This window comes from Streptomyces sp. NPDC107550 (assembly GCF_055639095.1).
The window spans coordinates 162,927-220,597 of record NZ_JBVKBC010000008.1; the positions used below are offsets into that span (position 1 = coordinate 162,927).

Genomic DNA, 57,671 nt, shown 5'->3' on the forward strand with positions numbered 1-57,671 from the left:
CCAGGTTCTCGAAGGTCCAGCCGCGTACGGAGGGCCAGTCGGCGGCGTAGCCCTCCAGCACGACCGGGCGCCCCTGCGAGCGGTACTCCCGGTCGAACTCCTCGCGGGTCAGGCCGCGGCGGCGCTCCAGCTCGGGGGCCGATCCCAGCGCCTCAGCGAGCGGGCCGGAGTGGAAGGCCGCCTCGACCGTGCGGAGGGCGTCGATGTCCTGCCGTTTCAGCAAGTTCGGCTCGTTCTGCTGCATGGCGATGCCTCTCTCGGTGCGCGGGTGCGGGGGTGGGCGGGGCGGCGCTGATGCGTGGGCGGGCGGGCGCGCTGGTTCCCGTGTGGGCGTCAGGCGGCGAGCAGACGCAGCAGCCTCGCCACCGCGTCCTTGCGCAAGGACTCCTGGTGGGGCAGCCAGTCGTGGACGAAGTGGCCGCAGTCCTCCAGGCGGACGACGTCGACGGACCGGGCGCGGGTGGCGTGGGCGAGGTAGCCGTCGACGACCTCGGGCGGACACACCTCGTCCCGGCCCGCGCCGAAGATCAGCAGGTCGCCCTCGAAGTCGCGCAGCGCGGCGTACGCGGGCGAGTCGGGATGCCGCGCCGGGCGCACCAGGCTGCCGTCGAAGGGCAGGTCGATCGCGTGCGCGGGGTAGGTGGCCGGGCAGAACAGGACCAGGCCGCGCGGGCGCAGCTCCGGGACGGTCCAGGCGGCCAGGTGGGCGCCCATGCTCGTGCCGATGACCACGGGCGGCCGGGTCTTGTCGAGCAGGCCGGCCGCCGCGAGGGTCTCGGCGCGGCGCCGGCGCAGGGTGGACCGGCTGAGTTCGCCGGTGCTGTCGCCGTTGCCGGAGAACTCGAAGGTGAGTGAGGAGTGCCCGTGCGCCGCCAGCGCGTCGAGCAGATAGCGCGTCCGGTGCCGGGTCGTGGTGGGCCCGAGGCCGTGCAGGACGAGGACTCCCGGGTCGGTGCCCTCGTCGCCGCCGACCGTGGTCGCCGCCAGCCGTTCGGCGTCGGCCTCGAAGACGAAGTCGCGGTGCACGGGACCTCCTTGCGGGCGGGATGACGCGGGTACGGGGCTCACCTTGCGGCGCCTGCCTCCTGGAAGCGGTCCTTGCGTACGGAGGGCCACTCGTCGCGCAGGATGCTGTAGTAGACGACGTCGCGGCGGCGGCCCCCCGGCATGAAGTTGAAGCTGCGCAGGACCCCCTCCTCGACGGCGCCGATGCCCGCGAGTCCGGCGCGCGCCCGCTCGTTGAGCACGTCCGTCTTGAACTCGACCCGCTCACAGCCGAGTACGTCGAAGGCGTGATCGAGGAGGGCCAGCTTGGTCGCCCGGTTGACGCCCGTCCCGCGGGCGCCCGCGGACAGCCAGGACCAGCCGATCTCCAGACGCCGGTCGGCCGGGGCCAGATTGCCGTAGGCCGTGCTGCCCACGATGCGGCCGGTGGCGTTGTCGACGACGGCGAACACGATGCGCGTGCCCGTCAGCGTGTCCCGGATGGCGCTCTCCATGAAGGCGTGCAGGTCGGCGGGGGTCTCGATGCGCTGTACGAAGTAGCGCCAGATCTCGGGCTCGTACACGATCCGTGCGAACGCCTCGGTGTCGGTGACGCGGACGCGCCGCAAGGTCACCCGGTCGTTGGCCGGCTCGATGCCGGCCAGTTCCTCCCAGCTCACTTCTTAGGTCCCTCCGTCTGCTCTCGGGGCGGCTCGCCGGCCGCGGGGGTCACCAGTACGGGTGCTTCGCCCAGGGTGCCGTCGTTGCACAGGGGATGCTTGTCGTAGGCGCGGTCCAGATCGTCCGCGTAGCGCGCGCCGATCCGGGAGCGCACCAGCTTGTACTGGGCGTTGAGCAGGCCGTTCCCTACGGAGAATGGTTCGCTCGCGACGACGGCCGCGTAGACGCGCTGATCGAAGCGGAGTTCACGGTTCAGCGCGGTCAGGTCGCGGGCGAGGCCGTCCTCGTCGAGGTCCGGGACGGCGGGGGAGACGACTACCGCGAGGTAGGGGCGGCCGTCGCCGAAGACGGCGCAGTCGTGCACCTGGGGCAGGTCGCGGACGCGTTCCTCGACGGCGGGCACCAGGATGTTGAGCGCGGTGCTCAGCGAGACGATGTCGTCCACCCGGCCGTCGATGTACAGATAGCCGTCCTCGTCGACATGGCCGAGGTCGTAGGTCTTCACCTCGCCCGTGGGCAGGAACGTCTTCTCGCTCGCGCCGGGCGGGCAGGCGGCGTAGCGCGTGTTGAGCGGGGCGTCGCCGCCGACGATGAGGATGCCGTCCTTGTCGAAACGGACCCGCTTGTGCGGCAGGACCTTGCCGACGCTGCCGATCCGGAAGGCGCCGGCATGGTTCTTGGAGACGATGCAGGTCTCGGTGAGGCCGTAGCCCTCGTAGAGAGGGACACCGGCGTCGTTGAAGAAGTGCAGCATCTTGCGTCCCGCCGGCGCGGAGCCGGTCCACAGATAGCGGACGCGCCCGCCGAGCGCCCGCTGGATCGCCGCGCCCCTGCTCGTCAGGTCGGAGCAGTCGCCTTCGGCCTCCAGGCGCGTCATGAGCTGTTCGTAGAAGCCCGGCACGCCCATGATCACGGTCGGCGGGACCGCGCGGGCGGTCTGCGCGGCGCTGCCCCGGTCGGCGAGGGTGACGTCATGGCCGTAGGTGAGGGCGGAGTAGATCCAGAAGCGCTGTTGCAGGAAGTAGAGCGGGAGGAAGACCAGGAGGTTGTCGCCGTCGCGGTGTTCGAAGATCTCCTGGACGGCGAGCATCGACCGGTTGGTGCTGGCCACCGTGGCCTCGATGCTCTTGGGCGGCCCTGTGCTCCCGGAGGTCTGCTTGATCGCGCAGATGTCGGCCGGGTCGTAGCCGGGGTGGGGCGGCAGCTCGCCCGGGCCTTCGGGGTCGAGGGCCCAGGCGAGGACCTGCGTGACGCCCTGCACCACCGAACCGGCGACCGCCTCTTCGGCGTGGCGCGGGTCGTCGGTGAACAGCAGGCGCAGCCCGAGGTCGCGGGCCATGGCCGCCGGTTCGTGCCGGCCCGGCTCGATGGCGGCGGTCACGGCGCCGAGCTTGAGCGCGGCGAGGTCGAGCAGGACCCACTCGACGCGGTTGTGCGCCATGACGCCGAGCCGGTCACGCGGGCGGACGCCGAGCGCGCTGAGCCGGGCGGCCACGCGTCGGGCCCCCGCGTCGAGTTCGGCCAGGCTCAGGGAGCGCAGGGTCTGGGCGTCCCGGTAATGGAAGCGGTGCCGGGTGTCCTGGCACACGGTCCGGGCGACGAGGTCGATGACATCGGCGACCGGGGCGGGCGGGCTCGACGCGGGCCCGGCGGTCTGTTCGCGCATGTGGGTTGTTTCCCCCTGGTCAGAGGCTTCCTGGGCAACGGGCGGTGGGCACGGGCGGCGTGGGCGCGGGTGGTGTCGGCGCGGGTGGCGGCGGCATCGGGGTCCGGATTCCTGGCCGCTACGGGAGGGCGGTCACCCGGCGACGGGCAGCGCACCGGCGGCCGGGGCGCGGGCCGCCGGGGCGCCGGCGGCGAGGGTGTGGGCGTGCAGCCGCTCCCAGCCCTTGGACGCGTACCAGTCCCGGTCGAAGCCGGCCATCGCCCGCACCGGCAGGGTGCCGTGCTGCACGCCGTCGGCGAGCGTCCGCCAGAGCTCGTCCACGAGGGAGCAGTGGCGTACGGCCTCGCGCAGGTCCCGCAGGGTGTAGGCGGGGCCCTCCATGCGTACCAGCCGGATGTCGTAGCAGCCGCGGAAGCCGTGCCCGAAGACCGTGAACGGCGGATGCCACACCTGGGCGCCCGGCGCGCGGATGGAGTAGCGCACCCGTGAGGCGACGTGACCGCCGTGGTGGTGTTCGGCGTGCGCGGCGATGTCGGGGACCTGCGGCGGAAAGAAGTAGTGCCGCTTCCCGGGGATGTCCTCGCGGTCGAACTCGCCGGGGGCGAAGTGCCAGCGGTTGTACATCATGCGCTGCGCGGCCCGCCACAGGATGGGCCCGGTCTCCTCGCCGGCGGCGGCCATGCGGGTGGTGTGGGGGAGGCAGCAGCAGAAGAAGTCGCCCTTCTTGAGCGTCAGAACGCCCTCGGGGCCGCCTGGGCGGGCGCCTCGTAATCGGGTGAGGTCGCGGACCGAGCTGGACATGCCGTAGTCCGACTCGGTGGCGTGGACGGCGGAGAGCACGATCGCCGCGAGAAGTTCACCGACGGCGCCATGCCCGCTGCCCGCGCCCTCGGCGTCGCGGCGGGCGGCCGCGGTGACCAGGGAGCGCAGGTCCGTCCGGGCGTGCCCGGACGGCTCGACGCCCAGGTGCGCGCGGCCGTGGCGGGCGACCAGCTCCGGCAGGACGCGGGGGTCGCGGGGGAGCGGGAAGTCGGCCAGGTACTCCTTCTTCACGAAGGTCAGGCCGTTGATCCGGCGGTAGCGCATCAGCGGCGCGCGCCGGTCGACCTCGTACTGCAGGACACGTACCTCCTCGGCCAGCCGGGGCAGCGGCAGTCCGCCCGGGACGGCGGCGGCGCGGCCGAGCGCGGCGCAGTAGGCGGCGTGCCGCTCCAGAAGGAACTGGCGCAGGCCGGTGACCGACAACTGCGTCCCGTTGAACTCCTCGAAGCGGACCGATCGGCCGCTGCTGAACAGGCAGTGCGCGAGGACCACGAACAAGCGGTCGGCCGCCGTCCAGTCGTCGAGCGGCCGTTCGCGCAGGGCCACGAGGCGGCCCTCGCGGGTCAGCGTGTTGCTGCCGGCGTCGGACTTCGAGAAGACCTCGCGTCCCACGAACACGTAGACGGTCTCCACGCGTTCCACCCAGTCGGCGAGCTGGGCCAGCCTGCGGTCGAGTTCGCCCGTGCGCCGCCATCCGTCGAGAATGGCGTCGACCTCCTGGAATTCGGCGGCCTCTCGCGCCCGCGCGGCTTTTTCCTCCTCGTCGACCATGTCGAGGATCTCGGGCGGAACCCGCATCCAGGCGAGCGGATCAGCACCGGATTCCGGCGGCTCGCCGGGTTCCCAGAAGGAGACTCCGCAGAGCGCGGAGCGGGTTATCGCAATACGCCCGGCGGCGAGGTCCGGGGCCTCGGTGATGTCGATGTCGGTCCGTCCAAGGACGTGCTGGACCAGCAGGGACTCCCAGGAAGTCAACCTCCGACACGCGAGACCGAAAGGAATACGACCATGGTTCGTGAGTTCTCCGAGAAGCCAGCTCGACGCTTCCTGCACACGCACGACGGCGCCCTCCTGTCCTGGCCACAGGCGCGCAGACCATCGCCTGTTCCGGGTGAGCCGTTTATTGGTGCCACAGAACTTGCTGCGCTGTGCGACGGGGGGTAACTCATTCATCGTGACGACGGCACGCGGCGGCGTATACGCATTTTTCGGCCGTAGCCGCCGACGGTGTGTTTTCGGCCCGAGCCGGAGACACCATCGGCGGGGTGCGGGACAGCGGGAGAACCGCCACTGCGGCTCGAACTCGCGTACGTCCGCCGCGGGTCACGGACGCCTTCACGGACGCCTGTGGACGACGCCTTCCTTCATCACGAAGTCGACCCTGCCGGTGACCTCGATGTCGGAGAACGGGTCCCCTGGCATGGCGATGACGTCGGCGGACCTGCCCGGCGCGATCACGCCCACGTCGTCCAGGCCCAGCAGTTCCGCCGCCACACTGGTCGCCGCCCGCAGCGCCCGCGCCGGGGTGATGCCGGTGGAGACGAGCATCGGGAACTCGCGCCAGTTCTCCTCGTGGGGGAACATGCCGGCGTCGGTCCCGAAGGCGAGTTTCACGTCACTGCCGGCGACCGCCTCCGCGCTGTCGAGCAGCGCCTTGCGGTACTTCTGGAACTTGCGGCGCTTGTAGAGCGGCTTGTCAGCCCAGTAGGCGTCGTCGTCGGCCCGGCGCGCGTCGTCCAGGATCGTGTACTGCGTCGGCACCAGGAACACCCCTTCGCCGGCCATCATCCGCAGGGTGTCCTTGGAGGCCAGGTTGCCGTGGTCGACGCTGCGCACCCCGGCCCGTACCGCGCGGCGCACGCACTCGTCCCCGTAGCCGTGCGGGGTGGCGGGCACGCCCAGGTCGCGCGCGGTCGCCACCAGGGTGTCCATCTCCTCCTGGCTGTACGTGGTCTGCGCCGGGTCGTCGGAGGGGCTGGAGAACCCGCCGGAGGCCCCGAACTTGATCCAGTCCGCGCCACCGCGGATCTCGGTGCGCACCCGAGTGCGGATCTCGTCGCAGCCGTCGGCGGCGGACAGCTCCAGCAGCCGCCGGTGCCCCTGGAACTGCCCGTCGACGACCGCGCTGAAGTCGCCGTGCCCGCCGCGCGCCGAGATCATGTGGGGTGCCACGAGCATGCGCGGCCCCTCGATCAGGCCCGAGGCGATCGCGTCGCGCAGGGCGACCGTGGTGAACCCCAGGTCGGGGCACATGAGATCGCGGATCGTCGTGAACCCGTTCCTGAGCATCGTCCGCAGCACCGGCAGGGCGTGCAGCGCGTGGGCGGCCTCCGACTGGGTGAGCGCCGGGGCGAGCAGCGGCTGGATCGTGACGTGCGTGTGGCAGTCGATGAAGCCCGGCGTCACCGTGTGCCCGGACAGGTCGATGGCCTCGGCCCCGTCCGGCGCCGGAATCTCCTCGCCGACCTCGGCGATACGCCCGTCACGTACCAGGACGTCCCGGGGGCGCCCCGGCCCGTCGGCCAGGCCGTCCCACACCGCGGCACCCGTCAAGAGCGTGGCCACACCGTCCTCCTCAGCGCTTGATCACCTCCAGCGACGCTACGCACCCCCGCGCCGCCCCGCCATCGCAGACATCCGATCGGACACCCGACCGGGACGGGCCGCGCACCGGGCCGCGCCCTCGCCCGGCACACCCGCCGCCGGCGACCGCACGCCTCAGGGCCCTGCTGGAAACCGGAAACCGGAAACCGGCTTGAGTCTCCAGTGGGTGGAGGCGGCAGAGTGTGCCGCGTGGACACCATGACCCTCTACTCGATCGGGGAGCTGTCCCGCCGGACCGGCCTGTCCGTGCGGACCATCCGCTTCTACTCGGACACGGGGGTCCTGACCCCGACGACCCGAAGCCCCGCCGGATACCGGCTCTACGACCTCGACGCACTGCTCCGTCTGGAACTTCTGTGCACACTGCGCGACCTGGGCATGGACCTGGCCACGATCCGGCCGGTCCTGGACCGCCAGGTCTCCGTGCCGGAAGTCGCCGCCGCGCACGCGGACGCCCTGGACGCCCAGATCCGCGTACTTCGACTGCGCCGGAGCGTGCTGCGCGTCGCGGCGGGACGCGCCACCGACCCCGAGGAGATCACACTCATGCACAGGCTCACCCGGCTGACCGGCGAGGAACGCCGCCGTCTGATGGACGACTTCGTCCACGGCACGTTCGGCACCGACAAGGCCGCCACCGCCGAAGCGGCCCTGGTGCGCGCCGCCGTCCCCGACCTCCCCGACGACCCGTCAAGCGAGCAGGTCGCCGCATGGGTGGAACTGCTGGAACTGGTCGGTGACGAGGGCTTCCGGGAGCGCATGCGCCGGACGGCCGCCTGGCAGGTCACCGGACGGCCGCTCCCCGTCGAGAGCGAGGCGGGCGAGGACGTGACCCGGTTCGCCCGGGAGACGGTGACCGCGGCGCGGCGGGCGGGTATCGCCCCGCTCAGCGAGGAGGCCGCACCCGTCGTCGACGGCATCGTGCGCCGCTACGCCGAAGCGCTCGCGCGGACCCCCGACGCGGAGTTCCGGAGCTGGTTGGCCGAGCGGTTCGAAGCGGGACACGATCCGCAGGTGGACCGGTACTGGCGGCTGGTGTGGACCGTCAACGGCTGGCAGGTCGTACCGGACCTCGTCCCCGTGCACCCCTGGCTCATCGAGGCCCTGCGCAAGCACCGCGACGTGTCACCCGTGTAGCGCGGGCGGCCGTCACGCCGGAGGCACGGACCGGCAGAGGCGCGGAGGCGCGGAGGCGCGGAGAGGCGGCGTCGCGGGATACGGGGCCGCCGCCGACGGGAGGATCGTCGGCGGCGGCCCCTGATACTGCGGTACGGCATCAGCCCCTACGGAACCGCAGCGTCCGCAGCTCGAACGGGCGCAGCCCCACCGGCACCCCGCCCTCGGTCACCGGCTCGGGCTCCGCCCCCTGGAGCGGGCGTTCCAGCAGGTCAGTGGCGACCACGTCCGCCGCGGGGAAGCCCGGGGTCAGGACTGCCCGGGCCCGCCCGCCGTGAGCCTCGTGGAAGCGGACCACCACGTCACCGCTGCCGTCGTCGGCGAGTTTCACCGCCGTCACCACGACCGCGTCGTCGTCCACCGCGACCAGCGGCGCGACCTCGCCCGCGCCGGTCACCACACGCTCGGGCAGGTTCACCCGCCAGCCCTCGCGGACCGCGTCGCCGATCGTCGCGCCCGGCACCAGCGCGTGCCGGAAGCGGTGTGTGCCCTGGTCGGTCTCCGGGTCGGGGAAGCGCGGGGCGCGCAACAGCGAGGCCCGCAGCGTCGTCGTCGTACCGCCGTCCGCGTACCCGCCGTCACTGTCCCCGGCGCCGGCACCGGCGTCGTCGCCGTCCCGCACCGCCCGGGTCACGTCGTGTCCGTACGTCGAGTCCGTGACGAGGGCGACGCCCCAGCCCGGTTCCTCCAGGTGCACGAAGCGGTGGTTGCACGCCTCGAACTTGGCGGCCTCCCATGAGGTGTTGGTGTGCGTGGCGCGGTAGAAGTGCCCGAACTGCGTTTCCGACGCGTACCGTTCGGCGTGCACGTCCAGCGGGAACGCCAGCTTCAGGAACTTCTCCGTCTCGTGCCAGTCGACCTCCGTGTCGATGTCGAGCCGGGCCGAACCCGGGCGCAGGCTCAGCACCTGCGTCGCCTTCGACGAGCCGAAGGAGCGCACGACCCGCACCGCCGCGACCCCGTCCCCGGCGTCCTCGACGGCCGTCACCTCGTCGGCGTCCGTCAGATCGACGACGGTGTTGCGGTAGAACGCGTCGACGTCCCATGCGTCCCACATGTTCGGGAAGTCGGGGTGCATCTGGAGCAGGTTCGCCGCCGTGCCCGGCGCGATGGCCTCCCGGCGCGCGGCGATGTCGTACGCGGAGACGACGAGGCCGTCGCCGTCCACGACCACCCGCAGCAGCCCGTTGTCCAGGACGAGCGTGCCGTCCTCGCCCTCGGTGACCCGCGCCGCGTCCGCCCGTACGGCAGGCGACGCGCCGCCCGCGGGCACGCCGTCCCGGGCGTGCGGGGCCGCGTTGAAGACCAGCGGCACCCCGCCCTCGCCCGCCAGCGCACGCTGCGCGTCCTCGATGATCGCGGTCAGCTCCCCGGCGATCCGCCGGTACGTCGCCTCGGCCTCGCGGTGCACCCAGGCGATGGACGAACCCGGCAGGATGTCGTGGAACTGGTGCAGCAGCACCGTCTTCCAGATCCGGTCCAACTCCTCGTACGGGTAAGGGACTCCGGCCCGCACGGCCGCCGTCGCCGCCCACAGTTCGGCCTCGCGCAGCAGATGTTCGCTGCGCCGGTTGCCCTGCTTGGTGCCGGCCTGGCTGGTCAGCGTCGCCCGGTGCAGCTCCAGATACAGCTCGCCCACCCACACCGGCGGCTTCGGGTACTCGGACTGCGCCTTCTCGAAGAACGCGGCGGGCGTGCCCCACTCGACGCGTGCGGAACCCTCCAGGTCCCTGAGCCGTGCGGCCTTGGCGACCATCTCGCGGGTGGTGCCGCCGCCGCCGTCGCCCCAGCCGGTCGGCGCGAGCGACACCGAGGCGACGCCCTTGTCCTTGAAGTTCCGTGCCGCGTGGGCGATTTCGCTGCCCTTCATCGAGCAGTTGTAGGTGTCGACCGGCGGGAAGTGTGTGAAGACGCGCGTGCCGTCGATGCCCTCCCACAGGAAGGTGTGGTGCGGGAACTTGTTCACCTGCGACCACGAGATCTTCTGCGTCAGCAGCCACTTGGAGCCCGCCGCCTTGATGATCTGCGGCAGACCGGCCGCGAAGCCGAAGGTGTCCGGCAGCCACGCCTCGTCGTTCTCCACCCCGAACTCGTCGAGGAAGAACCGCTTGCCGTGCACGAACTGACGGGCCATCGCCTCCGACCCCGGCATGTTCGTGTCGGCCTCCACCCACATCCCGCCGGTCGGCACGAACCGGCCCTCCTGGACGGCGGCCACCACCCGCTCCCACACCTCGGGCCGGTGCTCCTTGATCCACGCCCACTGCTGCGCCTGCGACATGGCGAACACGAAGTCCGGCTCGTCCTCGAGCAGCGCCGTCATGTTCGACGTCGTACGCGCCACCTTGCGGACCGTCTCGCGCAGCGGCCACAGCCAGGCCGAGTCGATGTGCGCGTGCCCCACCGCCGTGATCGTGTGCGCGGACGGCTCGGCAGGCGTCGCCAGCACGTTCGCCAGGCACGAACGCGCCTGCTGCGCGGTGCCGTTGACGTCCTGGAGGTCGATCGCGTCCAGCGCCCGGTCCGCGGCGCGTACGAGGTCGTAGCGCCGGGCGGAGTCGGCCGGCAGCTCCGCCACCAGCTCGCCCAGCACCTCCAGGTCCATCACCAGGTGCCACACCGTCTCGTCGAAGACCGCGAGGTCCATGCGCGCCAGCTTGTACAGCGGGTCGCGGTGCGCGGTCTCGATGTCGCCGAGCTGGGTGGGCTGGAAGGGGTGGTAGTCCAGGAGTACGGGGTTGGAGGCGGCCTCGATACGGAACTCGATCTCCTCGCCGCCCTCGACCGGCGCGCCGACGCTCACCCACTGGTTGTTCGGGTTCAGGCCCTTCACCGGGGTGCCGTCGGGCCGGTAGACGAGGCCCTCGCACTGGAAGCCGGTCATGTTCGTGTCGAAGCCGAGGTCGAGGATCGCCTCGACGTGCCGCCCCGCCCACGCGGCGGGCACGGTCCCGGTCACCGTGAACCAGCTCGTGCCCCACGGCCGGCCCCACGGATCGCCCACCGCCGCGGGCGTCGTCGGCGCCGCGAGGCCCTCAGCGACGGGCACCGGCTCGCCCGGCGCCTCCCAGACGGCGATGTCCAGGGGCACGGACGCGGGATACACGGCGGGCCGGATGCGCTCGTCGAGCACCCGCTTGAGGCGGGCCTCGACGAGTCCGCGGTCGTCATGCATGGGGAGGTCTCCTTCGATGGGGTGGTGCGGTGATGCTGTGGTGCGGGTGGTGCTCGTGTTGTTCGTCGTACGGAAGTGAGGGGCGGGGCGTCAGCACGGTGCCCGGGGCGCGGGGCACCCCGCGACGGAGGGTCCGGGGTGCCCCGCTATGAACGCCGGCGGCTTCAGTGGACCTGCTCGACCGTGACCACCTCCGTGATCCCGCGCGCCGCCAGATGTCCGGTGTCCTGCGCCCGCGAGGCCAGCACCGCCGTGGGCCGGACGCCGTCGGCGACGAGCCGGAAGAACGCCTCGTAGAACGCCCCGCCCGGCGCGCACACCGACCGGGCCGTACTGGTCAGGCGGTCCCCGGCGTCCACGACCAGCGCGGTCGTGCGCGGCGCGGGCGCGAACGTCCGCGCGCCGTCCGCGTACTCCCGGGCGACCCGCTCAAGGACGCGCGCGGTGTCCTTCGGCGTACGGTCGTTGGTGAGGAGCCCGAGCCCGTACTCCAGCTCGGGGAAGTCCGCGAGCGAGCGCGACACGTCGTGCGAGCACCACCAGGTGACGCCCCACAGGTTCGGGCAGTCGAGGGCCGCGTCGAGGGTGGCCTCGGTGAAGGCGGCCGCGTGCTCGGGCGGCACCAGCGGGGCCGGCGCCCCCACTTCCTGGAGCCACACCGGCCGCGCCGGGTCGGCGGACCACGCCTGCGACAGCTCGACGAGGTACGCGGCATGGTGCTCGCTGGGCACCGAGGCCCGGCCGTGGAGCTGGGCCGTGCCGTTGAAGACCCAGGAGTGCACCGCCGTCAACGCCCCGTGCCGGGCGGCGTGATCGGGAGTGAACGGCATGTCGTCCTGGTACCAGGCGGCGTCGTACTCGGCGTGCAGATGCATCCGGCCAGGGGCGCCCTCCTCGCAGGCGGCGAGCATCCGGGTCAGCCAGGCGTCGATCTGCTCAGGGGTGGCCCTGTCGGGGTCGGGGTGCGGATCGGCGGAGAACTGGTTGACCTCGTTGCCGACGGTCATGCCGAGGAAGTTCGGCCGGTCCGCGAGGGCCTCGGCGAGCGTTTTCAGGTACGCGGCCTGACCGGAGACGACGTCCGGGTCGGTGAAGAGGTTGCGGCGGTGCCAGGTGCGCGTCCAGGCGGGGAGGAAGTCGAAGCTGGAAAGGTGCCCTTGGAGGCCGTCGACGTTGACGTCGAGGCCGCACTCGGCCGCCGCGTCCGCGAGGTCGAGCAGATGCTCCATGGCGCGGGGCCGGATGAGGGTGCGGTTCGGCTGGAAGTACGGCCAGAGCGGGAAGACGCGTACGTGGTCCAGGCCGAGCGCGGCGATCGACTCCAGGTCGGCGCGGACCGCCGAGGGATCGTAGTCGAGCCAGTGGTGGAACCAGCCCTGGCTGGGGGTGTAGTTGACGCCGAAGCGGGGGGTGGTGGCCATCGGAAGGCTCCAGGGGAGGGGATCGGGGGCGAGGCGGTGGTCCGGGCGGTCAGCCCTTGACCGCGCCCTCGCCGACGCCTCGGAAGAAGAAGCGCTGGAGACAGGCGAACATGACGATCAGCGGGGCTACGGCGATGATGGTGCCGGCCGCGATCACGCGCTGGTTGTTGGCGAAGGTGCCGTGCAGGAAGTTGAGGCCGACGGTGAGCGTGAAGTTCTCGGAGTCGGACAGGACGATGAGCGGCCACAGGAAGTCGTCCCAGGCGCCCATGAAGGCGAAGATGGCGACGACCGCGAGGGTGCCCTTGACGGCGGGCAGCGCGACGCGGACGAACCGCTGCCACACGTTCGCGCCGTCCACGACGGCCGCCTCCTCGATCTCGTACGGGATGCCGCTGAAGGCGTTCCGCATGAGCAGGACGTTCATCGCGCCGATGCAGCCGGGCAGTACCACCGCGACGAGCGTGTCGTTGAGGTCGAGACTGCGCATGGTGGCGAACTGGGCGATCATGATCGCCTCCATCGGGACCAGAAGCGCCGCCACGAACACCAGGGAGGCGACGGCGCGGCCCTTGAAGCGCAGCCGTGCGAGCGCGTAGCCGGCCATCGCCGCGCCGACGATGTTGGTGAGGACGTTGGTGACCGCCACCTTCAGCGAGTTCAGGATGTAGTCCCACACCGGGATGATGTCCGCGACGCCCTGGTAGTTGTCGAGCGTCGGCTCCTTCGGAAAGAGCTGGGGCGGCGAGGTGAAGATGTCCTCGTTCGCGCCCTTGAGGGACGTGGACAACTGCCACAGGAACGGCCCGATCATGACCAGCAGGACCAGGGTGAGCGCCAGATAGCGCACCACGTACCGCCAGGTCGGTGTCCGGCGCCGGGAAACACGCCGCTTGGGCGGGGGCGCGGCGGATGCGGAGGCGGGCACGGCGGTCGGCGCGGGAGTGGCCGGGGGCGGGGGAGGGGTGCTCATCAGTCCTTTTCCTTCCGGTCGGCCCGCAGCACGAACAGCATCAGGATCAGCGTCAGGACGAACAGCGTGATCGAGATCGCGGAGGCGTAGCCGGTGCGGCCCTGGAGCCCGGTGCCGGCCCGCTGGATCAGCATCACGAGCGTGGTGTCCTGGCCGCCGGGCCCGCCGGTCGGACCGGCGATCATGAAGACCTCGGAGAAGACCTTGAAGGCGGACACCGAGGAGAGCGCGCCCACCAGGACCATGGTGGGACGGACCGCGGGGACCGTGATGGAGAAGAACCGGCGGATCGCGCCCGCTCCGTCCACCTCGGCCGCCTCGTGCAGCTCACGCGGCACGTTGGTCAGCGCCGCCAGATAGATGATCATGTAGTAGCCGAGGCCCTTCCAGACCGTCAGCAGCATCGAACTCAACAGCAGCAGCCACTGGTTCGACAGGAACGGCACCGGGTCGATGCCGAGCATCTGGAGCACGCCGTTGACGAAGCCGCGGTCGTCCAGCATCCACACCCACATCAGGGCGACGACCACGACGGACGCCACGACCGGGGTGTAGTAGGCGGAGCGGAAGAACGCGATACCGGGCACGTGCTTCTGCACCAGCAGCGCCAGCAGCAGCGGCAGGAACACCAGCAGCGGTACGACCACGACGACGTACAGGGCGCTGTTGCGCAGAGCCACCCAGAACTGCTCGTCGTTCAGCATGGCCTGGAAGTTGTCCAGGCCGACGAACTTGCCCTCGGTGAGCGTGCGGGCGTCGGTCATCGACTTCCACACCGTGGACACGAACGGGTAGAGGTTGAAGGACAGGGTGATCAGCAGCCCCGGCGCGAGGAACAGCCAGGGACTCACGGGGTGATGGGTGCGGCGGGCCCCCCGCCCGCCGCCGCGCCCGGAGGCACGGCGGCGGGCGGGGGAGGCGTCGCGCGCGGTGGCGGCGGTCGGGGTGACCGGGCCGGGGTCGGTTGCGAAGGGCGCGCTCACGGGACTACGTCCCCTCAGTTCTGCTCAAGGAGCTTGTTCATCTGCTCCACGGCGCTGTCCAGCGCGGCCTTCGGCGACGCCTTGCCCTGGAAGCACTTGGCGATCTCGTTGCGCAGGATCGTCTTCATCTCGTCGCTGAAGAGGACCGGCGTGTAGTTGACCGCGCTCGGCAGCATCTTCGCGGACGCGACCCGGATCTTGCCCTCCTCCGTGCCGTCCTCCTTCGTCCAGTACTCCTTCTGCAACGAGCCCTTCGTGGACGGGAAGACGGCGACCTTCTTCCCGAACGCCTCCTGGTTGTGCTGGTCGGTGACGAAGTGCGCGAAGGCGACGGCGGCCGCCGCGTGCTTGCTCTTGCCGTTCACCGAAAGACCCTGGAGGTACATGTTCTGCTTGCCGGTGTTGGTCGGTACCTCGGTGATGCCGATGTTCTTGTACAGCGACGGCGCGTTCTTCTTGAAGTTGTCCAGGTCGTGGGCGCTGCCCGGGTTCATGGCGATTTCCTGCTGGAGGAACTTCTGGCCCGTCGAGTCGTCCTTGAGCGTCAGCGTCTGCTTGTGCAGCCCGCCGTCGTCGTACAACTTCTTGTACTTGGTGAGGAGTTCGACGCCCTTGTCGCTGTTGAGCGCCATCTTCTTGCCGTCCTTGTCCATCGCCTCGACGCCGTAACGGCCGAAGTCCTCGATGGTGGGCGGCTGGCCGAGCGTCGCCTCGCCCTTGTCGGCGAGCTTGTGGGCCGTGGCGAACAGTTCGTCGAAGGTCTTCGGCGGCTTGTTCGGGTCGACGTCCGCCTTCTTGAACATCGTCTTGTTGTAGAAGAGCGGCCCGCTGTTCAGGTACCAGGGGAAGGCGTACGTGCCGTCCATCCCCGGCATCTCGTAGCCCTTCCAGGCACCCTCCAGGTACTCGGACTTGAACTTCGACGCGGTCTTGTCCGTGTCGAGGTTGAGCAGCAGGCCCGCCTTGGCGAGCGGGTAGGCGAGGTCCGGGGAGACGTTGACGACGTCCGGCAGCGAACCGGCCGAGGCGTCGGCGCTCAGCTTGTCGGCGTAGTTGTCGGCCGGCTGGTCCACCCAGTTGACCTTGGCGTCCGGGTACTTCTTCTCGAAGTCCTTGATGACGCCCTCGAAGTAGTCCTTGAAATTCGCCCGGAGGTTCCAGGTCTGGAACTTGATGGTTCCTTCGACCTTGCCGTCCGTGCCGGACGCGGCCTTATCGCTGCCGCCCCCGCCACCGCACGCGGTGACGGCGGAAAGACAGAGGACCGTACCGAGACCGACGGCTGCCCGGATCGCGGCGCTGCGACGAATGGACATGAGTGACCTACTCCTTGCCTGGGTTCTTGCCCGGTGCGAAGAACTGGGCGTCAGCCTGTAGCCCGATTCCCTTAACGTCAAAGCCCGATAAACGCTCCCTGTTTGCAAACTCGCAGGTCAGGGCGGCTAAACAGGGCTAAAGTCTCTAAATTCAGGGTGGCTTGACGGCGTGCACAGTGGAATTGTGGGTGGCGTTACTGTGGCGCGTAGGAACAACCCGAAAGGATTCCCGCGGACATGCGTATGCCCAGGGCAATGAAGCCCCGAGGAAATGCAAGGGCCGAAAGGCCGTACTGTGCGCACGGTGCGGTACGTCCGCGGGGGAGTGCCGAGTGAACGAGCGCGGGGGCCCCTGGCAGGGCCGCGACGAGCAGCGGCACGCGGCAGGCCGCCCGCCGCGGCCCCACGCTCCCACCCTCAAGGACGTCGCACGCGAGGCAGGCGTGTCCACCAGCGCCGTCTCCTTCGCCCTGAACAACCGTCCCGGAGTCTCCGAAGCGACCCGCCGCCGCGTCATCGAAGTCGCCGAACGCCTCGGCCGCGGCACACGAGTGCGCGGCCGGGCGCCGGGCCGGGAGCCGTCCCGGGCGATCGGCATGGTCCTCGCCCGCCCCGCCGGAAGCCTCGGCGTGGAGTCGTTCTTCCTCCAGGTGGTCTCCGGCATCCAGGCCGGACTCGCCCCCCGCGACCACGCCCTCGTCTTCCAGATGGTCGACGGCATCGAGGCCGAATGCGACCTGTACCGGCGCTGGTGGTCCGAGGGCCGCGTAGACGGCGTCATCGTCGTCGACCCCCGAGTGAGCGACCCGCGCCCCGGCGTGCTCTCCGTGCTGGGACTGCCCGCCGTCGTCATCGGCGCGACCGACGCCCCAGGCCCGGGACACCCGAGGGCCGGCCGCCGCCCGGCCCCGCCCGGCACCGGCCGCCGCGCCCGCATCTCCAGCCTCTGGACGGACGACGCCGGCGCGATGGACCTGATCCTCCATCACCTGTACGAGCTGGGGCACCGCCGCATCGCGCACATGGCGGGCCCGCCCGGCCTCGCCCACACGGCCCGCCGCATCGCCGCCCTGCGCGCCACCGCGCGGCGCCTCGGCCTCGACCACACCGTGTCGGTGACCACCGACTTCACCGACCGGCAGGGCACCAAGGCGGCCCGCCGCCTCCTCGCGGGCCCCATGCGGCCCACCGCGCTCATCTGCCACAACGAGGTCATGGCGGTGGCGGCGGCCGGTGTCGCCGCCACGCGCGGACTGCGCATCCCGGACGACCTGTCCCTGGTGTCCTGGGAGGACTCGGCGGTCTGCCGCACCTTCCACCCCCCGATCGCCTCCCTCGCACGCGAGCCCGGAGCCTTCGGCCACCGCGCCGCCACGGAGGTCCTGAGCCTGCTCGAAGGGGCCGAACCGCGCTGCCTCCAGGACCCGTTGCCCCGCCTCGCGCCCCGCGACAGCACGGCACCGCCACCGCCCGCGGGGCCGGCACAGACGAAGGTGCCGCTACCACGCGACTTCCACTGACAGTTCTCCGGGACGGTGCCTCCCGGCGAGGCGCCCCCGCCCAAAGGGCCCCCGGCGGGGCGCGGTCCCGTCAGGGTGCCTTCCGTTAGGCGCCCCCGATGAGGCGCGCGCCCTCCCCGCCCCCCCCGTCATCTCCCATACGTCCCACCCCCCTTGCCCTCCCGTCCACCCATTCCCACCCGAGCGAGCATCCCCATGACGCCCACCCTCCCTCTGCCCCGTACCTCCGGCCCCTCCTGCCGGCTCGTCGCCGCCATCGACATCGGCGGCACCAAGATCGCCGGAGCGCTCGTCGACGGCTCCGGCGCGCTCCTGGCCCGCGCCCAGGTGCCGACCCCCGCCGCCGAGAGCGCCGACGTGCTGACCGCGCAGGTACGCCGGGTCGTCGACGAACTCCGCGCCCACCCCGACTGGGGCCGCGTCGCCGCCGTCGGCGTCGGCTGTGCCGGCCCCGTCGACACCGCCCGCGGGACGGTCAGCCCGGTCAACATCCCCGGCTGGCGCGACCACCCCCTCCTCGACCGGATACGCGAAGCGGCCGGCGGCCTGCCGGTACGGCTCATCGGCGACGGGCCCGCCATCGCCGCCGCCGAGTTCTGGTGCGGGGCGGCCCGGGGACGTACCAACGCGCTGTGCATGGTGGTCTCCACCGGTGTCGGCGGCGGACTCGTCCTCGACGGCAGCCTCTACACCGGTACGAGCGGGAACGCCGGGCACATCGGGCACATGAGCGTCGACCTGGACGGCGAGGAGTGCCCCTGCGGCGGGCGTGGCTGCGTCGAGCGGCTGGCGAGCGGCCCGAGCATCGTCCGGTACGCGCTCGCCCACGGCTGGACGCCTCCGACGGGCGAGAGCGCGACCGCGCAGACGGTAGCCGAGGCGGCCCGGGCCGGGGAGTCGGTTCCGCTCGCCGCGTTCGACCGCGCGGCCCGCGCCGTGGCCGCGTCGGTGGCCGCGACCGCCGCGCTGGTGGAACTGGAGGTCGTGGTGATCGGCGGCGGCGTCGCCAAGGCCGCCGACCTCGTCTTCCCCCGCGTCCGCAGGGAGTTGGAGCGGTACGCCACGCTGTCCTTCACCCGGAACATCGAGGTGCTGCCCGCCGAAGCCGGGACGGACGCGGGGCTCGTGGGCGCGGCGGCGGTCGCCTTCGACGCGGCGCACCCCACGGCGGCGCCCGCAACCGCCTGACCGGAGCCCCCTTCCCCTTTCTGTGCCGTCGCCGGCTCGTTCCACGCACCGGCGGCGGCACACGCGCGTACGGCGACACTCATGCACGTACGGCGGCCTTCATGCGCGTACGGCGGTGCTCGCGCGCGTATGGCGGCACTCGTCCACGTACATACGTCGGCGGCGCAAAAAAGTGCTGCCCCCGCGGGGCAGGCGGGGGCAGCGGGTGGTGGCGGCGGAGCGGGACAGCGCTCCGCCGCCACCACGTCTCGGGGTCGGCCGGGCTCCGGGCCCGACCGGCTCAGTCGGGCAGTCGTTCGCCCGTCACGTCGGAGAAGAGGTGCAGTTCCTCCTGGCGCGGGATGACCCGGACGGTCTGGTCCCGCAGCCCGCTCTCCCGGCCGAACGTCCTTACGGTGAGCGGGGTTTCCACCCCGTCCTCGATCTCGACGTTGCCGTAGGCGTAGCCGTCCGAGCCCAGTTCCTCCACGGTGAAGAAGGTGACGGGGAGGCCCTTGTCGCTGTGCTTGGCGTGGAAGTCGAGGTGTTCGGGGCGGATGCCGATGGTGACCGTCGGTCCTCCCGCCGCGGCGCGGGCCGCCGGGCTGATGCCGAGCACGCTGCCGCCGAAGTGGATGCCGTCCTCGGACAGCGGCAGGGAGATCAGGTTCATGGCGGGGGAGCCGATGAAACCCGCGACGAACTTGTTCGCCGGCCGGTCGTACATGGCGCGCGGCGACGCGACCTGCTGGAGCAGGCCGTCCTTGAGCACCGCTACGCGGTCGCCCATCGTCATCGCCTCGACCTGGTCGTGCGTGACGTACACGGTGGTGGTGGCGAGCCGCCGCTGGAGGTTGGCGATCTCGGCGCGGGTCTGCACCCGGAGTTTGGCGTCGAGGTTCGACAGGGGTTCGTCCATGAGGAAGACCTGCGGTTCGCGCACGATGGCCCGGCCCATGGCGACGCGCTGCCGCTGGCCGCCGGAGAGCGCCTTGGGCTTGCGGTCGAGGTACTCGGTCAGGCCGAGGATCTTCGCCGCCTCCGCGACCCGGCGGGCGATCTCCGACTTCTCCACCTTGGCGATCTTCAGGGCGAAGCCCATGTTCTGGGCGACGGTCATGTGCGGGTAGAGCGCGTAGTTCTGGAACACCATCGAGATGTCCCGGTCCTTCGGCGGCAGATGGGTGACGTCCCGCCCGCAGATGGAGAGCGTGCCGCTGGAGACGTCCTCAAGGCCGGCCAGCATGCGCAGCGTCGTGGACTTCCCGCAGCCGGACGGGCCGACGAGGACGAGGAACTCGCCGTCCTCGATATGCAGATCGAGCGCGTCCACGGAAGGCCGATCGGCTCCCGGATAGACACAACTTGCTTTGTCGAACGTTATTTCCGCCATGGGTACGGAGTCCCTTCTCACCGGCGGTACGTGCCGGACGATCCGAATGGAGGGAGGTGACACGGGGGCGACTATCGACGGCACGCCCCGAAGGACGAATTCGCCGAATCGGAGCCCGCGTTCGCATTTCTGACATCACCCTGCAAGGCGGCTCACCCTTTGTCAAAACGCCGCATCCCGAACCGAATTGGGAGGCGGGGCGGGCGCCGAAATCGCTCTGCGTCACGGGGCCGAAAGTCCCGGCCCGCGGCCCTCTGATGGTGGGATGAAGCGCGGGGTGCGAAGTGCGGGCCGTGCGGACGGTCGGGCCGATGGTCCCCGAGGGCGGGACTAACGGCAGGTTGTCCGCATCGCCGCAGTTCACGAGGGTGGAGACAGCCGGAAAGACCCGGCGAATCCGCACCGCTCCAGAGCCCGGACCACCGTAAGGCCGTACCGGGCCACGGTCAGGAGGGCCTCATGCGCCGAATTCGCGCCCTGCCGAGCAGAATTGCCGCCGACATACGATGGCAGCGGGACGCCTTGTGCGTGGACTCCGACCCCGAACTCTTCTTCCCCGTGGGCACGTCCGAACTGGCGGAGGCCGAAGAACGCCGGGCCAAACAGGTCTGCGAAGAATGCGCGGTGCGCGTCCGCTGTTTCCAATGGGCCATGGACCACGGCGTCCCGGAGGGAATCTGGGGCGGCCTCACAGCCGGCGAACGCCGCGAGGTGGCCGCCCGGCTGCGGGCGTCGATGTGACCTGCCCCGCCGTCCCTCGGGGCGGGCGGGGTACCTTGAGGCCGTGAATGATGGTGCGCGGGGGGCGTTCGCGGTGCAGGTCAAGCGGGTGGTGCTGCCGCTGGTGATCGGCGTGTCGGTTGTGCCGTGGCTGCTGGCGACGGTGCCGACGACGCTGTGGGGGTTCTCGGAGGCGTCGCACGGCCTGTGGCTGATGTTCGGCACCCGGCTGGTCCTCGTACCTGTGCTGCTGGCCGTCCAGGTCGTCGGCGTGGTCGCCGCTTTCCGCCACTACGACGGTCTGCGCGCGGGCTTCTGGCCGGGAGCGGGGCTGACGTTCGCGCTGCTCGCACTGTTCACCGTGATGGCCGTGGCGGCGACGTGGGGCGCGTGGGGCGGCCTGCTCTGGATGTGGGCCCTGTACACCGGTTACGTCTTCTTCGTGTTCGCCTTCGGCGGGAGGTCCTGGAAGAGGGCCTTCGCCTGAGAGAAGAGCGTCTGTCGTCAGGCGGTGGCGCGGGTGCCCGGAGTGTGGCCGAAAGTGCGGCGGAAGACGTCGATGAACGTGCTGGCCGACGACCAGCCGCAGCGGTGGGCGACGGTGGTGACAGAGGTGCCGTCGGCCAGCGGGATCAGCGCCTGGTGCACCCTGATCTGGGTGCGCCACTGGGCGTGCGGGCCGAGGAGGTTCTCGCTCCAAGTCACTCTCGGCCAGGACTACTTGCCGTCCCGCGTCGGAACCGCCAGCGGCATCACCCTCGGCCTCACCGTCAGCATCGGCGGCCTCGCCAGCCCCCTCCTCGGCCACCTCGCCGACGCCACCGCCCTCCGGGCCGCCCTCACACCCCTCATCGCCATGCCCGCCCTGAGCTGGCTCCTCTTCCGCGCCCTCCCCGAACCCACGGCGCCCGGCAGCCGAGGGCTCGGTGGCAACTCGGCCTATCGGGAACCTTCCTCCGGCCCTCGCTTGTAGAAGGACTCCTCCAGGTACGCCACCTCGTGGGGTTGGTAAGGCTCCTCCAGGTAGGCCGCCTCGTCTGCGTCGAGCTCGACGCCCACCGAGGCGACCGCGTCGGTCAGTTGGGCCGGCTTGGTGACGCCGATGATGGGCGACGTCACCGTCGGGTTGCGCATGACCCAGGCCAGGGCGACCTGGGCCGGGGACAGCCCGCGCCTCCGGGCGACCTCGTGGACGCGCTCGATCACTGCCTGGTCCCCGTCGCGGTAGAGGATCTTGCCGCCCGGGTCTGTGGCTGCACGTGCCGTCGCGGTGTCCCCGGCCCGGCCCCCGTCCCGTGTCAGCCTGCCCCGCGCCAGCGGGCTCCACGGGATCACGCCGACGCCCTGGTCCGCGCAGAGCGGCAGCATCTCCCGCTCCGCCTCCCGGTGGATGAGGTTGTAGTGGTCCTGCATCGACACGAACCGGGTCCAGCCGTGCAGGTCAGCCAGGTACAGGGCCTTGGCGAACTGGCAGGCGTACATGGAAGAGGCGCCGAGATAGCGGACCTTCCCGGACCTGACCACGTCGTGCAGCGCCTCCAGAGTCTCCTCGATCGGGGTGTCGTAGTCCCAGCGGTGGATCTGGTACAGGTCGATGTAGTCGGTCCCCAGCCGCTTCAGGGAGGCGTCCAGCTCGGTGAAGATCGCCTTACGGGACAGCCCGGCGCCGTTCGGTCCGGGCCGCATCCGCATCCAGACCTTGGTGGAGAGGACGACCTCCTCGCGCCGGGCGAAGTCCTTCACCGCCTGCCCGACGATCTCCTCGCTGCTTCCCGCGCTGTACCCGTTGGCCGTGTCGAGGAAATTGACGCCTGCCTCAAGCGCCTGCCTGATGATGTCCCGGCTGGCGTCCGCGCCAAGCGACCAGGGCTCGCCGCCCCGGTCCGGCTCGCCGAAGCTCATGCAGCCGAGGGCGATGGCGGAGACTTCCAGCCCGGTCGTACCGAGTTTGACGTATCGCATGCCGCGAAACGTAGGAGTTGAAGTGCGCTTCAACGCAAGTGCGGCGCGGGTACGTTCCACGCGCGGCGGGCACGACGACGGGCATGACCGGTACGAGGGGCCGGACCGCGAGTTCCCGGCGGCCGTGCACGGGGGGAGTGGGGCGGCGACGCGGGCGGAGCGTGACCCGGGCCGGGGAATCGCCGCGCCGAACCCGGGTCAGGGCGGGTCGCCCGATGACCGGGCCGGGGAGACCCGCCCCCGACCGGCTCGACCCGGGCCGAGGGAACCGCCCAGCCCGGGCCGCCCCGCCCCGGACCGTCTCGTCCCGGGCCAGGGAGAGCGGCCCCGCCTCGGGCCGAGGGAACCGCCCCCCGCCTTGGGCTGGGGGGAACCGCCCCCGCCCGAGCCGAGGAAACCGCCCGCCCCGCCCCGAGCCGCGAGTCCTCACATCGTCGTACCGAACCGCTCCCAGACCCGGTGCGCGGAAAGCAGCACCTTCAGCTGATCGAGGACCGCCGTACCGCTGTCACCGACCACCACACCCGGATCAGCGACCGGCAGGCCCGCGGCCTCGATGGCCTGCCCCGCGCCCGCCCAGCCGCCGATGGCCTTCCCGTGGCGGTACGCCTCCTCCAGCAGGAGCCGCACGCGCGGATCGAGCGTCGCGGTCGCGCTGTCCGCCTTGGCGTCCCGCGCCGGGACGGCGTCCGCGCCCGCGGCCGGCACCCCGACCACCACGAGGGCGTCGAACTCGATGGACCGGGCCGTGGCGAAGGTCCGCTGCACCGTGACCGGGTCGCCGTCCGCATCCAGCTTGCCGCCCGCCGGGGCGATGACCAGCGGCACCATCCCGCCGTCGAGCATGGTCTGCCGGAGGGTGCGTACACCGTCCAGGTCGACCGTCCCGTCGGTCACGATGCCGACGATCCGGCCGTCCGCCGGCCACTGACGGCCGATCTGGGAGAGCGCGGCGCTCGGCTGCGGGTCCGTCAACGGCACGGTCGGCGCGGGCGCCGGCAGCCCGAGCGCGGCGGCGACCTGCGCGCACAGCTCAGCGTCGATGTTGGCCAGGGACTGCAAGCCGCGTTCCTTGATCGCCTGCTCGTAACACTTGCCGAGCTCGAACGAGTAGGCGTTGACGATGTGCTCGCGCTCCACCGGCGTCATGCTCAGCCAGAACAGCCGCGCCTGGCTGAAGTGGTCGTCGAAGGAGGCGGGCGACTCCCGTACCTTGCGGGAGGCCGGCAGTTCGGTCGGGACCTCGATGTCCGCGCCGTCCGCCGCGCCCGCCATGAACGGGCAGCCGCCGTCGAGCGAGTTCGGCTGGTACGGCGCGACGCCGCGGTGCACGGCCGTCTGGTGCATGCCGTCCCGCAGCATGTCGTTGACGGGGGCGTGCGGACGGTTGATGGGGATCTGCGCGAAGTTCGGGCCGCCGAGCCGGCTGATCTGCGTGTCCAGGTAGGAGAAGAGGCGGCCCTGCAACAGCGGGTCGTCGGTGATGTCGATGCCCGGGACGAGGTGCCCGGGGTGGAAGGCGACCTGCTCGGTCTCGGCGAAGTAGTTCGACGGGTTGCGGTTGAGCGTCAGCAGCCCGATCGGCCGCACCGGGGCCAGCTCCTCCGGCACGATCTTCGTCGGGTCGAGCAGGTCGATGCCCTCGAACGTCTGATCGGGGGTGTCGGGGAACGTCTGGATGCCCAGCTCCCACTGCGGATAGGCGCCCGCCTCGATCGCGTCGGCGAGGTCCCGGCGGTGGAAGTCGGGGTCCACCCCGCCCGCGATCTGCGCCTCCTCCCACACCAGCGAGTGCACGCCCAGCTTCGGCTTCCAGTGGAACTTCACCAGCGTCGTCTCACCGGCCGCGTTCTCCAGACGGAACGTGTGGACGCCGAAGCCCTCCATCATCCGGTACGAGCGCGGGATGCCCCGGTCGGACATGTTCCACAGCGTGTGGTGCGTGGCCTCGCTGTGCAGCGTGACGAAGTCCCAGAACGTGTCGTGGGCGCTCTGCGCCTGCGGGATCTCCCGGTCGGGGTGCGGCTTGCCGGCGTGGATGACGTCGGGGAACTTGATGGCGTCCTGAATGAAGAAGACCGGGATGTTGTTGCCGACGAGGTCGAAGGTCCCCTCACTGGTGTAGAACTTCGCGGCGAATCCGCGGGTGTCACGGACCGTGTCCGCCGAGCCGCGCGAGCCGAGCACCGTGGAGAACCGCACGAAGACGTCCGTCTCGACGTCCTTGCCGAGGAACGCCGCCTTCGTGACCCCCGCAGCGGTGCCGTACCCCTGGAACACGCCGTGGGCGGCGGCACCGCGCGCGTGGACGACGCGCTCCGGGATCCGCTCGTGGTCGAAATGGGTGATCTTCTCCCGGAGGTGGTGGTCCTGGAGCAGCACCGGCCCGCGCGGGCCCGCCTTCAGCGAGTGATCCGTGTCGTACAGGCGGTCGCCCTGCGCGGTGGTGAGAAACCGCCCCTGCTGGGCCACGTCATCCTGCGTGTCGCGGGACGGGACCCCGGTGGGGCTCGTCGGCCGGGGCCCGCTCTGATCGGCCTTGGGCGGCAGGGGGCCCCGGGGCTCGGTCGGCTCGTCGAACGCCGGCGACTCCACGCCGGGCTTGCCGGGAACGCCGTCCTCCGGCCCGTCGGGAGCGGCCTCACCGGTCAGGGTCTCCTTCAGCTTCTCCGCCGCGTCCCGAAGGGGGTGGCCGTCGCTCATCTCGTCTCCTTCAATGCTTGGCGCTGCGCTTGGGCCGTACGAGCAGTCGTACGACGGTGCAGGTGAAGTACCCGCATTTGACCCTTTCGCACAGGCGTTTCCGGAGAACTCGTGAGGACGAAGAGACGCATGACCAAATCACAGCCGCCCACGCCGAAGCCGCCTCCGGGGGAGACGCCGCTCCGCCGCGCCTTGACGGCACGGCGGTCAGTCCCTCAGGCGGCCCGCCGCCGACCAGGCCACATATCGTCGTAGGCGGCGTCCATGAACCGCGCCTGCGCCCCTCGAAGCGCGGACACGTCACCCACCTCGCCCCGGCCCGCCGCGGCAAGGCAGAACGCATAACGATAGGCGGCACCGCGCAGAGGTTCACTCCTGGCAGCCAGGTCGATCTCAGCCTGCGCGAGCCACAGCTCATCGACGAGCCGCCCGAGCTCGCCATCGCCCGGATCCCCACCCCCCTCCGAACGCGCGAGCGCCCCCTTCTCCACCTGCGCGGCAAGGCCCAAGAACTTCAACACCGCGTCCTTGAGCTGCGCCCGGTGCGCGGCTGCCTGCTGCACCTCAAGCTGCCGAGTGCCGGCCCGCGACACGAGAAACTGCCCCATCAGCGACCCACCCGCGCCGAGCGCAACCCCCGCGAGAGACAACAACGCCGGCCCCCACGCTCCCCAAGACCCCATGCCCCAAGTCTCTCAACACCCGCCCACACCTACGCGAACACCCTCGCCGCCTCTGGCCAGAGAGGCGGCGAGGGCGGACACCCGGCAGGGACGTCGGCCCCTGCCGGCCTCAGTCGGCGTCCGTGTGCTCAGGCGCTGGCGGCGGCGGTGCAGGCGGTGTCGCCGCCGCAGTAGGTGATGTCCCAGTGAGTGCCCTCGTTGGCGTAGACGTTGCCGGCGGAGGAACGCCAGCGGGTGGCACCGTCGCTGCGGGTGGCGATCTGCGTGAAGCTGTTGGTGACGTACGAATTGATGCAGGTGTTGCGGGAGATGTCCGCCTTGTAGCCGTTGTAGTGGCTGTACGTACCCGAGGCGTGCCCGACCTCGGTGCCGCCGGTGACGTTGATCGCGCACGCGCTCGCCGACTTCAGGGTCTTGAGGCCGTCCACGGTCGCCTGGTTGATCTGCTCGTACGAGGTACAGGTCGACACGGAGCGGGTGGTGCAGCCCCCGCTGGAGGAGTGCGTGACGCCCGCCGCGGAGAGCTGGGAGGCGGCGTTCGCCTGGCTGAGCTTGACGACGGCGGCGCTCGCGGTGCCGGACAGGGCGAGAACGCCGGCGGCGGCGAGGCTGCCGGAGGCGATGAAGAGGCGCTGACGAGACATCATGTCGGTTGCTCCTGGGTTCAGTTGACGTGAGGTGCAGGAGATCAGGCCGCCGGTGCGACGGACCGCTATGCAGGGTGCCGTGAATCTTCCCGTAGCGGTAGAAGGCACGGTCTTTTCGACCACCGGCGCGAGATCCTCGTCAAGCTTCCCCAGGGCACCCGGACACACCGGCACGTACTGCACCACATGCACAGCGGCGCCGGCGCGCCGGCGGTCTGGACCCGGGTCCGGCTCCGGCAGCGCTGGGACATCATGGGCCGGGGCACGGCGTCGGCGTTCCTCGGCGTGCACGCGGGCCACCCGTGCTTCGGCATGATGGCTCTCGACAGCAGCGTGTACATCGTCGCCTCCACAGGCGAGGCCGGCATCGATGTACTCGCGGTGGGCCACCCGGACCGCTTGGAACACGTTCTGCGGCACATGGAGCGGATCACGTCGCACAACAGCCCTTATGTGCAGCACGAGTTCACGGGCCGGGTCGCCCTCTGGCTCGCGGGCCGCGACGCGGAGAGCCGGAACACCGCCAGCCCTTCAGGCTGTTGACCGTGCGGCCCAGGCGTCGCGTCGTGGCTAGCCGCGCGGCTCCGCGCGCTCCGCAAGGCTGCGGCCGGCCACGACGCTGTGGTTCAGGTACGTGTCCCCGGCTGGGTCTGTGCTTGCAGATGTGTCACCAGTGCCTTCAACGCCGCCGCCGTCTCAGTGTCCCGGTCGATGTCGTCAGGGGTGGGCCAGGCACTGGTTTTGACGATCACGACGTCGGCCTCGGGGTCCACCCACAGATACTGCCCATAGACACCCAGCCCCGTGAACGCCTTGGTGTCTCCCCCCAAGGTCCACCACTGGTTCGCATAGCCGTAGTGGGGTGCGCCACTGGCACCGAGGGTTCCGACGCCCCAGCCCACCGTCGTACCGCGGCTGCGTTCCACCCACTCGGCGGGGACGATCTGTGCGCCCTCCCACTCGCCGTCACGAGCCATCAGCAGCCCGACCCTGGCCAGGTCGCGTGCGCAGGCGTTGAACGAGCCGCCTCCGAGGGCTGTGCGGGGCCGTCCTCGGGTGAGGAAGTAGAAGGCGTCCCGCTCCGTGCCGATCCGGCGCCACAGCTTCTCGCTCGCGTACTGGGCCAGCGAGGTGCCGGTAGCCGCTTCCAGGACCCAGCCGAGTACATGGGTGTCCAAGGTGGAGTAATTGAATGCCGTGCCGGGCTCGCAGGACCGCGGGGCCGAACGGATCACCTCCAGAACGGACCCGCCACCGGTCACGGCGCGCTCGAACCTGTTGATCAGCGCGTCCTTGACCGTCCAGTCCTCCAGGCCACCCGCGCCTGAACTCATCTGCAGCAGGTCCTCCACCGTCACCCCGGCATAAGCACTGCCGGCCAGCTCCGGCCGGTAGGCCACCACTTGGTCCTTCAGGGACGTGATCGCCCCTTCGTGCAACGCGATCCCAGTGAGTAGGGACGTCACCGACTTCGTCAGTGAGAAGAGCTGGAACCTGGCCGCCCGGGTGGCGAAGCGTCCGGGGTACTCCTCATGGACGACGACCCCTCGGTGTACTACGACAAAGGCCGTGGTGTGGGTCCGTACGTGCAGGTCGGCGAGGGAGCGCCGCCGCCCCTGGTGCTCATAGGTGAAGTCCAGCCTGACGGGCCCGCTCCGCAGCGGGCGTCCCGGCGCGGACCGGTGCACCGGTTCGGTGGGCATCACCAGATTCATGTGCGTGAAGGTCCACTCGTTGAGGGGCCTCCGCATCGCTAGGTCGCCTTGATTGCGCCACAGCCACAGAGCCCCCGCCCCCGCCCCGGCCGCCGCCAACGCCCTCGCCGTACGGCCCGCGATCCTGTTCATTACTTCCTTCCTCCGGTCCATGGAGTTCATCCGTGCGCGAAATGGGTCGCCATGCGCGGACGTGACGTGACGTGCGCCGCAGGCGGACGGAGCGGGGCAGCAGGCTCTTTCTCCCGCTGCCCCGTCCGCTGCTCCTCCCGCTACTGGCTCTTCGCCGCACCGGAAGGCGCGGATGCCTCCTCGGCTGCCAGGCTCACGGTGGAAGCCATGGAAGCGTCGCCGTGCCTCGATGTCAACCGGTGGTGTCACCGATGGTTCATTTATAGCCGTCCGCTAGCGACGGCTGACGGGATGGCCTGCTGCGCCGGGGACGGACACCGCCGCGATCCCTGCCCGCGCGCGCAGGTCGCGCATCCGTCGCTCCCCGCCGCCCTGTTCGCTCGCCACGGGAGAGCACGATCGGCGGCGACTACGATGGCCCTCATGACCGAGCCGGGTACCAGCGCAGACACTCCGACGAGAAAGCGGCGCGGTCGCCCGCCGACGACCGGTCTCAACCGGCAGGTCATCCTCGACGCGGCGATGGCCGTGATCGAGCAGGACGGCCCCGACGCTCTCACCCTGCGCCGCCTCGGTTCCGACCTCGGTTCCAACCACACGGCAGTGCTGCGTCACTTCTCCGGCAAGGACGAGATCCTGCGCGGTCTGGCCGAAAGGCTCATCGAGAAGTCCATGGAGGGTTTCTCCCCCCGCGACAACTGGCGCGACACTCTGGCTGAGATGGCCCGCCAGATCCGCCGGGCCTGCCTCGCGCAGCCGGGCCTGGCGACCCTGGTCGCCACCCGCCTCTCCAGCCGTGACGGCGAGTTCCGCGCCGCGGATGTCGCCCTCACGGCGCTGCATCAAGCCGGCTTCGAGGAACGGGAGGCTGCCCGCCTCTACCGTTCGCTAGCGACCACCGTGCTTGCCCTGGGCGCCTACGAGGCCGCGTGGAACAACCTCGCCCCCGCCAGCCGCGAGAGCGACCGGGCTGCCTGGCGGCGCGAATACCTCCTCGCGTCCCCGGCCACCTACCCGCACCTCGCGGCCGTCGCCCCTTTCCTGGCCGACATCGACGACCAGGAGGTCTTCGAGACCACCCTCGGCCTGGTCCTCGACGCAGTCGAACTCCGCACCCGCCACCTCGCCTGACACCGACTGGTCACCGCGCGGGCCGATGGCTGCGCGCGCCATGCCGAACTGGCCTCACTGCCACACCAGTTGGGGGCGTGTGGATCGTGACGGCCCGTGCCTCTGAGAGAGGCGTGACGGTGCACACCCGTACGAGGCCCGACAGCAGACGCCCGCGGTCCGCGGACTGGCCGAGCCAAGTGACGGGCCGTCAATACTCAGGCAGCCGTGCCCGTCTCGGCGGCTGCTCTCAGCTTGTCGCGTGTGCGGTGGTAGCTCTCTCGTTTCCGGGCCAGGAACGCCGTGTGTGCCGCGCGGCAGAGGTCGCAGGGCTCGTGCCCTTCGCGCAGGTGCCGCGACCACGCCGCCTGGGAACCGCAGGGAGAGGGCTCCGGCCCCGGGCAGCCCGTCCGCCGATCCGGCCTCTCGCGCCAACCCCGCGGACCGAGCCCCGCCTTGGACCGGGCAGCCGCCGTCTCACCGCCCCAGATGCCCCACTCGCGCCCAGCCCGCCCGGCCGTCCTGCACAGTTCGGCGAACTCGCACGTGCCGCAGATCCGGATGGCCTCCGCCTGCTCCTCGCGGAGGTCCGAGTACCACATCTCGGGGTTCTCGCTACAGGCGACAGGGGAGTTGCCGATCTCCCGGTCCTCGTCGCGCGCGACGGCCTTCCACATCGAGGGAGCAGGCGTTCCGGAGAACCAGGCCGACCGCGCCGTGCGGGGATCACTCTTCGTACTCATACCAGTTGTCAGCTTCTTGTTCTGTTTTCGTCCCGGCCCGCTGTCAAGCCCGGCGGAGCCTAGTGAGGGGGGAGGAACATGCGGCGCAGGTCGTCGTGCGCGGCCTCGTCGAGGGTGCGGGACAGTTCGTGTGCCGTTCGGGCGGCCTCGTACATCACGAAGGCGAGGTCGCCGCCGCCGTCGGCGAGGAAGATGAGTACCGCCCGGCTGTTGACGGGGATGAGGCACAGATGATGTCTCTCCATGTCGATGGTGAGGGCGTTGACCCAACCGCCGCCGTACGCGCGGGACGCTCCGCGGCCGAGGGCGCCCAGGCTGCCGGCGAGGGCGGCCAGCCGTTCCGCGTCCGACGTCTCCATCCCGTCGGAGCAGGCCAGTACGAGCCCTTCGACCGAGACCATCACGGCAAGCGACGCACCGGGAGTGTTGTCGCAGAACGTGCTGAGCATGTGGCGGGCCCTTTCTGGTTCGAGACCGGACGTACGGGCGGGGGGCGCCGGAACCTGCCGGCCCGGAAAGGGTGTCGGGGTCATGGGGGTACCTCCATCAGCTCACGCAACGAAGTGTCAGCGCATGCTCGACCAGGGTGATCAGGACGGACTTCACCGCGTGGCGCATGCGCGCGTCGGTGGTCAGCACCGGAACCTCGGAACCGACCTGGAGCGCCTCACGTACCTCTTCGGGGTGGAAGCACTCCTTGCCGTCGAATCCGTTCAACGCCACGACGAAGGGCAGCTTCCTGTGCTCGAAGTAGTCCACGGCGGGAAAGGAGTCGGCGAGCCGGCGGGTGTCCACCAGGACCACGGCCCCGACCGCACCGCGCACCAGGTCGTCCCACATGAACCAGAAACGGTCCTGGCCCGGTGTGCCGAAGAGGTACAGCATCAGCTCCGCGTCGAGCGACACGCGGCCGAAGTCCATGGCGACCGTGGTGGTCTGCTTGCCCGGCGTCTGCGACAGGTCGTCGACGCCCTCGCTGGCGGCGGTCATGACAGCCTCGGTACGCAGCGGCTCGATGTCGGAGATGGTGCCGATGAGCGTGGTCTTGCCGACACCGAACCCGCCGGCCACGACCACCTTCGCCGAGGTGATCGACTGAGGGGTCGCGGAGTGCGCGGTTCCAGGGCCGGGAGGGGAGGAAGCGGAGGCGGCGTGGGAACTAGAGACGGCGGAGCCCACCGAGAACCCTTTCCATGAGAGCCGCGGTCGGTTGACCATCAGCGGGTTGGTTGACAGTGACCAGGCCCTGGACCGCGAGGTCCGACACGAGCACGCGCGCCACACCGAGCGGGACCCGCAGGGCCGCGCAGATCTCCGCGACGGAGGTGGCGCTCTGGCACTGGTCGAGAATGGTCTGCTGTTCTGGCGAGAACGCCTGAGGTTTCGCCGCGACCTGCGCGGTCGCGGTGGTGACGAGCGCCTCGATGGCCAGCTTCAAGCGGCTTTCGGTGCGCCCGGCGGTCAGGGTGTAGGGCCGCGGGCCGAGCGGGACATCGCTGTCGGGCGACGTCCCGTGGCCCGGGATGTGCGAAGTCATGGGGTGTACGGCTCCCAGCGGGCCTCAGCCATAGAACGTCGACGGGGCATCGGTTCCGCCCCCGCCGTTTCTGAGGGTGTCCCGCAGCGCGGGCGTGAGCACCTGACCCACACGGCGTACCAGCCGCGTCATCTCGTAGCCCATGACAGCCCGGTCGGTGTCGACGCTCGCCGACACCGCGAGCAGCGACCCGCCGCCGACCACCGTCACGGCCAGCACACAGTGCTGCATCTCGATGACCGTACGTTCGGCAGAAGCCCCGAACAGTTCGGCTCCGGCCTGGGCCAGGGCGGCCACACCGCTGGTCACCGGTGCCGCCAGTTCGGCTACACCTGGCTGGGCCTTCGCCACCCGGGCCAGCAGCACCCCGTCCGACGAGACCACGGCCACGTCGAGCAGCCCGGGTGTCTGGTCAAGGAACCGCTGCAGAAGCCAGCGGAACTCGTGTACTTCGCGCCCTGAAAGCGGTGTCGGCAGGGCGGTGGACGGCAGTTCACGCACCGGTTTCCTCCGGGTTCGTCTCGTACGGATGCGGGCTGTGCTGCGTTCCGTACTGCTGCTGGGCCTGCCCCGTGGGGTACGGCTGCTGGTCTTGCTCCACCTGATAGGGGTGGGGGGTCTGCTCCATCGGCTGCGGCTGCGGCTGCGGCTGCCGGCTCTGCTCCAGTTGGTCCGGCTGCCGGCCGGGGTGCGGCGGGTACTGCTGGGGCGCCTGGTAAGCGTCGGACGACTGCTCGGACGACTGCTTGGTGGCGTGGGCGATTCCGGCGTGGAGTCCGCTCATCCGGTCCCGCAGTTGCTCGGGGCTCGGCCGCCCGTCGGTCGCGGGCGTGCCCTGTGGCGGCGCGGGGGACTCCTCGAACCTGGCCGCCGACGGGGAGCTGCCCGGTTTACGGACCGGCAGCCCGACGCGGGTCGTCTGCGGCGGGGCCTGCTCGGCGTGTTCGCGGGGCGCCGGATTCTCCGGACCCGGGGCGTCGTACGGCCAAGGATGCTCCGGCGGCTGCCCGCCCCGGCCCGGTTCCTGCTGCGCCGTGTGCTCGGTGTGGGGGACGGCGTCGCGCTCGCGTGCGACCCGTCGTATGGACTGGGTGCTCTCTGCGTGGCCGGGATGCTCCCTGGCCTCGGCAGGCTGAGGATGGCGCTGAGCCGGGACGGGGGACTGGCCGTGCGGTTCGGCGGCCGGCTCCTTCGGGCCGGACGAGGGGACGAGCAGATGCGCCGGCACGATCACCGCGGCGACCAGCCCCGCGGGGCTGTTGGCGTACAGACGGACCTCAGCCGACAGCTTCCTGGCGAGCGTACCGACCACGTACAGGCCCATGGTGTCCGAGACGCCCGCCTGCTCCTCCCGGGTGGCCCGCAGCAATTCGTCCGCCTCGTGCAGTTGCCGCGGATCCATGCCGATGCCCACGTCACGGATCTCGATGAGGAGCCGTCCGTCGGGCAACTGCTGGCCGCTGACCGTCACCTGGGTGTCGGAGCTGGAGAACGACACGGCGTTGTCGAGGAGTTCGGCCAGGAGGTGGACGAGGTCGTTGCAGGCATAGCCCGCGATGCTGACGGCCGGCAGATTGCGCTGGACGACGCGCTCGTACTGTTCGATCTCGGAGGCCGCCGTGCGGACCAGTGACAGGGTGTCCATCGGCGCCGACCGGGCATTGCCGATCTCGGCACCCGCGAGCACCAGGAGGTTCTCACTGTTGCGGCGGATCCGGGTGGCCAGGGAGTCCAGGCTGAACAGACGGGCCAGCTGACGCGCGTCGGGTTCGTCGGACTCCAGCTCGGTGAGGACGGCGAGCTGCCGCTGTACGAGGGACTGGTTGCGCCGGGAGAGGTTACGGAACACCGCGTTGACGTCCTCGCGCAGCTGCGCCTGAGCGCGGCCGAGCCGTACGGCTTCCAGGTAGACCTGGTCGAAGGCGCGGGCGACGTCCCCGATCTCCTCCCGGGAGTCGATGTTGAGGACCTTGCCCTCCAGCTCGGCCGGGAGCACCGTGCCCTGCGACAGCAGGCGCTGGACCTTCGGGAGCTGATGGTCGGCGATGCTGATGGCGGAGGTGCGCAGCGAACTCAGGCCGTGGACGAGACGGCGGGAGGTGAAGTAGGCGACGGAGGCGGCCAGCACGAGGATGGCCGCGGCGATCGCGGCATCGAGGATGAGTTGGTCGCGCGCGTCGTCGCGCTGGAGCCTGGCCGCGTCGATGACGCGGTTCTCCACGGTGCGCTGGAGCGCCGTCGTCTCCTCGGTGACCTTCGTCAGCGACTTGTACCACTTGGCCGGCAGGGTGTCCGACAGGGGCTTGACGCCCGCCGGCTGCATGGCCGCGGTGACCGCCGCGTCGGCGGTCCTGGCGGCGGGGGAGGAGTCGATCTCCTGGTTCCGTGCGGCCTGCTTCTTGTCCGCGTAGAGGTCGAAGTCCGTGCTCGTGATGTCGCGTACGAGCTGGGAGGCCGCGAGGTCCCCGCGGTCGGCGATCGTGAGCTTGCCGGCTTCTTCGGCACCGGCCAGGACCGTGCGCTGGCTCGTCAGCATCACGGTTTTGAGGCTGAGGGCGTAGAGGGTGCGACCGGCGGACTGCGCGTTGTCGCCGATGCCGCCGACCTGGTTGTGCACGGCGCTGATGGCGATGATGACTCCGCCGTACCCCTTCTCGATCTCAGCGGAAGGAGCGTGTCCGTCCGCGGCGGCGCGCAGCGAGGCCACCTCGCCCAGCGCGGCGGAGACGGCCTTGTTGTGGCGATCCATGCCGGCGCCGGCGGGCAGCGAGTCCAGCCGCTTGCGGAAGTCCCGGGCCTCCTCGTCCGTCTTGGCCCGCCAGTCGCCGAGCTTGCCCTTGCCGACGGCCGCCTTCATGCGCGGGTCGAGAGTCAGGTCCCGCTCATTGGCCAGCGTGCGCATGAGGGCGGAGGCGTGACGGCTGGCCTCGGCCACGCCCAGGACGTTGTCGAACCGGTCCGCGGACTGCTTGGCGTCGTGGATGCGCAGCCCCGCGAGGCTGAGCGCGGCCAGCAGCGGCACGAGCACGGCGATCGCCATCCGTTGGGGCACCCTGAGGTCGGTGAGCGACCACCCGCGTTTCGGCCCCTGCGCCTGCGGAGCCGCGCCTGGCGACCTCGCATGCCTGACCCGGCGCGAATCCTCTTTTTCCCCTCGGTCCTTCCTGTTGTTCCGTCGGCCCACAGCGGGAGAGAACTTTTTCACTGCAACACGTCTTAGAGACTAGACAACGGGAGGACGACTCAACGGCATCTCGAACAGAGCAAATGTGCGTCTGGAGTGCGCCGTTCAGGCTGGGCGTGCGAAACCTGCGACGCCGTCACCGATTTGAGCACACCGCAGGGACGCAGATCCGCGTCTTTGGCCCCTTTAGCAGAGGCATTTAGTCCTGTCCCGCAGAGTCCACAGGGCGGCACTCACGCGTGAAATCAGCCGGGTTCGCCTACGTTTGCGCGGCGAGTGGGTCCTGGCCTAACGGCCCGTCAAACGTGCGTGCAGAAAGCGCTCGTCGACCGCCTGGCCGCTTTCGCTCCGCAACGTCATGGACGGCAGTTTCCTGAACGTACCTTCAGTATCGGGCAGTTCGCGGTGGACTCTGCAGCACCGTGACCAGTCGGCCGTGACGCGTCAGGGGGCTGCGCACCGCGCCCTACGGTCACCCGTACCTGAAGTCGATTGCCGAGTAAGGCAGTTCGTCCTTCGTCGTGTGCGGAGCCAGATGGGGGTCGGACCAGTTCACCGCCGCGATACCGGCACTCCAGGCCCGGGGCCGGGCCCCCCGTCGCTGTGAGAGGAGCCACATGTTATGGGTCCCTTAAGGTGCAAGATCACCTTATGTCCAGTTATGTACTCATTGTGCTAATTGACGCACAGTTTGACCTCCATCAAGATCTTCACGTCTTCCTCATCTCTCCCGTTACGTCCTCGAACTCGTTTCCCTTTCGGAGTACGTGGTTTGCGGCACGCCGTGCGTGCCTCCTGAAAGCGTCGTGCGGTCCGCCCCCAACTGCCTTACGAGGAGTTGAATAAGCGTGAACTCCCAGCCTTGCTACGACTGCGGAATCCCCCACCAGACGCCTCCCGTCGGCACGTCCGCCTGCCGGCATGCCGACTCAGGAGGTGTGTTCGGCAAGGTGGCGGCGACATCCGCCGACCAGCCGGGGCCGCGGGAACAGGATCTGGACCTCTTCGACTCCACCGTGCCGCTGACCGCGGTCCCGGCCGATGCCGCCGCCGAGCGGTCGGAACCCGCTCCCCGTGCCGGGCACGGCGGGCGCCGCGCCCGCCCGCATGCCCGCGTCCGCCACGCGAAAGCCCCTGGCACGAGGCCGACGGCAGCAGCGTTATCTGCATCAACTCCGGCGGAGCCCACGTCCCACAGGCGCGGTGACCAGGGCCGTTCCACCCGGATGGTCCTCGGCCTCACGTTCGTGGCGGGCGTCGGCGCCGCGCTCACCATCTACTTCGCGGTCGGCGGCCCGACGCAGCAAGAAGCCGCGGCCCAGCCCCGTACGCCACCTGTTCTGCCCGATGGCTTCGGCGCCAACCCCGAAGCCGGCGCCGACTCCAGCGGCGCGCCCACCTCAAGCGCCTCGCCCTCCGCGTCGACGGCCCCCACGCCGACGCGGTCCGCGAGCGCCGACCCGCGACCACAGACGAAAGCGTCCGCATCCGCGCAGGCCGTCGCCGCCGCGCCCGCTGCGCCTTCCGCCTCGTCGCCTTCGAAGCCACGGTCGCACCCCGACAGCCGGCCTTCCAGCCGATCCCATGGGCATGCCGGCGGCCGGCCGTCCCACCACCCTTCCGGGCAGCCCGGCGGCCCAAGCGGCCGGCACGGCACCCTGAGAGCCGGTGATCAGGGGCCCGAGGTCGCCGACCTCCAGTGGCGCATGCAGTACCTCCACCTCTACGTCGGCCGCACGGACGGCTACTACGACGCCTCGCTCGAAGCCGCTGTCCGCCGTTACCAGATCGCCCACAACATCCCGCAGGAGAACGGCGCTTACGGACCGCTGACCCGAGCCGTCCTCCTCGCCGACCCTGCCTGGAACTGACCAGGTCTCCGCCTGGAACGACCAGATCTCTTCCTGGAACCGACCAGGCGCCCCCCGTCGCTCCCAGCCACACCTAGGAAATGAAGAAAAGATGAAGCAGAACGCCCTCCGCCGCACCACCCCTTATCGGGCCATGGGCGCCGTCTCCCTCGGCCTGGTCTTCGGCCTGTGCGGCACCGGCGTGGCCCAAGCCGCGCCCGCCACCGGCCCCTCCGCCTCCTGCCCTGCCGACGGCAAGGCCCCGAACATCGGCCACAATCCCCGCTTCACCGACAACAACGTCGCCCTCTACGCCGGCGGCGACTACACCGTCGACGGCGGCTCCGCCGAGGCCGAAGGACTTCTCGTCGTCAAGGGCGATGCGAAGTTCGCCAAGAACGGCGGCGGCATCTTCAACGTCGGCCGCGTCGGCGCCGGTTCGGGCATCCTGCCGACGGCCGGCGCCCCCATGCTCACGGTCGGCGGTGACCTGACCATCGCGGACGGCACCACCGTCGACGTCGGCCACGGACTCACCCATGGACCCGGCTACGGCGGCACCGTCCGCGCCGGCGGGAAGATCGACGAAAAGGGCAGGCTGGAGACCAACGGCGGCCTCCGTCTCGCCGGTGTCGGAGTCCGGGCCGCGCTCACGCCCTACGCGGACTTCGGCTCTACGCTCAAGAACGCCTCCGCCTCCCTCAGCGCTCGCAAGGCCACCGGGACCGCCGAACGCGCGGGCGGCACGGTCACGTTCACCGGCAAGGGCGACGCCGGCCTCCAGGTCTTCGACATCGATGCCAAGCAGCTCGACGGCGCCTCCACCTTCGACTTCCGCGCCATCCCCGGCAAGGCGTCCGTCGTCGTCAACGTCACCGGCGGGCAGAAGGTCTCCATCGCCCCGATGAGCGTCGCCTACAACGGCAAGCGCGCCGACACCTACGACTCGCCCGTCTTCGGCGAAGCCGCCTCCCGCGTCCTCTACAACTTCGAGAAGACCAGCGACCTCACGCTCACCGGCGGCGGCAACTTCATGGGCTCCGTCCTCGCGCCCAACGCCTCCGCCGACCTCACCGCCAGCACCAACGGCCGCCTCTACGTCGGCCGTGACATCCACATGCACGGCACCGGCAACGAAACCCACAACTACCCCTGGATGGGGCCCGGTTCGTTCAGCTGCAAGCCGACCCCCGACGAGCCGGTGAAGCCGCCCAAGCCGGAGGAGCCGGGCAAGCCCACGCCCAGCACACCGGCCACACCCACGGGTACGCCGACGAGTGAAGCGCCCGCGACACCGTCCGCTCCCGTGACCCGCAGCGCGAGCCCCCGGCCCTCCGACAGCGTGGTCGAGGCGACGCCGGACGTCTCCGAGACCCCCGTGGCGAGCGGTGGCGACGGGCCGCTGGCGAAGACCGGAGCGCAGGTCACGATGTACGCGGTCGGCGCGGTGGTGCTGGCCGCCGTGGGCTGGGCGTGCCTGGTGTTCTCGCGTCGCCGCCGCGGCTGACACAGGCGAGCACACGGAAGCCCTCCCGGCATAGGCCGGCCCCTTCGCGAAGCCCTTTCCGGTGGGCGAGGACGCGCGGTGGCCGGCCGCACTGCTTCGTGCGGGACGCAGACGCCGGCTCGGGTGGCGGTCGCTGGTGCGGGCGCGGATGCGGCCTTGGAGGCGCTGAGAGGTCGAGGTGCCGGCGTGCTGCTCGCCGCTGCGATGAGTTTCGGCGTGTTGTGCCGTCTTGACAGGTGCCCGCGCCCGACGCAGTGTCGATCACGCACCGCATCCGAGGAGAACGCCATGACCGCCACCTACACCTGGGACGTCTTCTCGACGCTCGACGGCTACGGCTCGTACGGACCCGACGGGGACTGGGGCGGCTACTGGGGGAAGCAGGGCCCCGAGTTCCTCGCCGACCGGATCGCCGGTCTGAGCGAGGATCAGCGGCTGGTGCTCGGGGCCGACACCTTCCGGCTGTTCCTGAAGCTCCTCGGCCCGATCCCCGCCGCCGATCTCGACCCGGTGAACTCCCGGATGCGAAGCCTGCCGACGACAGTCGTGTCGAGCACGCTCGACGCCGGGCCCTTCGCCTGGCCGGACGTCACCGTCGAGGCCGGTGACGCGGTGGACGTAGTCGCACGGCTCAAGGCGGAGTCCGATGTGCCGCTGCGCTCGCACGGCAGCCTGTCACTGAACCGGGCACTGATGGCGGCGGGACTCGTCGACCGCGTCCTGGTGACCATCTTCCCCGTGGTCAGCGGGCGGACCGGGAGCGCGCCGGTCTTCGGGGGAGCGGACGACTTCGACCTCGACCTGATCGAAGCCCGCACGTTCGACGGCCGCACGCAACAACTCCTCTACCGCCCCACCCTGCACCGCTGAACCGGTGCCAGGCCAGTGGTGGTAGGCGGTCGCGGACTGGGACGGGCCCGGGCCAGCGGCTATGCCACCGCAGGAAACTCCGGCTCCAGCCGCACAGTGCCAGGGGCCGTCGTACGCGCCGCACACCTCGTACGCCTCCTCGACGCGGCGAAGCTGCCCGGGCCCCGGAGCCGGGAGCCGGGCTCCCCCGATCCGGGGCCGCCAGCACCCGAGCCAGGCCCCTGTTGCCGCCGACCGAGCCCTCCGAAGTTTCCAACTCGCGCCCGTTCGCACCGCGTTCGGGTGCGCTGCCGCTCGTTCCCGTACACCTTCTGCGCGTAGTCCGGCTCCTCCAGCATCCCGTGCGTACGGCAGCCTGATCGCGCCCCCGGCGCTCGCGTCCTGACGGGTCATCACGCCCGCGAGTTCCACTGCGTCCGTAGGATCGAGCGCCCGCCGTCGAGGCCACCGTTCGTGGCTGCCTCCGAAGCAGCCTGCCCCGCCCGACGGAGGAGTGGGACCTTGTCCCCTACACGGCTTGGCTGCTTGGCGCGATCATTCGTCGGTAGCAGAGCATGCGAACCGTGTCGGCACAGTGAGAGTCAATGCTGACATCCAGTCGATACGTCAAGTGGGCTTGGGTAGAGCCTGGCTTGCCTACGCTGCGACCAACCGGCCGAGGATGGCGTCGCGTACCTGCGGCATCGATGGATGCCAGAGTTCCGGGGTTCTGAACGACGACGGCAGGAAGCCTCCGGCCGTCCGTGTCGGCCGAAGTGGCTTTTCCAGTGCTGCCGTCGCGTGCGCGTCCTCGCTGAAAAGCGGCAGGGCCAGAACCGCTTCGCATTGCGTGCTCGGTCGGCGCCCCCTGTGGCCTGCCGGAATCGACCCGCACCAGCCGGCTTGCTGACGTCACCCCGCGCCCGGAGAAGCCGGAGGCGGAGTAGGAAGGAGTACGCCCTATGCAGAACAGCTACGTGAAGAAGGAAGGTCTCGCGAGAGCTCACCAGCACCGGGCGAATATCGGTCGGCGTGAGGCCCAGAAGGACGAGAAACAGCGGAAGGAGCTTGAGCGGCTCATCGCCCAGGCTCGCCGCCCGGACCAGTCAGACAACGCCACCGACCATGTCGCCCTCGACCTGGTGGACGACCAGGGGCGATGGCTTCAGGATGCCGAGGTGGTGCCGAGTAGCGCCACGACACAGCCGGCCTCCGGTACCCGGGGAAACCACAAACTCTCAGCCTGCCGTGTCGTGATGCTGACTCTGTTGGCCACCTCCATCATAGGAACTGCCGAAATCGCGCGTCGCTATCCCTGGGCGCCCTCTCCTGAGGGAGAGGACGCCCAGGGAGGGACTGCGCAGCTCGCTGCGGACGGTGCTGTCTCCAGGGTGTCGCTTCCCTCTGCCACCGCAGCGCTCACGCCTTCCGCTGCACTCAAGCCCACTGCGGCAAGTCAGCCCCCGTCGGCTCCAACGATCGACGCACCCTTCGCGTCGAGCCACGGATTGCGTGAGCTGCAAAGCATGCTGGAGGAGAAGAATCAGGAGTTGGAACAGCTTTGCGATAGGGACCCCTTCGCATGCGATCCAGAATTCGACTTGGAGTACACGGACCCCGAGGAGTACGAGCCTCATCGCAGGGAGCAACGCGACCTTTCAAAAATCCTGAAACCTGCTTGGAATTATCCCGTCGACAGTCCTCAGCGGAGTGAAGAGCGGTGGAAGAGCCTAGCGCCCAATGGGCGAGACATCACGGACGTCACGGGGCCGGATTTCGTACCACACCGGGTGGTCGAGGTATATCCCGGGATCGGAGTGTCCCTAGGGAAACCAGAAGATATCGATGGAATCATTCGTGATGGAGGATCACTCAAGAAACACTATGATTTCCTCGACGATGTGACAGTGAATCTTCACATCCTAGAGCACACAAAAACAGGTAAGAAGATCATTGACGCTGTTCCGGGGCTTCGCCTGCTCGAACCGAATGTCAAGAATTCCTGGACGTATCTCGGGCGGACAGGCGGGCTGAGTCATCTGCGTGTGGTGATCAAGGAAGCACCGATGGGGCAGCTGGCTCAATTCAAGCCTCTCAGTGTGGCCGATGCTTCCAACGGAAAGGGGAGCAGTTCGCTCATCACCTGGGCCTCGCAGTACGTCGCCGTTGCCAATAGGGACGGCTCGAAGGTCGTCATGCTCCCGTCCCAGACGCAGGCCCATGAACTCATCCATGCCATCCACTCGGCGGCAGGTGAAGTATTTCCCACAGATGTGTCTGGATTTACGTTTAAGCAGCAGTTCTCTGACGGCGCCAAGTACGTTTTCGTGGCCGCACACAGAGAGGAATTGATGACCCATGGGAATCCTCAAGAAGTCAAGTCCATAGTGCATACGGACAAGCATCCGTACGAGATATCCAGGAAGGCCGTCACGAACGCGCGCAGGGCTGCGGTGTCCGATAGGGAGCGCGATGAAATCGCAGATGTGCAAAAGCGGAGAGAGGTCAATCGCGTTCTCACCGAATACAAGCTCGCCAAAGAGATGCGAGTCGGGAAGCGAGAATTTTATACCCCCTTCCCTGTAGATTACAGTAAAGTCCCGAAGTCTCAAATGTCTACAGCTTTCAAAAACTTCTACATAAAGATATATAGTTCTCGGGGTTTGGATCAGACGGAAATACCACTGAGCGTTCTGCGTAAAAACAAGCCGCGACGCGAAAAGCTACTTTCGGAAAAGTATCCCGAGGTGCATTGGAACGGTCATTCGTATAACGTTCTCTGTTCTCTGGGGTGCGCTCCCGTAGAAGTAAGAATGGCCACGCCCGACGAAATTAGAGAAGCGGTCCTTTCTCAGGAGAGGATTCGCAAGGATCGAATGGAGGCGCAGTCCGTCCGGGCCGAGATCGCAGTGCTTGAGCAGCAAATCAGTATCAAGACTGTGGAGAAGGAAACCCTTGATGCATTTTTGAGCAACCATGAAATATCCGACCTGGTGAAACGCCCATGGGGAAATTGCAAAAGTGCCATGTGGCCGGTGAGCGAGATGATGAAGGGGCGGGGGTTTACTGACCTCACGTATCGGGTTGTGCTGATGTGGAAGCCCGAATCTGCTGGTCCGAATGGTTCGGGGCACAGTCCTCATTATGTAGTAGTGGGCGCGAAAGACGGAGTGCGATATGTTGCCGATCTTACCGCAGGGCAGTTCGCCGATATCGGAATGAGGGGCTTCTCCGGTCCCGTTTTCACAACCGAAGGGGACTGGAGGAAGCTGTACGAGGACAGTTCGAAACTCAAGCTGATGAGGTACGTCGATTTCCCCTCGCTCTCGATCGCTAGAGACAGTTTCTCTCTGCACGATCCCATCTCCCCGCGCGAGAACATCCCGAATGCCAAGGATCTGGCCGTTCCGAATTGGGCGCGGAATCTGAAGCCGGCAGCTACGGGGCCCGATACGCCGGGATCGGTGCACACCCTGGAGCGTATGGCGTCCGAGCTCCCGGCCGATCTGAGAAAATTGCCCGGAGCGAGTAAAACACTGTCCGGGATCGTAAAGGGCTACACCGAATTCAAGGGAGTTCTTGGAAATATCGATTTCAGGAAATTAGCGTACGGAACTGCTTCAATGGCGGTAAAGGGGGGAGGGGTGCTCCATGGGGGCTTAAAGGCGGGAATGGTCGGAATCGATTTGTGGAAGGTGCACGCCACCTTCACTGACGAGGACGCCAGCGCCCTCGCAAAGATCTCTGCATCCGCTGGGTTCTCTGGGTCCACGGCCGATGCCGTAGCGATGGTCGGGAAAATGGCCCCCGAAAAAGTGTACAAAGCAATATCGACGTTGGCGACGCCATTGTCGATTCTTTCGGATTCGACAGCACTCCTCGACGCCATTCTGAAAGAGGACGAGTCGGAAATGGTGAGCAACGGAATGGCGCTGGCGGGAAGCCTCTTTACTCCTATTTTTCCGCCGGCCGCCCTTCTTGGTGTTGCCGATATCTGGCTCACGATAGAAAGTATCTTCTGGGATCAAGTGCCGGATAGCAAGACGATTGCGAAGGTCTGGGAAGGGAAACTGAGTCAGGAGATTAAAAAGGGGTGGACTCTCTCCCCGGAACAAATGGCAGCGATAATGCTGCTCAAGGCTTATGAAAGCTCCGTCTACGGCAACATTGTCGCCACGCAAAATGAGACGGACGCCGTAGGTTCCGAGGAAAGCGAGTCCGGAGCAGTGCGGACGCAGGCGCAAATAGTAAACGCTGCCCTGTACGATTGCGCCTTACCCGCCAGAACCCTGAGGAACGCACTTCAGCAGAACAAGAACCGCGCTCTGGCGGATTTCCCGAAAACTGTGGACAAGATGCTGGCGGATGTTATCAAGGGGATTGATAGCCTCGCCATTCCGCCCAGTAAAAGGCTTAACATCGAGATAGCCCTTCGCAGGAAGCTGGGGAAAGACCTGACCTGGTCCGAGACGCAAACCGCATACAGGAATTATCTGAAGGCCAGCTTCAATCAGTGTGCTAAGGAGTCCAAAAAGAAAATACCGGAATCGGTACGCAAGAGGATCGATGGTCTAGTCGACCCGCGAGCAGCGGCATCGGAACTGGGCGCAGAGGTAGGAAGCCTGCAATGGGAGATTGAACTGGAAGAGGTTGGGCGTTTGCTGTCTCGTTATCCGCACTCTCTGAGGCAATTCGCGCTTGAGAAAAAAGAACATGATCTTGAGAAGAAAAAGCGTGATTACGAGGCGGTTGCTGATTACCTTGACGCGCACTCGGCAGTGAGTAAAGACCTGATCTCCATAGGTGGGCCTGACTTCCTGAAGCGCGCCGCCGCAGTGGTTCAGGTGCCGTACTCCGTAACCGACGATTTCTACGTGTTCTACGACGACTCGTATATTCGCTACAGTAATACGGTGGGTAAGGTTGTTGAGGGGCCGGTAAAGATCGATGGATTGAAGGAAGGAGGAGTCAGAAAGGTTGAAGGAGCTACGGGAATTCCTGGTTCCACCGACGTCTACATCATGGGGTCCGGTAAGTACTTCCGATACAACATGTGCGCAAGGGAGGTGGTGAAATTGCATTAGGGGCCCGGTCCATCCCGACGTTGCCAAGGACGGCATCGCCGGCCCGTTCGTCGGGATGGACGCCTCACGCCTCGCCCGCTCCGGCTCGCTGCACGCTCCCCCAATAGCCGACATACTTACGGGCAGGCCTATCCGGAGCCAGCGTCTTCGCGGCGTGACTCACCCGCGGGACAGGTTTCCGCGATATGGACATGGAGTCAATTTCTCGCATGTCCTTCTCGGTGATCGATATGGCCCGTCCGTGAGGGTCGTAGAGCTCTATTTGGTTGTTTGTGGTTACTCCGACAGCAGCGTGCGCATGATTGGGTGCCAGGATACGGCGCCGGTCGGATGAGACACGGGTGAAGATCTGGCCGTGGTGGATGGCAAGGGCCAGGTGGCGGTCTTCCGAGCGGGTGCCCAGGACGACGAGATGGCCGTCCGTGACTCTCTTTTTGATTCTGTTGAATAGCTCTCTTCTTCTCAAGTTCTGTCTGGTCGCGTGGCCCATCGGTGCGGGTCGTCCACCGGTTTCCCGTTCGCCGGAATAGGAGGGGTACGAGTCCCCGATGACCTCGTAGACTTCCCCGTCCTTACTCCTCAGCGAAAACTCCGCGGCGGGGTATCCGAGCAGGGCCATTCCCTCCGCGCCGGTTCCGGCATCCAGCGATCCGTATGAGGATGCGCCGGACGACACGGTCTTTGCCGCCGCCTTTTCGAAGAACGCCACCCAAGTGCCGGCCCGGCTGTCGGCATGCGCTATGTCCTCCGAGTCGAGCAGGAGGCGGCCGAGCCACGTCTTGTGCACGGTGTGCAGCATGGGGCCCACATCGATCTCGCGGTCCAAGAGAACCCGTAGACGACCGTCGGCCTGCTTGGAGACCCGCTGGGTGATCTCGATCGGCGACCGGGCCACCAGGGCGGCCAGAGCCGCGAGGAACCAGCAGTCTCCCGCTACCCCCTGCTTGATGTCGTGGAGCGTCGGCATGGGGAAATCGTCCAGGTACCGCCACAGCGGAGCGTCGGAGAAATCCCGGTCCACGACCTTGTACGCCAGCCCTGACCACCTGATCAGGTCGGGATCGGCTGCGACGGAGTTGCGCCGCGTCAATTCATGAGTTCTCGGCGTTGCGGTGCGCCGGGTCGTGTCGGATGTGGAAAGAGGGCGTCTGGAGTCGCGCTCCAGGAATTCAGAAAACACTCGCAGAGACTTTCAGAGCGGGCTCATGTAGGGAGACTCGGCCGGCAAGCCTGGGCGGCCGGACGCGTCAGCTGACCTCTTTGATGCTGCGGCGCAAGCGCGGTGCACGTCGGGTGGCTGCCCGGTGGGCCTGGTCCTGGGCGGGGGGCTCCGGGTTCAATCGCGTGGTCTTCAGAGCCAGCCCCCGGATGGGCTCGCTCTCCACCACCGTGGCCGGACGGGCGACCGGAACCGTCACCAGCAGGTCCAGTACGGGCCGGGCGGGGGTGCCCAGCGCCGACCAGAGTTTGGCGGCAGGGGGCTCGGAGCCTTGGGGAGTCTCGCGGAGCTTCAGTGAGAGCGGGCCCGTGCCGGTGAGCTCAGGGGGAGGGGGCAGGTGGTCGGTCGCCACGCACCATTCCAGCAGCAGTCCCAACAAGCGGTGCTCGTCGCGCGGGTTGTTGCCCCACACGGTGAGGGCGTACCCCAGTTGGAAGTGGCGGGTGGGCTGGTTGTAGCCGACCACGACCCCCGACTCGTTGATGATGCTGGCGTCTCCCGACTGACGCTGGGCGGTGTCCTCCTCGACGCAGTGCAGAAAGAGGTTCACGGAGAGGGTGGAGCGCCGAGTGGCCCAGTCCGTGTTGGGCGTCTCGAAGGCGATCTGCGCGTTGATGCCGCGCAGCGGGCCCTGCCGTAGCTCCTTTTCAAGCGTGTCGTCTATTTGTTGGACGATGGTCACTGTGCATGGCTCCTGACGGATTGGTAGGGGCAGGCGAAAGGAGAGGAGGGGGAGGGGAGGGGAGGGGAGGGGAGGGGAGGGGAGGGAGGGCGACGGTCAGGACGAGTCCGTGGAATCCTCCGGCTCCGAGTTCGGCCCCCGCAGCGGGACCAGCTCGCCGACCACCACGGCCGTCGCCGTACATGTGACGGCCGGGGAAGCGGCACGGGCGTCGGCATCGGCCGGCGGCGCCGGGCACTCCAGCCGGAGCGTGAGCGACTCGCCCTGCCGCAGCGACAACGGAGCGGGCGGCGTGTAGTTCGTGGCGTTGTTGACGCCGGTGCTCTGCAACTGCTGCTCTCCGGCGGTGAGAAAGACCTTTCCCGTTTCCGGACCCGAAGCGCTCAGCTGCACCACCTTGATCAGGAGCCGGTATCCCTTCCTCACCGTGTACCGGGCGGTGGGTTCGTCCTGTGCGGTATCGGCGGCCAGCGATGTCTGGAAGCGCTTCTTCTGCGGCGCCTTCGCCGCGTCCTCCTTCTGTTCCGCCTTCTCCTGCTTCTTCTCCTCCGCTTTCCTCTCGCGGTCCTTCTTCGCCTCCGCCTTGCGTACCGCCTCCGCCTGCGACGGCCCGCCGGCGGACTCCGTGCGCGCCGACGGGCCGTCGCCACCCAGCGGGGAGACCCACACGGCGACGGAGGCCAGCAGGACGCCCGCGAAGGCGATCAGCCATTTCAACGCCGCCTTCGACAACAGCGGACGCTGGCGGTGAACGAACGAGACCGTATGGTCGCCCCCGTCGTCCCATCTGACGTGGACATCGGTCCGCCACTCGACCGCCTTGCCCACGGGTACGGGTCGCGTCATACGCACCATCAGACTGATCCGGGCCCGCTCCCGCGGCATCAGGTTCAGCCGCGTACGACGCAGCTTGGGCCGTACCGGGTCACCCTCGTCCTGCGGCGCCGCCCGCAGCCGCACGCTCGTCTGCGTGTTGCCCAGGTTCTCCAGGACGATGAGATTGCTGCTCCACAGAGCCCCGCCCGTCCGCTTCCGGACCGGCTTCGACTTGATCTCGTGGAACGCGCCCACGTGGATGGCCGCTTCGGGGACGGCCACCGCGTCCGGCTGCTGCACCGAAGCGACTTGAACCGCGAAAGTCAGCCTGCCCGGAGCCAACTCGCTGTCCCGGGGCAGCGCCAGCGGAATACTGATCTGTTCGTGCGTACCCGGGTACACGGACAGGTGACCGAGGTCCGCGGCGATGCCCGGCCAGCCGGTCGGCGGCCCGATGAGCCTCAGCCGGTAGGCGTCGACGATCCGGCTCTCGTTCCAGACGCGCAAGCGTGCGGTCAGCGAGCCACCGGGCACCACCACGTCGTCAGGGACCAGCAGTTCGGCCCGTACGTTCATGAGGTCAGCCGGCCGAAGAACTGGATCTCCGCCATGGCGACGGGCGCACCGGATTTCAGCCCCGGATGGACCGCCTCGATCAGCACCTGCACCGAGACCACGTTGTCGATGCCTAGAGGGAAACTCTGCGGGCCGGGCTGGCCGTTGAGCGAGATCCTCCTCTCCACCGTCCCCTGATCGGTCGTGCCCACCGTCATCTTGATCCGCGTGGGCCAGCCCGCCTCGAAGAACTGTTTCGGCGCCTTGGACGCGCCGTTGATGATGATGAGAGACGCCAGCCGGAACGGGGTGCGGAAGTCGGCCTCCCACGCCTGGCCGACCGCGTCGTCCCCGGTCTCCCGTGGCGCCCACGCCCGGTCGTCGAGCCCGTCGACGGCGAGCTCTGGCTCGAAGCCCTTGGCGGAACTGGAGGCGGATACGGAGTCCGGGGCGACCGCCTGCTGTGTCTGGAACCGGTCCTTGATCGCCGGTACCGCGCGCCATGCGACCGCCGCCCCGTTTCCCAGGGAGATCCCGGCGACCATGCACAGCGGCAGTGCCGCGACCAGGACACCCAAGCGCCGGTCCCAGTGCCAGATGTCCGGCCGCTCCAGATAGTCCTTGCTCAGACGTTCCCACCGGGTGAGACACGGAGGTTCGGCTTCGGGCACTGGGCGGAGCTCGGCCCCGCAGGGCTGGCAGTACGTCCGTACATCCGAATTGGGGCCCTTGCAGCGCGGGCACGCGACCATGCCCGGGATCCCGCCGAAGCCTCCGGGCAGCGGCGCGCCGCCCTGGTCGTCGGGGGCCGTCACCCAAAGGACCACATCCCCGCTCACGACGTGGGGGCTCGGCTGTAACTGGTCGGGAGCGAGGGGCAGTTCGGTGTATTCGGCGTACGGGTGAGGCACGTAAGGCGAGTTGGCGGCAGGAGGGGCTGAGGGCGGGCCAGGAGTTTCCGGGCGGAGACGGTCCGTCGCCGAAGTCCCGTACGGCAGGGCCGGAGTTGACGGAGGGGAGCCGCACGGCGATAGGTGCCGCGTGGCGTCCTCGAGCCGGGGATCCGGGAGTGCCGGGCCCGCCGGTGCCGGTGGGGCGAGCTCCTCGGCCCCGGGCGGAGCCCCTCCCGGAAGCGGAGCTGCCACGGGCGAGGCCCCGGCGCTGTCCCAGGCCAGGTACGCCCCGCACGACAGGCAGAACATGGCGTCCGGTGCGGATGCCGTGCCGCAGCCCCCGCAGATGTTCTGCTCGTCGGGGAACAGCCAGCCCCGGCGGTCGGACGAAGCGGCGCCCATCAGCGCGAGCCTTCCGCAGGCCCGCGCTCCGGCAGTGATGCCTGTGATCCCCCGCTTGTCGCAGGTGTCGTACCTACCATTGTTTCCGCGCACTCCGTGACCGTGACCACGGCCGCGACGTGCGCCGGAAGCCACTCGCGGACCAGGTCCGTCACCTCCCGGGGTGCCTCGGGACGGCCCGACAGCATCCCCAGCGGGAGCAGCACCCGAACCTCTGCCCAGGCGCCTGCCGGAGACGGCACCGGCGGATCCTCCGGCCCGGCGGAACAGTGCGTGCCCCCCGATTCGGTCAGTTCGACCCGCCCTCCCAGCACGTGCTGGACAAGCAGGTCGAGGCCGGTCCGGGTGCCGCGCATCCCGTGCAGCCGACGGCCGAGCAGCAGCGCGGCGCGCCGGCCTTCGAGCCCCACACAGTCGGGCAGCCGGGTGTTGCTCCAGCTCAGCATCCAGGAGACGTAGTCGTCCGGCGCGGTGTGCGGGCTGAAGTAGGCGTCCAGGCAGTCCAGGGCGGTGATCAGCGGAGCGAGCGTGTCGTCGAACCCGGCGATGAAGCGGTCGGCGAAGTCGCCCTGCCGGTAGCTCTCCGGGAGGACGGCGCGCAGCGACCGGCTCCCGGGCACCAGCGGCGGAACATCCGGTACGCGGCTGGGGGTCGGCGGTGTCTCCATGGTTTGTGCCTCCTCATCCTTCCGCTAGCGGGCGTTCTTGACGGCTACTTGGTGACGGAAGGAGAGGAAAAGCGCCTCCGGGCCGATGTCGATGCGGTCGGTGGCGGGGTGCCGCTCGCCGCTGTCGAGGTCGGCCGGGTGCATCGCGAGGGCGGTCACCGTGTCGACTCCTTCGCAGTGCGCGACGACGGCGTACGGGTCGCTCAGCCGGAGCGCGCGGCCGAGCGGCCAGCCCGACCGGTTGCTGGTGCGCCGCTGGTACGGCAGCGGACTCAGACGCTCGTACAGTCTGTGCAGCACTTGTTGCTTGACCGCCTTGTGATCGGCGCCCTTGACCGCCTCGACCTCGACCACGACGGTGACGCCCTGATACGCCGGTCCGCTGACCGAGACGGAGACGCCCAGCGGGCGGGCCGCTTCCACGGCACGGCTCGCGGCGGCCAGCATGTCCGCGGAGGGCAGCAGCTCATGCCGGTCATGTTCCTCGTCCGGGCACCGGACCTGCGGGACGAGCAGCACCCTGACCAGGCCGCCCGGACCGGCGCCTTCGGACGCGGCCCGCGGTGTCACGCACTCGATGCGGCCCGCGTCCCGGCAGGCGGCCGACACGATGGAGGTGTAGTCCTCGGCGGTCACGGCGCGCTCCTGGTTGCGCAGCCAGTGCCCCGCCCGGTGCCGTACGCTCTCCACCGTTTCGGCATCCACTCCGCCAGTGGCGGGACGCCGGTTCTCCACCCGTGAGATCAGCGCGATCGGGGTGCGCAGCACGGTCAGGGCGGACGCGGCCACGTTGCCGTCGCGGCCCCCGCCGTGCCGGTAGGGGCTCGCCGTGATCCGCGCGCCGATCTCCGGTACGGCACCGTACTGGCGCATCTCGCCGTCCGGGCGCCGTACGCACGGGCCGAAGCGGACGGTCCCGCTCACCTCGTCCACCGTGACGTGCCGGTCGGTCGGCGAGGACCGGTCGAACGACTCCACCGTCTGCCACATCTGCCGGCCCCCCTTGGCGTCGACCGCCACGGAACCCAGTGACCCGGGGATCAGGGGCGGGCGGTGAAGGGTGAAGGTCTGGCCCGGCGTGCCGTCGGAGATGCCCAGTTCGTCATGGGGGATGGTCTCGCCCTCGACCGCGCGGGTGGTCCCGCCGACGGTGTAGACCTCCATGGCGCTGATCTTGGGTGAGCCGGAGTACGCGGGCTGGCCGGGCGCGGAATCGGTGACCCGGCAGCGCAGCCAGCCGGCTCGCCGGCGTGCGATGAGAGAGGCGGTGTGTCCGGCGGGCAGGTGCAGTACGGTCTCGCCGGGCCGGTTGAGGCCGCCCGTGCCGTCGCTCTCGATCTCGCAGGGTTCCCAGCTTTCGCCGCACCAGGCTTCCCAGACACGCGGCGGGTGGCGCGGGTCCACGCCCACGCCTTCCGCGCGGCACTCCATCCGTACGGTGACCGCGCAGTGCGGTGCCGCCTGGTCCAGGCCGACCAGGAGGGCGTCTCCGGGCACGGGCGGTTCGGAGAAGCAGGTCACCGGCTCGCCGGCCTGGAAGCGCTCGGTGAGGAGCGCCGGCGCGTGCCCCAGGGGCGCGGTTCCGATGTGGTGCAGCCCGGTGGGCACGATGTCCAGGGCCCGGCTGACCGTGAAGACGCGGGCGGGGGCGCTGCCCGTACGCGGGGTGGCCACCTCGGTGCCCACCGGCACGGCGACCTCACGCTTCTGCGGGGCGGACAGCCAGAACGTCAAGTCGGTGGCGGCTGCCCTGGGGGCGGCCAGCCGCACTCCCAGCAGGTCCAGAAAGTCCAGGTGGACCTTGTCCGGGATCCGGTTGAGCCGGTAGGAGAGCTGGTCGACCATGTGGGCGAAGGCCTCGATCAGCGCGACTCCGGGGTCGGACACGTTGTGGTCCGTCCACTCGGGACAGCGGCGCTGGATGAATCTCTTGGCATCGTCGACGAGATCCTGGAACCTGCGGTCGTCAAGGTCGGGGCTGGGCAGGGGCATCGTTCTCTGTCCTTGTAGTCCGGCGGGTGTCGCGTTACGGGGCGGGTTGTGCCGGCCCGCCGTCGTGGGCGGGGATCACGTAGAAGGGGTGGACCAGGTTGCGGCGGCTGTTGGTGCCGGCCAGGTGGTAGGTGACATGGATGTCCAGGACCTCTTGGAGTGCGGCGGCCTGGACCACGCTGACGTCGTCGACGACGATCCGCGGCTCCCAGCGTTCGAGAGCCCTGCGCACTTCGTGGCCGATGGCGCCGCTGACAGAGGCGTCGAAGGAGCCGAAGACGCGGTCGCGTATCGCGCAGCCGAACTCGGGCCGCATGGGCCGCTCGCCCGGCTCGGTCCCCAGGATGAGCCGGATGGCCTGGTCGATGTCCTCGGCGCCGGCGCACATCGCCACTCCGCCGGAGGGACTCACCCCCAGCGGGTAGGCCCAGCCCCGGCCGGTGAAGAAGTCGGACATCCGCTCAGCCGCCGATCATGACAGTGGGGCAGCCGGCGACGATCATGCCGCCGCAGCCAGTGGTGTCGCCCATCGCTGCGGCGGGCAGGCCGCCGATCAGCACTCTCCGTGTGGCGACGACCGGGACGGGGGAGATCGGGGGCGTGTGGACGGGTCCCGCGCAGGTCGCCAAAGTGCCTGACACGGCAGCAGGTTGACCACCTATCAGGACGTCGGCGGCCATCGGCGGTCCTGTCACCACTCCGGTGGCGGCACCATGTGCGGTCGGGTCACCCACGCGCGCGGCGGCAGGCATCTCACGTTCTCCCTTCAGGAACCGTGCACTTGACAGCGGCTCAGTTGATCTTGACGAGGGCGGCGGAGAGTTCCGCGATCGTGACGCCCGAGAACTTGGCGGCCGCACCGGACGCGTTGAGCTGTCCGCCGGCCTCGATGTCGATGGCGGGACTGGAAAGCTCGATCTTCTGCTGGGCGCTGACGGTCACCGTCTCGCCTTTCAGGTCCAGGGGACCGCGGCCCGCGTCCACAGTGACTCCCTCGGCTCCGGTGATCGTGACGCCGCCGTCGCTGTGCACGGCGATGAGCGTGCTGTGCTGATCCATCGTGAGTTTCAGCTTGCCGTCGCCGGTGACCAGCGTGGCTCCCGTGCCCTGGCTGCCCGCGTCGAGCAGTTCGAGCCGGTGGCCCTCCTTCGACCCGAACGACCGCCGGTTGGCGGTGCCCTTGCTCTCGTCGACCAGACTGAGCGGGTGCGAGGCGATACGGTCCAGCCCGTTGTAGAGACCGCCGAGCACATAGGGACGGTCCAGGCTGCCGTGCTCGAAACCGACGAGCACCTCGTCGCCCACCTCCGGGAGCACGACACCGTTCCCGCGACTGCCGGCCAGTTGGACGGTGCGCGCCCAGTTGCTCTCGTAGTCCGGGTCGAGCCAGGGCAACTGAACCTTCACCCGGCCCTGCTTGCGATCGTCCTTGATGTTGACGACCGTGCCCGGCATCAGCCCGTGGAAGCGGCGCAGCCCGGTCTCGGAGTCCCCGGGGCGTCCGCCGGCGGTCCGGTCCGTCGCCTCGTCGACGGTGAGTTCGGTCAGATAGCCGGAGTCCGGGTGGTACTCGTGGCGTACGGCGGTGACGGCGAAGCGCCCTTCGACCTGCTTGCCCAGACCTTTGAGCGTCACGGCGGACCACAGCCGCAACCGCGGTTCGCCTCGCACGACCGCGCGCAGCCGGGGCAGAGCCGCGGACACCTCGCCGGCCATGGCCTTCGCCACGTTCTCGGCCTCGTGCTGGGTGCCCCGCGGCAGCCCGGCGAGCAGCAACGGTTCCCCGCGTACCGTCTCCGGCAAGGCCTGCCACGGCGTATCTCGTGCCGGACTTGTCGACGGAGCCTGTCGCGCGACGAGCGGCTTCTTCCGCTCGGGGTCCCAGGCGCGCACGGTCACCCCGGTCACCTGATCGCGCAGGGAAGCGGAGGACGAGACCTTGACCAGGTTGTCTCCGAACTCCAGGGCGACCGGGCTTGTCCCGGCGGGTGGGTCCGTGGCGGATTCATCGGAGGCGTCGCCGGGCGCGGTGAAGTGCAGTTTTCCGTCCCGCAGATAGAGGTCGCGGCCGTTCTCGCGGGCGAGGTGCAACAGGAAATCCCAGTCGGACATGGCGGGCTGGGTGAGGAACTCGTACACCACACCGGGATCGTCGATGTCTCCGGTGCGTACGCCCGCCGCGTCGGCCACCTTCTGGGCGATCTGCCCGGCTGACATCTGGTGGTAGGCGCGTACGCGGGTGCCGCGCCGTAACCGGTGCGCGTGGTCCCTGGCGCGGACCACGATGAGTACACCGCCGCTCTCGTCACTGCCGCCCGCGGACGCCCGCATCTCGCAGTCCGTCACTTCCCCTGAGAACAGATCATGGCTGCCGTCGGCGGAGAACCCGGTCAGCCGTACGGCGCTGCCGAGTTGGACCCCCGTCGCGTCCAGCAGGCCGGCTCCCTGGGGGTCGCGGAAGCCGAGTTCGGCGGTGGCCGAGGTGTGGCCGCTCTCCGCTACGGAGGCCCAGGCCAGGTGACTGTCGTAGGGAGGCGGCAGGCGTCGGTCGTTGATCCAGATGTCCAGCCCGGCGGTGTGACGCCCTGGCATGTGCGTGGTCCTAACTCTGCTGTGGGGAAAAGCTGTTGAGGAAATGCTGTGGAGGATGGGAGCTCTGCGTCTGCGGCTGTCAGCGGCCGGCGGGGGAGGGGAGCAGCAGGCTCAGGCCCGGTTTCGCCTTCGAAGGGTCGTCGATGCCGTTGAGCTCGGCGATGGCGCGCCAGTCGGAGGCCCGCCCGGTGGTGCGGAAGGCGACGGACTGCAGGGAGTCGCCCCGCACCAGGACGCAGGACTGCCGCGATGAGGGAGACCCCGAGGTCGGGTTCTGCCCCTGTGTCGCCGTACCGATCTCCTCCAGGGAGATCTCACAGACCGCTCGCAGTGGCTCGCCGTCCGCGGAGAAACGGGTGTAGGTCGCCTTGACCGAGCTGAGGAACGCGATGAACGACGCAGACTCGAAGCTGCCCCAGCGGAACCTGACCCAGGGCGGGGAGGGCCGGTCATCGAAACGGCTGCCCTCGGTGGGGGTGCAGCAGCTCAGCAGCGTGCTGACCCGGACGTCCACCGACTTGCCCCTGCTGTCCTTGCCATCGAGCACCACGGTCATGGCGAGCACGCGCGGCTGGCTGCCGGTGAACTCCGGTACGGACGTGTACTGGGCGAGGCGTGCGTTGTGCCGTGCCCAGGAGACCTCCTTGACCAGGGACAGTTGGGCCGGGTTGAACTGGAACTCGATGTGCTCCCTGATCGGTCCCGGCCCGTCCTGCATACCGGTCGGGGGTGCGTATATCTCGAGATTGGCCTTGACCATTTTCTTCTCAGGCATGCTTTTCGCTCCCTCGGTGGGATCGGGTGAAGTGGGCCGGGGGACCGTTGTCAGGCAGTGCCGGGGCGGAAGAATCCGCCGTGCACGAACTCGATCTCCTCCAACGCGATCCCGCCTGCGGCATCGAGGCTCGGCCCTCGCCACGCCACGGGCATCACGTCGTGCAGCTCCCACTTGGCCACTTCCTCGCCGTTCTCGCCGAGGCAGGCGATCTGACCAGTCAGGCGGTTCGGCGCGCGCACCGACTCCTGCACCCACTGGCACACGTCCATCGCGGCGGCGGTCACCGGGCGGGTCACCACCAGCGGTGCGTACCTGATACGGGTGTTGAGGTGGACCGGCGAATCGTTGACGCCGCCCTCGGTGACCTCGTCGACCTCCACGGACAGGGCCAGCCCGCTGCACCGGGTGAAGAGGCCGAAGTCCTTGCCGTCGATGGTGAGCGCGAACCGGTTGACCGCCAGCGTTTTGGGGGCACCAGACATCGTCTATACCTCTACTTCCTTGCTGGACCTGGCGAGAATTCCCGCTGGGATGCCCCACTCCTGCGCTGCCGCTCCGTGGCCGTGCGCCGGCTCGTGATCACGCGCCGGGGAGATGCTCGCCGCGCGGGCGCGGGGCGTAGGCGCGCATGCACCGATGCGCCGGAACACGGGTCGTGCGGCGGCGACTTGCGGCCGGTCGTCCGGGCAGGGGGGAACCGCCGGAGGGGGGTCGTATTCGGCGAACGCGGAGCGCGCCTCGGCTGGCGGGTGCGTGGGGTGGATCGGGTGCGTCGGGCGTGCCGGGTGTGTCGGGTTTGCTGGATGCGCCGGGTGGGGCTGTGGTGTGCCAAGCGGCGGTCGTTGCGTGCGGCCCGCGATGACCCACGCAGGGGGCGGCCCGTCGGTACGAGCCACTGCGGTGTCGTCCTGGCGGACGGTGGTCGGCGTATACGCGGAGGCCCTGATCCAGGGCATCTGCTTCAAGACCGGGCCGCCGCGCACGGTCGTTCCGAGGGCAGCCCGGATGGGCACCGCCTCGGACGCCGGCGCTGGCGCAGGTATCGGCTCCGCCTCCGGCGCCGAAAGGGCCAGACCGAGAGTGCTGGTGGCGCCCGACCTCTCCGCATGTCGCGGCGCAGACACGCTGGTGCGATCACCGACGCGCCGGGCGGCGACCACCGCTCCATCCACCTCGCCGTCAGGCAGGGCGGAATCAGGCGCGGCCGTTCCGGCGGCCGTCGGCACTTCGTGTTCGGCGTCGCCCGACGCGAAGGGCGCGGTGCCAGCCGCTCCGATGTCCTGGCTGCCGCTCCGCAGAGAGTGGGGGATACACGTCTGTGCGCCGGTCCGCGTCGCTCCCCGCCATTCGCGGTTCGAGGTGGCCGCAGCGCCGTCGACCTGGGCGACAGGGCTGGGTGTCCCGTCCGGACGAGGGCTGGATCGCTTCGGGGCTGCACCGGCACCGGCGTCCGACCTTCCCCGCCCCAGGCGAGTTCCGCCACCTGACGCGATGGCGCGTGCATCCGCCGCAGCCGTGGACTGGCTCCGGTCCATGGGCTCTTTCCTGGGACCGGAGCGGCTCGCGTGCAGTTCGCCCGGGGGCTGGAGGTCCGAGGTCCTTGCGTTCATGGGCACAGGAGCCTCGCGGCGAACCGGCTCGCCTGCCGCGAGTGTGTATGTGTGGGCGTGCTCGGCCGGTGCGTCCAGGTTCCGCGCGCCGACCTGGTGTGGGTCTGCGATGTGACCGCCAGCCGTGCGTCGTTGAGTGCGCCCGGATGCGGCCAGCTTGTCAGCAACGAGAGGTGGGCTGACAGGCTCATCCGTGGATGAGAGGACGAGCGGAGCAAGTTCCGGCTCGGTCGTGGTCGAGGGCTGTGCGGATCCGACCTCGTCGGAACTCAGCGCGCCTCGGGACTGCGTGACGGTCGAACCGCTCGCCGACGTGGAGCCTTCGCGGTAGACGTCACGAGAACCACTGGCGGGCGTAGCGCTCGCCTCGTCGCGCGAGTGCCGTCCGGCTGCGTCGTCGGTAGCATTCACGGCCCCCGCGGAAGGCACCGAGGGCTCTTGCTGAACGGCTGCCTCCGTCCTCTCCTTCTCGGAGGATGACGTCAATCCACGGGACTGATGTAGCAGGCGTTGTTCAGCGGAGCCGCGTGCACCCTCATCCGCAGCCGTTGTGGACACCGGGCGGGCCGGGGCCGGGCGGCCTTCGCGCGCTGAGGGACCCTCATCCGTTGAAACCCGGGGGGAACCGGTGCTGACCGGCCGTGTCGTGCGGCCGGGATGCCCGCTCGTACTCCGTGAGCCGATGAACAGGGGACGGCCGTGCTCCGAAGCAGCGGGGGTGGCGGCAAGCCCGCCGGGCGCCGACGCCACGGACCCCGACCCTCGGAGCCCATGGCGCTCGGGCTCATGTGCCCGAGCCGGAGCCGGAGCTGGTGCCGGCACCGGAGCCGAAGCAGAGCGGGACGCGGCGTCCCGGCATCCCGTCTGCCGGACGGAGTCAGCGACAGAGGGGGAGGACGCCTCCGACAGCCCGTTCGCGTCTCCTGCCTGATGTGAACGTCGGCGCCTAAGCAGCGTGGCCCGTGCCCGCAGGGCGAATCGGGAAGGACCGCCCGCTGCACCGTGGCTCGATCGAACGACGGGCGCCGAGACCGCCCCCTGAACATCGCCCCCGTCGACCGAGTCGGAGTGCGGTACGAGAAAGGGTGAATCCCCCGAATCCTGTTGGCCCTTGGGCTCGGCCGGAGCATCGAGAACACCGTCTTCCCGGTGACCAG

General features: G+C 69.4%; 45 protein-coding genes and 2 pseudogenes (1 of these 47 only partly in view). 12 read left to right on the forward strand and 35 right to left on the reverse strand.

The genetic code is table 11. From position 1 onward, the window contains the following. From ACZ7LY_RS14260 to ACZ7LY_RS14285, 6 genes are all read right to left on the reverse strand, one after another. Positions 1-244, reverse strand: the start of a protein-coding gene (locus ACZ7LY_RS14260; protein WP_471624858.1) for a cupin-like domain-containing protein. Its footprint begins 713 nt before the window's first position; 244 of the gene's 957 nt are visible here — the first part of the coding sequence; its start codon is at positions 242-244; the stop codon falls past the left edge of the window. A gap of 89 nt (positions 245-333) precedes the next feature. Further along, positions 334-1,026: an alpha/beta hydrolase gene (locus ACZ7LY_RS14265; RefSeq protein WP_471624859.1), complete on the reverse strand. Its 693-nt coding sequence runs from the start codon at positions 1,024-1,026 to the stop codon at positions 334-336. 38 nt (positions 1,027-1,064) lie between these two features. Then, positions 1,065-1,664, reverse strand: coding sequence for a GNAT family N-acetyltransferase (locus ACZ7LY_RS14270; protein WP_471624860.1), 600 nt, complete (start codon positions 1,662-1,664; stop codon positions 1,065-1,067). Next, the gene (locus tag ACZ7LY_RS14275; protein WP_471624861.1) at positions 1,661-3,331 is read right to left on the reverse strand and encodes an AMP-binding protein; all 1,671 of its coding nucleotides are present in this window, start codon (positions 3,329-3,331) and stop codon (positions 1,661-1,663) included. Before ACZ7LY_RS14275 ends, ACZ7LY_RS14270 begins: the two co-directional genes overlap by 4 nt. Positions 3,332-3,463: 132 nt before the next feature. Next, a complete protein-coding gene (locus ACZ7LY_RS14280; protein WP_471624862.1) occupies positions 3,464-5,128 on the reverse strand; it encodes a hypothetical protein in 1,665 nt (554 codons plus the stop codon). 360 nt (positions 5,129-5,488) lie between these two features. Further along, positions 5,489-6,718 carry a metal-dependent hydrolase family protein gene (locus ACZ7LY_RS14285; protein ID WP_471624863.1) on the reverse strand — a complete coding sequence of 410 codons (1,230 nt, stop codon included), beginning with the start codon at positions 6,716-6,718 and terminating at the stop codon, positions 5,489-5,491. 228 nt (positions 6,719-6,946) lie between these two features. On the opposite strand from ACZ7LY_RS14285, the gene ACZ7LY_RS14290 reads away from it, so the two are divergent. Next, positions 6,947-7,894 carry a MerR family transcriptional regulator gene (locus tag ACZ7LY_RS14290; RefSeq protein ID WP_471624864.1) on the forward strand — a complete coding sequence of 316 codons (948 nt, stop codon included), beginning with the start codon at positions 6,947-6,949 and terminating at the stop codon, positions 7,892-7,894. A 139-nt stretch (positions 7,895-8,033) separates the two neighbouring features. On the opposite strand, the gene ACZ7LY_RS14295 is transcribed toward ACZ7LY_RS14290, so the two are convergent. The 5 genes from ACZ7LY_RS14295 to ACZ7LY_RS14315 all read right to left on the reverse strand — a co-directional run bounded on the left by ACZ7LY_RS14295 (position 8,034) and on the right by ACZ7LY_RS14315 (position 15,801). Continuing rightward, positions 8,034-11,108, reverse strand: coding sequence for an alpha-mannosidase (locus tag ACZ7LY_RS14295; protein ID WP_471624865.1), 3,075 nt, complete (start codon positions 11,106-11,108; stop codon positions 8,034-8,036). A 164-nt stretch (positions 11,109-11,272) separates the two neighbouring features. Beyond that, entirely contained in the window at positions 11,273-12,529 is a 1,257-nt protein-coding gene (locus ACZ7LY_RS14300) for a glycoside hydrolase 5 family protein (protein WP_471624866.1), read from the reverse strand. A 49-nt stretch (positions 12,530-12,578) separates the two neighbouring features. Next, the gene (locus ACZ7LY_RS14305; RefSeq protein WP_471624867.1) at positions 12,579-13,502 is read right to left on the reverse strand and encodes a carbohydrate ABC transporter permease; all 924 of its coding nucleotides are present in this window, start codon (positions 13,500-13,502) and stop codon (positions 12,579-12,581) included. Continuing rightward, positions 13,502-14,485, reverse strand: coding sequence for a carbohydrate ABC transporter permease (locus tag ACZ7LY_RS14310; RefSeq protein ID WP_471624868.1), 984 nt, complete (start codon positions 14,483-14,485; stop codon positions 13,502-13,504). The genes ACZ7LY_RS14305 and ACZ7LY_RS14310 overlap by 1 nt, the downstream gene beginning before the upstream one ends. Before the next feature lie 14 nt (positions 14,486-14,499). Next, positions 14,500-15,801, reverse strand: a complete 1,302-nt coding sequence (locus ACZ7LY_RS14315; protein WP_471624869.1) for an ABC transporter substrate-binding protein — start codon at positions 15,799-15,801, stop codon at positions 14,500-14,502. A gap of 332 nt (positions 15,802-16,133) precedes the next feature. Here ACZ7LY_RS14315 and ACZ7LY_RS14320 point away from each other — a divergent pair, with 332 nt between their 5' ends. Both ACZ7LY_RS14320 and ACZ7LY_RS14325 read left to right on the forward strand, forming a co-directional pair. Next, entirely contained in the window at positions 16,134-17,321 is a 1,188-nt protein-coding gene (locus ACZ7LY_RS14320; RefSeq protein ID WP_471624870.1) for a LacI family DNA-binding transcriptional regulator, read from the forward strand. Positions 17,322-17,516: 195 nt separating this feature from the next. Further along, positions 17,517-18,509 (forward strand): ROK family protein, encoded by a 993-nt coding sequence (locus tag ACZ7LY_RS14325; RefSeq protein ID WP_471624871.1) that lies wholly within the window; start codon positions 17,517-17,519, stop codon positions 18,507-18,509. A gap of 280 nt (positions 18,510-18,789) precedes the next feature. Here the strand turns inward: ACZ7LY_RS14325 and ACZ7LY_RS14330 are convergent, their stop codons facing one another. Continuing rightward, positions 18,790-19,881 (reverse strand): ABC transporter ATP-binding protein, encoded by a 1,092-nt coding sequence (locus ACZ7LY_RS14330; protein WP_471624872.1) that lies wholly within the window; start codon positions 19,879-19,881, stop codon positions 18,790-18,792. A 459-nt stretch (positions 19,882-20,340) separates the two neighbouring features. Between ACZ7LY_RS14330 and ACZ7LY_RS14335 the strand changes: the two genes are divergently transcribed. Together ACZ7LY_RS14335 and ACZ7LY_RS14340 are read left to right on the forward strand one after the other, a co-directional pair. Continuing rightward, positions 20,341-20,622, forward strand: coding sequence for a WhiB family transcriptional regulator (locus ACZ7LY_RS14335; RefSeq protein ID WP_471624873.1), 282 nt, complete (start codon positions 20,341-20,343; stop codon positions 20,620-20,622). A 43-nt stretch (positions 20,623-20,665) separates the two neighbouring features. Next, positions 20,666-21,088, forward strand: a complete 423-nt coding sequence (locus tag ACZ7LY_RS14340; RefSeq protein WP_471624874.1) for a hypothetical protein — start codon at positions 20,666-20,668, stop codon at positions 21,086-21,088. A gap of 17 nt (positions 21,089-21,105) precedes the next feature. Here ACZ7LY_RS14340 and ACZ7LY_RS14345 read toward each other — a convergent pair. Further along, positions 21,106-21,270: pseudogene (locus tag ACZ7LY_RS14345) on the reverse strand (helix-turn-helix domain-containing protein); the annotation flags it as partial. A gap of 19 nt (positions 21,271-21,289) precedes the next feature. Between ACZ7LY_RS14345 and ACZ7LY_RS14350 the strand changes: the two are divergent. Next, positions 21,290-21,574: pseudogene (locus ACZ7LY_RS14350) on the forward strand (MFS transporter); the annotation flags it as partial. On the opposite strand, the gene ACZ7LY_RS14355 reads toward ACZ7LY_RS14350, so the two are convergent. The 4 genes from ACZ7LY_RS14355 to ACZ7LY_RS14370 all read right to left on the reverse strand — a co-directional run bounded on the left by ACZ7LY_RS14355 (position 21,541) and on the right by ACZ7LY_RS14370 (position 26,596). Continuing rightward, complete coding sequence (locus tag ACZ7LY_RS14355) at positions 21,541-22,563, reverse strand: aldo/keto reductase (protein ID WP_471624875.1); 1,023 nt, start codon at positions 22,561-22,563, stop codon at positions 21,541-21,543. The pseudogene ACZ7LY_RS14350 and the gene ACZ7LY_RS14355 overlap by 34 nt on opposite strands. Before the next feature lie 426 nt (positions 22,564-22,989). Then, positions 22,990-25,266 carry a catalase gene (locus ACZ7LY_RS14360; protein WP_471624876.1) on the reverse strand — a complete coding sequence of 759 codons (2,277 nt, stop codon included), beginning with the start codon at positions 25,264-25,266 and terminating at the stop codon, positions 22,990-22,992. A 215-nt stretch (positions 25,267-25,481) separates the two neighbouring features. Beyond that, entirely contained in the window at positions 25,482-25,874 is a 393-nt protein-coding gene (locus tag ACZ7LY_RS14365) for a hypothetical protein (protein ID WP_471624877.1), read from the reverse strand. A gap of 203 nt (positions 25,875-26,077) precedes the next feature. Continuing rightward, positions 26,078-26,596, reverse strand: a complete 519-nt coding sequence (locus tag ACZ7LY_RS14370) for a hypothetical protein (RefSeq protein ID WP_471624878.1) — start codon at positions 26,594-26,596, stop codon at positions 26,078-26,080. A gap of 186 nt (positions 26,597-26,782) precedes the next feature. Between ACZ7LY_RS14370 and ACZ7LY_RS14375 the strand changes: the two genes are divergently transcribed. Continuing rightward, positions 26,783-27,139: a hypothetical protein gene (locus ACZ7LY_RS14375; RefSeq protein ID WP_471624879.1), complete on the forward strand. Its 357-nt coding sequence runs from the start codon at positions 26,783-26,785 to the stop codon at positions 27,137-27,139. An 83-nt stretch (positions 27,140-27,222) separates the two neighbouring features. Here ACZ7LY_RS14375 and ACZ7LY_RS14380 read toward each other — a convergent pair whose 3' ends face one another. Next, a complete protein-coding gene (locus tag ACZ7LY_RS14380) occupies positions 27,223-28,311 on the reverse strand; it encodes a serine hydrolase domain-containing protein (protein WP_471624880.1) in 1,089 nt (362 codons plus the stop codon). A 555-nt stretch (positions 28,312-28,866) separates the two neighbouring features. Between ACZ7LY_RS14380 and ACZ7LY_RS14385 the strand changes: the two genes are divergently transcribed. After that, positions 28,867-29,574 carry a TetR/AcrR family transcriptional regulator gene (locus ACZ7LY_RS14385; RefSeq protein ID WP_471624881.1) on the forward strand — a complete coding sequence of 236 codons (708 nt, stop codon included), beginning with the start codon at positions 28,867-28,869 and terminating at the stop codon, positions 29,572-29,574. Positions 29,575-29,771: 197 nt separating this feature from the next. Here ACZ7LY_RS14385 and ACZ7LY_RS14390 read toward each other — a convergent pair whose 3' ends face one another. The 6 genes from ACZ7LY_RS14390 to ACZ7LY_RS14415 form a co-directional block, all read right to left on the reverse strand. Further along, complete coding sequence (locus tag ACZ7LY_RS14390) at positions 29,772-30,296, reverse strand: WhiB family transcriptional regulator (RefSeq protein ID WP_471624882.1); 525 nt, start codon at positions 30,294-30,296, stop codon at positions 29,772-29,774. Positions 30,297-30,355: 59 nt separating this feature from the next. After that, positions 30,356-30,745: a roadblock/LC7 domain-containing protein gene (locus tag ACZ7LY_RS14395; protein WP_471624883.1), complete on the reverse strand. Its 390-nt coding sequence runs from the start codon at positions 30,743-30,745 to the stop codon at positions 30,356-30,358. A 97-nt stretch (positions 30,746-30,842) separates the two neighbouring features. Continuing rightward, the gene (locus ACZ7LY_RS14400) at positions 30,843-31,514 is read right to left on the reverse strand and encodes a GTP-binding protein (protein WP_471624884.1); all 672 of its coding nucleotides are present in this window, start codon (positions 31,512-31,514) and stop codon (positions 30,843-30,845) included. After that, the gene (locus ACZ7LY_RS14405) at positions 31,456-31,833 is read right to left on the reverse strand and encodes a DUF742 domain-containing protein (protein WP_471624885.1); all 378 of its coding nucleotides are present in this window, start codon (positions 31,831-31,833) and stop codon (positions 31,456-31,458) included. The genes ACZ7LY_RS14400 and ACZ7LY_RS14405 overlap by 59 nt, the downstream gene beginning before the upstream one ends. 24 nt (positions 31,834-31,857) lie before the next feature. Continuing rightward, positions 31,858-32,334 carry a roadblock/LC7 domain-containing protein gene (locus ACZ7LY_RS14410; protein WP_471624886.1) on the reverse strand — a complete coding sequence of 159 codons (477 nt, stop codon included), beginning with the start codon at positions 32,332-32,334 and terminating at the stop codon, positions 31,858-31,860. Then, a complete protein-coding gene (locus ACZ7LY_RS14415; protein ID WP_471624887.1) occupies positions 32,327-34,873 on the reverse strand; it encodes a sensor histidine kinase in 2,547 nt (848 codons plus the stop codon). Before ACZ7LY_RS14415 ends, ACZ7LY_RS14410 begins: the two co-directional genes overlap by 8 nt. A gap of 1,370 nt (positions 34,874-36,243) precedes the next feature. Here ACZ7LY_RS14415 and ACZ7LY_RS14420 point away from each other — a divergent pair. From ACZ7LY_RS14420 to ACZ7LY_RS14435, 4 genes are all read left to right on the forward strand, one after another. Continuing rightward, the gene (locus tag ACZ7LY_RS14420) at positions 36,244-36,888 is read left to right on the forward strand and encodes a peptidoglycan-binding domain-containing protein (protein WP_471624888.1); all 645 of its coding nucleotides are present in this window, start codon (positions 36,244-36,246) and stop codon (positions 36,886-36,888) included. Between the two features lie 91 nt (positions 36,889-36,979). After that, positions 36,980-38,374: a choice-of-anchor A family protein gene (locus ACZ7LY_RS14425; RefSeq protein WP_471624889.1), complete on the forward strand. Its 1,395-nt coding sequence runs from the start codon at positions 36,980-36,982 to the stop codon at positions 38,372-38,374. A gap of 288 nt (positions 38,375-38,662) precedes the next feature. Beyond that, positions 38,663-39,244, forward strand: a complete 582-nt coding sequence (locus ACZ7LY_RS14430; RefSeq protein ID WP_471624890.1) for a dihydrofolate reductase family protein — start codon at positions 38,663-38,665, stop codon at positions 39,242-39,244. Between the two features lie 941 nt (positions 39,245-40,185). Further along, positions 40,186-44,307 carry a hypothetical protein gene (locus ACZ7LY_RS14435; RefSeq protein WP_471624891.1) on the forward strand — a complete coding sequence of 1,374 codons (4,122 nt, stop codon included), beginning with the start codon at positions 40,186-40,188 and terminating at the stop codon, positions 44,305-44,307. Between the two features lie 64 nt (positions 44,308-44,371). Here the strand turns inward: ACZ7LY_RS14435 and ACZ7LY_RS14440 are convergent, their stop codons facing one another. The 11 genes from ACZ7LY_RS14440 to ACZ7LY_RS14490 all read right to left on the reverse strand — a co-directional run bounded on the left by ACZ7LY_RS14440 (position 44,372) and on the right by ACZ7LY_RS14490 (position 55,386). After that, positions 44,372-45,274, reverse strand: coding sequence for a C2 family cysteine protease (locus ACZ7LY_RS14440; protein ID WP_471624892.1), 903 nt, complete (start codon positions 45,272-45,274; stop codon positions 44,372-44,374). A gap of 280 nt (positions 45,275-45,554) precedes the next feature. Further along, positions 45,555-46,208, reverse strand: a complete 654-nt coding sequence (locus ACZ7LY_RS14445; protein WP_471624893.1) for a Pvc16 family protein — start codon at positions 46,206-46,208, stop codon at positions 45,555-45,557. Between the two features lie 96 nt (positions 46,209-46,304). Further along, positions 46,305-47,600, reverse strand: a complete 1,296-nt coding sequence (locus tag ACZ7LY_RS14450; protein WP_471624894.1) for a COG1470 family protein — start codon at positions 47,598-47,600, stop codon at positions 46,305-46,307. Beyond that, a complete protein-coding gene (locus tag ACZ7LY_RS14455; RefSeq protein WP_471624895.1) occupies positions 47,597-48,394 on the reverse strand; it encodes an NADase-type glycan-binding domain-containing protein in 798 nt (265 codons plus the stop codon). The genes ACZ7LY_RS14450 and ACZ7LY_RS14455 overlap by 4 nt, the downstream gene beginning before the upstream one ends. A 479-nt stretch (positions 48,395-48,873) precedes the next feature. Continuing rightward, the gene (locus tag ACZ7LY_RS14460; RefSeq protein WP_471624896.1) at positions 48,874-49,542 is read right to left on the reverse strand and encodes a hypothetical protein; all 669 of its coding nucleotides are present in this window, start codon (positions 49,540-49,542) and stop codon (positions 48,874-48,876) included. Positions 49,543-49,566: 24 nt separating this feature from the next. Beyond that, positions 49,567-51,534, reverse strand: a complete 1,968-nt coding sequence (locus ACZ7LY_RS14465; RefSeq protein ID WP_471624897.1) for a putative baseplate assembly protein — start codon at positions 51,532-51,534, stop codon at positions 49,567-49,569. A 34-nt stretch (positions 51,535-51,568) separates the two neighbouring features. Then, positions 51,569-51,991 carry a GPW/gp25 family protein gene (locus ACZ7LY_RS14470; RefSeq protein ID WP_471624898.1) on the reverse strand — a complete coding sequence of 141 codons (423 nt, stop codon included), beginning with the start codon at positions 51,989-51,991 and terminating at the stop codon, positions 51,569-51,571. A gap of 4 nt (positions 51,992-51,995) precedes the next feature. Next, on the reverse strand, positions 51,996-52,286 hold the full coding sequence (locus tag ACZ7LY_RS14475) for a PAAR domain-containing protein (RefSeq protein ID WP_471624899.1): 291 nt from the start codon (positions 52,284-52,286) through the stop codon (positions 51,996-51,998). A gap of 40 nt (positions 52,287-52,326) precedes the next feature. Continuing rightward, complete coding sequence (locus ACZ7LY_RS14480) at positions 52,327-54,126, reverse strand: VgrG-related protein (RefSeq protein ID WP_471624900.1); 1,800 nt, start codon at positions 54,124-54,126, stop codon at positions 52,327-52,329. Positions 54,127-54,205: 79 nt separating this feature from the next. Next, the gene (locus tag ACZ7LY_RS14485) at positions 54,206-54,901 is read right to left on the reverse strand and encodes a CIS tube protein (protein WP_471624901.1); all 696 of its coding nucleotides are present in this window, start codon (positions 54,899-54,901) and stop codon (positions 54,206-54,208) included. A 50-nt stretch (positions 54,902-54,951) separates the two neighbouring features. After that, a complete protein-coding gene (locus ACZ7LY_RS14490) occupies positions 54,952-55,386 on the reverse strand; it encodes a phage tail protein (RefSeq protein ID WP_471624902.1) in 435 nt (144 codons plus the stop codon). Positions 55,387-57,671: the final 2,285 nt, after the last annotated feature.

Excerpts from the sequence above, each read along its gene's own strand:
- ACZ7LY_RS14420 (WP_471624888.1), top strand. The coding sequence starts at position 36,244 with ATGGTCCTCGGCCTCACGTTCGTGGCGGGCGTCGGCGCCGCGCTCACC.
- ACZ7LY_RS14440 (WP_471624892.1), bottom strand. The coding sequence starts at position 45,274 with ATGCCGACGCTCCACGACATCAAGCAGGGGGTAGCGGGAGACTGCTGG.
- ACZ7LY_RS14405 (WP_471624885.1), bottom strand. The coding sequence starts at position 31,833 with ATGACTTCGCACATCCCGGGCCACGGGACGTCGCCCGACAGCGATGTC.
- ACZ7LY_RS14305 (WP_471624867.1), bottom strand. The coding sequence starts at position 13,502 with ATGAGCACCCCTCCCCCGCCCCCGGCCACTCCCGCGCCGACCGCCGTG.
- ACZ7LY_RS14395 (WP_471624883.1), bottom strand. The coding sequence starts at position 30,745 with ATGCTCAGCACGTTCTGCGACAACACTCCCGGTGCGTCGCTTGCCGTG.
- ACZ7LY_RS14355 (WP_471624875.1), bottom strand. The coding sequence starts at position 22,563 with ATGCGATACGTCAAACTCGGTACGACCGGGCTGGAAGTCTCCGCCATC.
- ACZ7LY_RS14390 (WP_471624882.1), bottom strand. The coding sequence starts at position 30,296 with ATGAGTACGAAGAGTGATCCCCGCACGGCGCGGTCGGCCTGGTTCTCC.
- ACZ7LY_RS14450 (WP_471624894.1), bottom strand. The coding sequence starts at position 47,600 with ATGAACGTACGGGCCGAACTGCTGGTCCCTGACGACGTGGTGGTGCCC.
- ACZ7LY_RS14485 (WP_471624901.1), bottom strand. The coding sequence starts at position 54,901 with ATGCCTGAGAAGAAAATGGTCAAGGCCAATCTCGAGATATACGCACCC.
- ACZ7LY_RS14460 (WP_471624896.1), bottom strand. The coding sequence starts at position 49,542 with ATGGAGACACCGCCGACCCCCAGCCGCGTACCGGATGTTCCGCCGCTG.
- ACZ7LY_RS14480 (WP_471624900.1), bottom strand. The coding sequence starts at position 54,126 with ATGCCAGGGCGTCACACCGCCGGGCTGGACATCTGGATCAACGACCGA.
- ACZ7LY_RS14300 (WP_471624866.1), bottom strand. The coding sequence starts at position 12,529 with ATGGCCACCACCCCCCGCTTCGGCGTCAACTACACCCCCAGCCAGGGC.
- ACZ7LY_RS14400 (WP_471624884.1), bottom strand. The coding sequence starts at position 31,514 with ATGGTCAACCGACCGCGGCTCTCATGGAAAGGGTTCTCGGTGGGCTCC.
- ACZ7LY_RS14380 (WP_471624880.1), bottom strand. The coding sequence starts at position 28,311 with ATGAATCTGGTGATGCCCACCGAACCGGTGCACCGGTCCGCGCCGGGA.
- ACZ7LY_RS14295 (WP_471624865.1), bottom strand. The coding sequence starts at position 11,108 with ATGCATGACGACCGCGGACTCGTCGAGGCCCGCCTCAAGCGGGTGCTC.
- ACZ7LY_RS14370 (WP_471624878.1), bottom strand. The coding sequence starts at position 26,596 with ATGATGTCTCGTCAGCGCCTCTTCATCGCCTCCGGCAGCCTCGCCGCC.
- ACZ7LY_RS14475 (WP_471624899.1), bottom strand. The coding sequence starts at position 52,286 with ATGCCTGCCGCCGCGCGCGTGGGTGACCCGACCGCACATGGTGCCGCC.
- ACZ7LY_RS14330 (WP_471624872.1), bottom strand. The coding sequence starts at position 19,881 with ATGGCGGAAATAACGTTCGACAAAGCAAGTTGTGTCTATCCGGGAGCC.
- ACZ7LY_RS14435 (WP_471624891.1), top strand. The coding sequence starts at position 40,186 with ATGCAGAACAGCTACGTGAAGAAGGAAGGTCTCGCGAGAGCTCACCAG.
- ACZ7LY_RS14415 (WP_471624887.1), bottom strand. The coding sequence starts at position 34,873 with ATGGCGATCGCCGTGCTCGTGCCGCTGCTGGCCGCGCTCAGCCTCGCG.
- ACZ7LY_RS14365 (WP_471624877.1), bottom strand. The coding sequence starts at position 25,874 with ATGGGGCAGTTTCTCGTGTCGCGGGCCGGCACTCGGCAGCTTGAGGTG.
- ACZ7LY_RS14325 (WP_471624871.1), top strand. The coding sequence starts at position 17,517 with ATGACGCCCACCCTCCCTCTGCCCCGTACCTCCGGCCCCTCCTGCCGG.
- ACZ7LY_RS14375 (WP_471624879.1), top strand. The coding sequence starts at position 26,783 with ATGCACAGCGGCGCCGGCGCGCCGGCGGTCTGGACCCGGGTCCGGCTC.
- ACZ7LY_RS14275 (WP_471624861.1), bottom strand. The coding sequence starts at position 3,331 with ATGCGCGAACAGACCGCCGGGCCCGCGTCGAGCCCGCCCGCCCCGGTC.
- ACZ7LY_RS14425 (WP_471624889.1), top strand. The coding sequence starts at position 36,980 with ATGAAGCAGAACGCCCTCCGCCGCACCACCCCTTATCGGGCCATGGGC.
- ACZ7LY_RS14490 (WP_471624902.1), bottom strand. The coding sequence starts at position 55,386 with ATGTCTGGTGCCCCCAAAACGCTGGCGGTCAACCGGTTCGCGCTCACC.
- ACZ7LY_RS14465 (WP_471624897.1), bottom strand. The coding sequence starts at position 51,534 with ATGCCCCTGCCCAGCCCCGACCTTGACGACCGCAGGTTCCAGGATCTC.
- ACZ7LY_RS14335 (WP_471624873.1), top strand. The coding sequence starts at position 20,341 with ATGCGCCGAATTCGCGCCCTGCCGAGCAGAATTGCCGCCGACATACGA.
- ACZ7LY_RS14385 (WP_471624881.1), top strand. The coding sequence starts at position 28,867 with ATGACCGAGCCGGGTACCAGCGCAGACACTCCGACGAGAAAGCGGCGC.
- ACZ7LY_RS14315 (WP_471624869.1), bottom strand. The coding sequence starts at position 15,801 with ATGTCCATTCGTCGCAGCGCCGCGATCCGGGCAGCCGTCGGTCTCGGT.
- ACZ7LY_RS14360 (WP_471624876.1), bottom strand. The coding sequence starts at position 25,266 with ATGAGCGACGGCCACCCCCTTCGGGACGCGGCGGAGAAGCTGAAGGAG.
- ACZ7LY_RS14470 (WP_471624898.1), bottom strand. The coding sequence starts at position 51,991 with ATGTCCGACTTCTTCACCGGCCGGGGCTGGGCCTACCCGCTGGGGGTG.
- ACZ7LY_RS14430 (WP_471624890.1), top strand. The coding sequence starts at position 38,663 with ATGACCGCCACCTACACCTGGGACGTCTTCTCGACGCTCGACGGCTAC.